46 protein-coding genes and 4 tRNA genes are annotated in these 48,368 nt (G+C 41.4%); 20 read left to right on the plus strand and 30 right to left on the minus strand.

The features are described 5' to 3' along the window. Positions 1–142: 142 nt before the first annotated feature. The 9 genes from BN35_RS11555 to rlmN form a co-directional block, all read right to left on the minus strand. A tRNA-His gene (locus BN35_RS11555) sits at positions 143–218 on the minus strand. Between the two features lie 88 nt (positions 219–306). After that, on the minus strand, positions 307–720 hold the full coding sequence (secG, locus tag BN35_RS11560) for a preprotein translocase subunit SecG (protein WP_234396822.1): 414 nt from the start codon (positions 718–720) through the stop codon (positions 307–309). A gap of 7 nt (positions 721–727) precedes the next feature. Continuing rightward, positions 728–1,477: a hypothetical protein gene (locus BN35_RS11565; protein WP_025073248.1), complete on the minus strand. Its 750-nt coding sequence runs from the start codon at positions 1,475–1,477 to the stop codon at positions 728–730. A gap of 23 nt (positions 1,478–1,500) precedes the next feature. Continuing rightward, positions 1,501–2,055, minus strand: a complete 555-nt coding sequence (locus tag BN35_RS11570; protein WP_025073247.1) for an LptE family protein — start codon at positions 2,053–2,055, stop codon at positions 1,501–1,503. Then, on the minus strand, positions 2,036–3,301 hold the full coding sequence (locus BN35_RS11575; RefSeq protein WP_025073246.1) for a sigma-54 interaction domain-containing protein: 1,266 nt from the start codon (positions 3,299–3,301) through the stop codon (positions 2,036–2,038). The genes BN35_RS11570 and BN35_RS11575 overlap by 20 nt, the downstream gene beginning before the upstream one ends. A 256-nt stretch (positions 3,302–3,557) precedes the next feature. Then, positions 3,558–4,601 (minus strand): lysylphosphatidylglycerol synthase transmembrane domain-containing protein, encoded by a 1,044-nt coding sequence (locus tag BN35_RS11580; RefSeq protein ID WP_025072297.1) that lies wholly within the window; start codon positions 4,599–4,601, stop codon positions 3,558–3,560. 3 nt (positions 4,602–4,604) lie between these two features. Further along, on the minus strand, positions 4,605–5,717 hold the full coding sequence (locus BN35_RS11585; RefSeq protein ID WP_025072296.1) for a PdxA family dehydrogenase: 1,113 nt from the start codon (positions 5,715–5,717) through the stop codon (positions 4,605–4,607). 93 nt (positions 5,718–5,810) lie between these two features. Further along, entirely contained in the window at positions 5,811–6,788 is a 978-nt protein-coding gene (locus BN35_RS11590; RefSeq protein ID WP_025072295.1) for a DUF4837 family protein, read from the minus strand. Beyond that, positions 6,781–7,833 (minus strand): 23S rRNA (adenine(2503)-C(2))-methyltransferase RlmN, encoded by a 1,053-nt coding sequence (gene rlmN / locus BN35_RS11595; protein WP_028901085.1) that lies wholly within the window; start codon positions 7,831–7,833, stop codon positions 6,781–6,783. The genes BN35_RS11590 and rlmN overlap by 8 nt, the downstream gene beginning before the upstream one ends. Before the next feature lie 999 nt (positions 7,834–8,832). Here rlmN and BN35_RS13315 point away from each other — a divergent pair. Continuing rightward, positions 8,833–11,220: a DUF4922 domain-containing protein gene (locus BN35_RS13315; RefSeq protein WP_081411449.1), complete on the plus strand. Its 2,388-nt coding sequence runs from the start codon at positions 8,833–8,835 to the stop codon at positions 11,218–11,220. 102 nt (positions 11,221–11,322) lie between these two features. Continuing rightward, positions 11,323–12,621: an MFS transporter gene (locus tag BN35_RS11605; protein WP_248616671.1), complete on the plus strand. Its 1,299-nt coding sequence runs from the start codon at positions 11,323–11,325 to the stop codon at positions 12,619–12,621. Positions 12,622–12,780: 159 nt separating this feature from the next. Here the strand turns inward: BN35_RS11605 and BN35_RS11610 are convergent, their stop codons facing one another. From BN35_RS11610 to BN35_RS11675, 14 genes are all read right to left on the minus strand, one after another. Then, a complete protein-coding gene (locus BN35_RS11610; protein WP_025072293.1) occupies positions 12,781–13,680 on the minus strand; it encodes a FimB/Mfa2 family fimbrial subunit in 900 nt (299 codons plus the stop codon). 242 nt (positions 13,681–13,922) lie between these two features. Beyond that, entirely contained in the window at positions 13,923–14,426 is a 504-nt protein-coding gene (locus BN35_RS11615; protein ID WP_025072292.1) for an Lrp/AsnC family transcriptional regulator, read from the minus strand. A gap of 352 nt (positions 14,427–14,778) precedes the next feature. After that, positions 14,779–15,246 (minus strand): ExbD/TolR family protein, encoded by a 468-nt coding sequence (locus BN35_RS11620; protein WP_025072291.1) that lies wholly within the window; start codon positions 15,244–15,246, stop codon positions 14,779–14,781. Next, a complete protein-coding gene (locus BN35_RS11625; RefSeq protein WP_025072290.1) occupies positions 15,243–15,773 on the minus strand; it encodes an ExbD/TolR family protein in 531 nt (176 codons plus the stop codon). Before BN35_RS11625 ends, BN35_RS11620 begins: the two co-directional genes overlap by 4 nt. Next, on the minus strand, positions 15,760–16,284 hold the full coding sequence (locus BN35_RS11630; protein ID WP_025072289.1) for a hypothetical protein: 525 nt from the start codon (positions 16,282–16,284) through the stop codon (positions 15,760–15,762). The genes BN35_RS11625 and BN35_RS11630 overlap by 14 nt, the downstream gene beginning before the upstream one ends. Position 16,285: 1 nt before the next feature. Then, complete coding sequence (locus BN35_RS11635) at positions 16,286–17,041, minus strand: MotA/TolQ/ExbB proton channel family protein (protein WP_374188034.1); 756 nt, start codon at positions 17,039–17,041, stop codon at positions 16,286–16,288. A gap of 296 nt (positions 17,042–17,337) precedes the next feature. Further along, positions 17,338–17,937 (minus strand): 7-carboxy-7-deazaguanine synthase QueE, encoded by a 600-nt coding sequence (locus tag BN35_RS11640; RefSeq protein ID WP_025072287.1) that lies wholly within the window; start codon positions 17,935–17,937, stop codon positions 17,338–17,340. Positions 17,938–17,949: 12 nt separating this feature from the next. Then, positions 17,950–18,318 (minus strand): 6-pyruvoyl trahydropterin synthase family protein, encoded by a 369-nt coding sequence (locus tag BN35_RS11645; RefSeq protein WP_025072286.1) that lies wholly within the window; start codon positions 18,316–18,318, stop codon positions 17,950–17,952. A gap of 89 nt (positions 18,319–18,407) precedes the next feature. Further along, complete coding sequence (gene queC, locus BN35_RS11650; protein WP_028901088.1) at positions 18,408–19,064, minus strand: 7-cyano-7-deazaguanine synthase QueC; 657 nt, start codon at positions 19,062–19,064, stop codon at positions 18,408–18,410. A gap of 405 nt (positions 19,065–19,469) precedes the next feature. Continuing rightward, positions 19,470–19,557 (minus strand) — tRNA-Ser (locus tag BN35_RS11655). Between the two features lie 107 nt (positions 19,558–19,664). Then, positions 19,665–20,912, minus strand: coding sequence for an acyloxyacyl hydrolase (locus BN35_RS11660; protein ID WP_025072285.1), 1,248 nt, complete (start codon positions 20,910–20,912; stop codon positions 19,665–19,667). A 4-nt stretch (positions 20,913–20,916) separates the two neighbouring features. Beyond that, positions 20,917–21,750, minus strand: coding sequence for a TatD family hydrolase (locus BN35_RS11665; RefSeq protein WP_028901090.1), 834 nt, complete (start codon positions 21,748–21,750; stop codon positions 20,917–20,919). Positions 21,751–21,872: 122 nt separating this feature from the next. Next, positions 21,873–22,847, minus strand: a complete 975-nt coding sequence (locus BN35_RS11670; RefSeq protein WP_025072283.1) for a polyprenyl synthetase family protein — start codon at positions 22,845–22,847, stop codon at positions 21,873–21,875. Between the two features lie 25 nt (positions 22,848–22,872). Then, positions 22,873–23,625, minus strand: a complete 753-nt coding sequence (locus BN35_RS11675; protein WP_025072282.1) for an energy transducer TonB — start codon at positions 23,623–23,625, stop codon at positions 22,873–22,875. 107 nt (positions 23,626–23,732) lie between these two features. On the opposite strand from BN35_RS11675, the gene porQ reads away from it, so the two are divergent. The 5 genes from porQ (at position 23,733) to BN35_RS11700 (ending at position 31,839) form a co-directional block, all read left to right on the plus strand. Continuing rightward, positions 23,733–24,677, plus strand: coding sequence for a type IX secretion system protein PorQ (gene porQ, locus BN35_RS11680; protein ID WP_025072281.1), 945 nt, complete (start codon positions 23,733–23,735; stop codon positions 24,675–24,677). Positions 24,678–25,787: 1,110 nt separating this feature from the next. Continuing rightward, positions 25,788–26,297: an RNA polymerase sigma factor gene (locus BN35_RS11685; RefSeq protein ID WP_025072280.1), complete on the plus strand. Its 510-nt coding sequence runs from the start codon at positions 25,788–25,790 to the stop codon at positions 26,295–26,297. Next, on the plus strand, positions 26,284–26,946 hold the full coding sequence (locus BN35_RS12870) for a DUF4974 domain-containing protein (RefSeq protein ID WP_051275188.1): 663 nt from the start codon (positions 26,284–26,286) through the stop codon (positions 26,944–26,946). The genes BN35_RS11685 and BN35_RS12870 overlap by 14 nt, the downstream gene beginning before the upstream one ends. After that, positions 26,943–29,549: an outer membrane beta-barrel family protein gene (locus BN35_RS11695; protein ID WP_025072279.1), complete on the plus strand. Its 2,607-nt coding sequence runs from the start codon at positions 26,943–26,945 to the stop codon at positions 29,547–29,549. Before BN35_RS12870 ends, BN35_RS11695 begins: the two co-directional genes overlap by 4 nt. 304 nt (positions 29,550–29,853) lie before the next feature. Further along, positions 29,854–31,839, plus strand: coding sequence for a family 20 glycosylhydrolase (locus tag BN35_RS11700; RefSeq protein ID WP_036893448.1), 1,986 nt, complete (start codon positions 29,854–29,856; stop codon positions 31,837–31,839). A gap of 123 nt (positions 31,840–31,962) precedes the next feature. Here the strand turns inward: BN35_RS11700 and BN35_RS11705 are convergent, their stop codons facing one another. From BN35_RS11705 to BN35_RS11725, 5 genes are all read right to left on the minus strand, one after another. Continuing rightward, positions 31,963–32,604, minus strand: a complete 642-nt coding sequence (locus BN35_RS11705) for a DKNYY domain-containing protein (protein WP_025072278.1) — start codon at positions 32,602–32,604, stop codon at positions 31,963–31,965. A 73-nt stretch (positions 32,605–32,677) separates the two neighbouring features. After that, complete coding sequence (gene cmk, locus BN35_RS11710) at positions 32,678–33,385, minus strand: (d)CMP kinase (protein ID WP_025072277.1); 708 nt, start codon at positions 33,383–33,385, stop codon at positions 32,678–32,680. Between the two features lie 10 nt (positions 33,386–33,395). Next, positions 33,396–34,076, minus strand: a complete 681-nt coding sequence (locus tag BN35_RS11715; protein WP_025072276.1) for an RluA family pseudouridine synthase — start codon at positions 34,074–34,076, stop codon at positions 33,396–33,398. Positions 34,077–34,315: 239 nt separating this feature from the next. Beyond that, on the minus strand, positions 34,316–35,068 hold the full coding sequence (fabG, locus tag BN35_RS11720) for a 3-oxoacyl-[acyl-carrier-protein] reductase (RefSeq protein WP_025072275.1): 753 nt from the start codon (positions 35,066–35,068) through the stop codon (positions 34,316–34,318). 58 nt (positions 35,069–35,126) lie between these two features. Then, positions 35,127–35,720 (minus strand): TetR/AcrR family transcriptional regulator, encoded by a 594-nt coding sequence (locus BN35_RS11725; RefSeq protein WP_025072274.1) that lies wholly within the window; start codon positions 35,718–35,720, stop codon positions 35,127–35,129. Between the two features lie 273 nt (positions 35,721–35,993). Here BN35_RS11725 and BN35_RS11730 point away from each other — a divergent pair. Continuing rightward, positions 35,994–36,066: transfer RNA gene (locus tag BN35_RS11730), tRNA-Met, on the plus strand. Between the two features lie 140 nt (positions 36,067–36,206). Here the strand turns inward: BN35_RS11730 and BN35_RS14220 are convergent. Beyond that, entirely contained in the window at positions 36,207–36,341 is a 135-nt protein-coding gene (locus BN35_RS14220) for a hypothetical protein (protein WP_257009525.1), read from the minus strand. 54 nt (positions 36,342–36,395) lie between these two features. Here BN35_RS14220 and BN35_RS11735 point away from each other — a divergent pair, with 54 nt between their 5' ends. From BN35_RS11735 to BN35_RS11790, 12 genes are all read left to right on the plus strand, one after another. Beyond that, the gene (locus BN35_RS11735; RefSeq protein ID WP_025072273.1) at positions 36,396–37,880 is read left to right on the plus strand and encodes an oligosaccharide flippase family protein; all 1,485 of its coding nucleotides are present in this window, start codon (positions 36,396–36,398) and stop codon (positions 37,878–37,880) included. Further along, positions 37,868–38,884: a glycosyltransferase family A protein gene (locus tag BN35_RS11740; protein ID WP_036893450.1), complete on the plus strand. Its 1,017-nt coding sequence runs from the start codon at positions 37,868–37,870 to the stop codon at positions 38,882–38,884. Before BN35_RS11735 ends, BN35_RS11740 begins: the two co-directional genes overlap by 13 nt. A gap of 192 nt (positions 38,885–39,076) precedes the next feature. Further along, positions 39,077–40,054, plus strand: a complete 978-nt coding sequence (pfkA, locus tag BN35_RS11745) for a 6-phosphofructokinase (protein ID WP_025072271.1) — start codon at positions 39,077–39,079, stop codon at positions 40,052–40,054. A 160-nt stretch (positions 40,055–40,214) separates the two neighbouring features. Further along, on the plus strand, positions 40,215–41,744 hold the full coding sequence (atpD, locus tag BN35_RS11750) for a F0F1 ATP synthase subunit beta (RefSeq protein WP_025072270.1): 1,530 nt from the start codon (positions 40,215–40,217) through the stop codon (positions 41,742–41,744). A gap of 31 nt (positions 41,745–41,775) precedes the next feature. Beyond that, the gene (atpC, locus tag BN35_RS11755) at positions 41,776–42,018 is read left to right on the plus strand and encodes an ATP synthase F1 subunit epsilon (RefSeq protein WP_025072269.1); all 243 of its coding nucleotides are present in this window, start codon (positions 41,776–41,778) and stop codon (positions 42,016–42,018) included. Positions 42,019–42,027: 9 nt separating this feature from the next. After that, positions 42,028–42,438: a hypothetical protein gene (locus tag BN35_RS11760; RefSeq protein WP_025072268.1), complete on the plus strand. Its 411-nt coding sequence runs from the start codon at positions 42,028–42,030 to the stop codon at positions 42,436–42,438. A 21-nt stretch (positions 42,439–42,459) separates the two neighbouring features. Then, on the plus strand, positions 42,460–43,506 hold the full coding sequence (atpB, locus tag BN35_RS11765; RefSeq protein ID WP_025072267.1) for a F0F1 ATP synthase subunit A: 1,047 nt from the start codon (positions 42,460–42,462) through the stop codon (positions 43,504–43,506). A gap of 49 nt (positions 43,507–43,555) precedes the next feature. Continuing rightward, complete coding sequence (locus BN35_RS11770) at positions 43,556–43,798, plus strand: ATP synthase F0 subunit C (RefSeq protein WP_025072266.1); 243 nt, start codon at positions 43,556–43,558, stop codon at positions 43,796–43,798. A 14-nt stretch (positions 43,799–43,812) separates the two neighbouring features. Beyond that, positions 43,813–44,331 carry a F0F1 ATP synthase subunit B gene (gene atpF, locus BN35_RS11775; RefSeq protein WP_025072265.1) on the plus strand — a complete coding sequence of 173 codons (519 nt, stop codon included), beginning with the start codon at positions 43,813–43,815 and terminating at the stop codon, positions 44,329–44,331. Between the two features lie 8 nt (positions 44,332–44,339). Then, positions 44,340–44,876, plus strand: coding sequence for a F0F1 ATP synthase subunit delta (locus BN35_RS11780; RefSeq protein WP_025072264.1), 537 nt, complete (start codon positions 44,340–44,342; stop codon positions 44,874–44,876). A gap of 17 nt (positions 44,877–44,893) precedes the next feature. Next, positions 44,894–46,483 carry a F0F1 ATP synthase subunit alpha gene (gene atpA / locus BN35_RS11785; protein ID WP_025072263.1) on the plus strand — a complete coding sequence of 530 codons (1,590 nt, stop codon included), beginning with the start codon at positions 44,894–44,896 and terminating at the stop codon, positions 46,481–46,483. Between the two features lie 2 nt (positions 46,484–46,485). Beyond that, the gene (locus tag BN35_RS11790; RefSeq protein ID WP_025072262.1) at positions 46,486–47,457 is read left to right on the plus strand and encodes a F0F1 ATP synthase subunit gamma; all 972 of its coding nucleotides are present in this window, start codon (positions 46,486–46,488) and stop codon (positions 47,455–47,457) included. 312 nt (positions 47,458–47,769) lie between these two features. Here BN35_RS11790 and BN35_RS11795 read toward each other — a convergent pair. Then, positions 47,770–47,857 (minus strand) — tRNA-Ser (locus BN35_RS11795). Between the last annotated feature and the right edge of the window lie 511 nt (positions 47,858–48,368).

Genomic DNA, 48,368 nt, shown 5'->3' on the forward strand with positions numbered 1-48,368 from the left:
CTGAGCCAGTGTCTGGAGAATAGGCTTATTTTTAAGATTGACGTCTACTTTCCATTTTTGAAAGTTACTTTTGAAGCTGTTGGTCATAAAAGCAACAAGCGGAAAGCCTTAACTTATCGGGCTTTCCGCTTGTTTGTGTGGTGGGTGGCAGGTGGGACTCGAACCCACGACATTCAGAACCACAATCTGACGCTCTAACCAACTGAACTACGGCCACCATTTATAAAACTCTTCTTATTCAGAAGCGAGTGCAAAGGTAAAGGATTTATTCTAATTATGCAAATAAATCCCTTACTTTTTAATTTTTTATTTAGCAGGAGCTACTGGTGCTTTAGGTGTTGCAGGTGCTTGCTGAGTTCCTTGGTTAGCAGGAGTTGCATTTTGAGAACCTGCTGCAGGTGCTTGCTGCTCACTTGCGCCAAAACCAGGAGTTGTATTCGGATTAGTTGTCTGTGTTTCAGTAGCTGTCTTCTCTAAAACGCTTTGTTCTGAAGATGCTCTTGGTACAACGTATGCACAAGCAACGCTCAACACAACCATAAAGATAGCCAATCCCCATGTCGTTTTCTCAATCACATCTGTTGTCTTTCGGACTCCCATAATGGCGTTTGACGATGAAAAATTAGAAGCTAATCCTCCACCTTTTGATTCTTGGATTACAACAATTACTACCATCAAAACCGAGGCAAGAACTATAAGTCCCACAAATAATGTGTACATCATTTTTTTACTTATTTATTTTATTATTTAATATTAGTTTCTCTAAAAAACGTATTTGGTCTGCAAAGTAACTATTTTTTTTTGGAAAATTCAAATTTAATCGCTGAATAATTTCAAGAGCCTGTTCGTATCTTCCTTGTTTGATATATATTTTTGCCAAAGTTTCTGTAAAATAACCTTCTTCAGAGGGCGTTTCTTTATCTTCATCTATTTCTGGTAGATACTCTGGGGTGTCGTTTAACTGTATTCTTCCATCTCCATTTTTCTGTATAAAGCTATCTATCAAGTCTTGACCTTTTAAGTGTGGAGAGGCTGCATTAGCCATATGCTCTTCTTCACTCTCCACCTCAAGAAGATAAGAAACATAATCTATTGCCGCATCAGCTGGAGTTGGTTTTCTTTTTTGAGGTGTCTCTTCCTCTTCTACGGGTACTGTTTCCAGAAAATTATCAATAAGCGAGATGGTTCTGCTGTCACCAATTTCCTCAACTGCGGGTTGTTTTTCTCCTGCAGAAGGTTTATTGAATCGGTAATGTGCTGCTTCTATGAGATTGAAAAGAACTTTCCGATCGGTTATATACACAGCTGCTCGTCTCAATTCATCATCGAAAGTAGCATCATGGAGCAAATATAAATTTTTCAACATCAGTAACCTTACAGTTTGGTAATACGGATGAAGGGCAAGCAAACTCCTTAAGTCATAAAGCGTCTCCTTGTCCATCAATTCGGGATGTTGTATCAATCTGCTTAGTTCCATACTTGATTTATCATAGCTGTCAACTACCAGTTGGCGACGGTAGCATTGAAGATTTGGTCGGCTAAGTCTTTCACCATTTGTGAAACTAACTCTTCTTGCACAGAATTAAGATTCTTTGTCGTTTCGTAACTTTTAGCCGATGAGAACTGTCGTTCAAAATCTTCGGTGTGATTCTTGTTATTGGTAAACCTCACATTAACGGTTATCGTCAATTCCGTTTGTGCAGAATGACCTTCACTGGAAACCGATTTATTGCGCTGAGTGTAGGAAACAATCTCGCCTTCAATCTTCAAATCTCCATTTCGCCTTACCTGACTGAGCTTGGTATGATTGGCAAACATATCTTTTAGTTCATTATTGAACATAGGTGCCATGGGTCCCCAAACATAGGCACTGCGAATAGGGAAATCGGATATCTGAATCGTTTTGGTCTTCGTATAGTCAATACTGGCACCGTTGAATTTATAACTAACAGCGCACCCAACCAACAAGCAGCTTAATAACAGACAAGAGAAAACAACACAATATAGGTGCTGAATTTCGCAAAGCTGCACAATCTTATTTTTTCTCAAGTCCATATTGTTTTATTCTTCTATAGAGGGTACGATCGGAAATGCCAAGTTCTTTTGACGCTTTCTTACGATTACCACCATTTCGTTCCAATGCCTTTTCTACCATTTGTCTACCTATGTCGTTAAGGTTTAGACTTTCAGGTTCTTTCACTTCTTCAACAATGGCATCTTCAGAATCTACTGCTCGAGATATAACTGTTGAATTCGAAGGCATATTCTGTTGGTGTGATAAGTCAGTAAGACTTGTCACACTTCCTTCAAGTGCGTGAACCTGATTAGGGTAGGTTAAGCCAGAATGAACGTTATTCGCATCGTCCAATTGTTTTCTAAGACTGGTTAAATCGCGACGAAGATCACTCACGTTACCTCGAAGTTCGTACAATATTTTATACAATATCTCACGTTCATTCTCATACGAGTGACTTCCATGTGTGTTAATGGTCGCTAACTGTGTACTCTCACGATCTTGAGGAATAAAGTTACTCAACAGCTTAGCATCTATCTCTCTGTCTTGTACCAGCACCGACATCTGTTCTGTGATATTCTTGAGCTGACGAACATTGCCAGGCCATTTATACTTTAGCATCAATTGTTTGGCATCCTCTGTCAAGGTAATCTTTGGCAAACGATACTTTTCTGCCATTTGCATGGAGAATAGTCGAAAGAGTAAAATAATATCTTCACCCCGATTTCGCAATGGGGGAATTTGGATTGGAATCGTATTTAATCGATAATACAAGTCCTCACGAAAGCGACCTTCGCTAATAGCTTTAGGCATATTTACGTTTGTTGCAGCTACAATGCGTACATCGGTCTTACGAACTTCCTGTCCACCTACACGAATATACTCGCCTGTCTCTAATACACGAAGCAACCTTGCCTGTGTTGCAAGCGGCAACTCACCTACTTCATCCAAGAAGATAGTACCTTTGTTAGCTATTCCGAAATAGCCTTCCCGTTCTCCGATAGCTCCAGTAAACGAACCTTTTTCATGTCCAAAGAGTTCGCTGTCAATCGTTCCTTCGGGTATAGAACCACAGTTTACCGCAAAATAGCGTTCACGCTTCCGAGGAGAATGGTCGTGAATCACTCGAGGAAAGATTTCTTTTCCCACACCGCTCTCTCCTATAATCAAGACGGAAAGGTCGGTAGGTGCTACCTGTAAGGCTACATCCAAGGCATGATTCAGTCCATCGCTATTCCCAACGATGCTGTAACGCTGTTTTATTTTTTGCAATTCTGAGGTGTTCATTGGATGACAAAATTACATAATTTATTCGACATAGCTGCAAATATGGCAGTAAATTTATATTAGGCTGGTTCTATAAATTACCACCGCATATAGTCATTAAATTTTTATGAAATACGTTTTGTTATCTTTTGGCTTCTTTTTGGTTCAAAATGTAAGTTCGTTCAGTCGTGTAGCTCGCTACACTCCTTCACTCTCTTGCATTTTGATCTCAAAAATAAGCTCAAAATCTAACAAAGCTAATTTATAGAACCAGCCATTAGTCTTTCTGTTTTTTGTCAAACTTAATGAGCAACAGTCCGATGCCCGTCCAAATCAATTCACGCAGTCTCACTAACAAAGCCACAAAGATACCAGCACTGGCAGTCATGCCCAACTTAGATACCGACATCAGGAAACCACCCTCACGTCCTCCCAACTGTAAGGGCATAAAGAAAAGAAGATTGGCAAACAGCGTTGTAAATGCAATCACTAATACGCAATTGAGATAACTCACCGAAGGAGTAAGTACCATCAGAATGAACATCACCTCTAAGGCAGAACAGAATCTGCAGGCGATTTCAAGTCCAACGGCAGCCACGAATGTCTTTGGATTTTGTTTATGTAATGCGGCTATTTGGCAATCTATCGTATCTAACTGATTACGATGTTTGTCTACAAAGGGTATCGCCCATTTCTTTACAAATGGGATGTGGCGCAGAAATTTCATCATTCTTACGGCTAATCCTTTTTGATATCCAACCATAAAGAACCACAGTCCCAACCCACAGAACACACCTGCACTTGCCAACAACACCCCCATTCCAAGTGAAAGAGGCTGGGTAAAAAGATACAGGAAGATGCAGATGACCCAAAAACAGAAATGACTAAAGATATGAGTCATCACGTAGAGTATCACCGATGACGAGGCGGCTTCCGTTCCAATCTTTGGAGACAACTCCATGATACGGTAAGGCTCGCCCCCCATTAGTCCACCCGGTGTGGCGTAATTGAGTGCAAAACCAGATACGGTTATCTTATACAACCACCAGAAACCTACATTCTTATTGTTGTTCGCATTGCTCGCTGCAAGCTCTTTTTCATCATCTTGAAATGATTTTTCGGACATACAACTTTTGATAATCAAATACCAAGCACCAGTATTAAAGAGGTATAAGAATAGCCATAGCACCAAGATGGCAAAAAACCAATAGCCAGCATGGCGCACACCTTCCCATACTTCACCGAAGTTGAGCTGCGTTATCATGAAGAGCAAAACGCACAAACCGAATATAAAGAATGCGTTCTGATATTTCTTTTTCATCGATTATTCTGCTTCTTGCAGTTTTTTGTTGTCCTTGTCATTGCGTTTCGCCCCATTCAACCGTCCACGGTCTCTGTTTTCCCTACGTTCATGGTAGAGTTTAGGAAGTGGATTTTTCAGAGGCTCCTCAAAGCTCATGCGATTTCGCCAAGCATCTATTGCCAAATAAACGGCTTGTCTCATTGGCTGCTCATCCATGACACCTGCTCCTGCTTTTGCAAACTCAGGACTATCATTCGTTGTTGTACACACCAATGGCAGGTTAGTAATCAGGCACACACCTTCATCAATTGTCAGTGTCTTAAAAGGTAAAATGGCTTGCTCATAATGCATGGAGAGAATGGCATCAAATGCCTCATACTGGTTACTTCCAAAGAATTCCTCTGCTGGATAGGGACCATAGGCGTACACGCCAGCCTCTGTCAGTTTTGTTATCGCTGGGGCAATCACCTCCTTTTCTTCTACACCATCTGCTGTGGGGTTCAATGCCAAGATTGCAATTCGTGGACTTGAGACACGCATGTCTCTACGCATTGTTTCGCATAAGACAGTAGCTCGATTGATGAGGTTTTGCTCTTTGATGTCCTCCATGGCATCTTTCATCAATAATTGATTGGAAACTAATGCCACTCTTAAAAAGTCGTTCATGAACACTGGCATAGCCTCATGTCCCTCTCCCAAACAAGTTTGCAGGTAATGGGCAAGATTCTTAAACTCCAGTCCTCCGACTTTTAAGTTATTAGTACCAATAGGCGCACACACCAAAACATCATACACCCCTTCTCTATAATCGGTCATTGCCCGATCCAAAGCACGGATTGCCGCACGTCCTGATTCTTCCGTGGGCGTTCCAAGCTCCACTTTCACTTCGTCTTCGAAGCAAGTCAGAAGGTTTAAGCGTCCGTCCTTGATTTCGTCCGTATTGTTGACAATACTAAAGTTTGCCTGAATGCCGAGCGCTTTTCTATGATAAGCTGCAACCATGGGCGACCCATAAATGATAGGCGTACAAAGCTCCAGCATCTCGGGTGACGAGAAAGTCTTAAAAATTAGTTCATATCCGATACCATTTGTATCACCATGTGTGATTGCCACACGAATTTTTCTGTTGTTCATAAGTATATTATTTTTTTATCGTAGTTCAAGGAACGACAAGCCAGTTCGTCAAACATTTGAATCCTACCCATTGGGCGCATCTCCAGTCTTTCGTCACTGTTGTTCCTCTTTTCTATTTTTGTTTGTCTTCTGAATGGTCAACAACGCAGCTTCCAAGGCTCGCACCCGATTGCGTTTTTTACCTTCTGGGGCATATACAAAAGCGTCAAAGACGACGGCTTGTCTTGCAGTGCTGTCTATGGCCACCTTTCTCACCAAAGGTCCACCCATCATATCGCCGCACATCTCCCATTGTCCACGTTGCCAATTTTGTCTCTTTTGGTGAAAGAAGAAAGTCTCGTCTTGCATTGATGTCCTCACGGTCTGCATAAAAACCTCATCTGTTTCACCTTTTATATTCGCTTGCAGAACACTATCGGTTTGCTGTAAGGTGGGCTGTTTCAGTCCTTGAATGGCATAAACGCAGATGTTTTGCAGTCCTTGCACCGCATTGTTAGAGAGCCAAAGAAAGTTCTTACCAACCTTATACGACTGCATGTCCGCAGGCAACATCAGCCGATAGCCGAACATCCGTTGTACCTTTTGTGCGGTTTTTACCTCATGATTCTGTCGAAGATGCAAGATGTTTTGCTCATATTCATGTGCAATAAACACTTGCCGAATTTCTTTCCCCATGTTCTCACAGATGCGTTGCAGCTCTTTCTTCGAGCTTACGTCAATGTACATCACCAATTGTGGTTGCGCATAACGATTGCGTTCATGGGAAATAGTAGATTTGTTCCCTTCTCCTTGGTGCTGTCTCACAACAATGATTTGGCGCATCAGTCGCTGTTGCGCATCAAAATCTCCAGTCTTCACGCATGTTACGTCAAATGTGGGTTCCACCTGTGGCAAGCCAACCATTGGCACTGATAAGCAATGATATAGCAAGCTGTCAATATCGCCCACCACCAATATTTCATACGGCTGTTGCGTACTCGCTGGCAAAACCGTCTTTTGCTGTCGGCAAGCTGTCACTCCTCCTACGACAAGGCATAAGAGGGAAAAATGCCATATCCACTCCTTACGCATGTGTTGTCTTTTTCTTGGCAGTACTCAGCAAGCCACAAGCGGCAAAAATGTCTTGTCCACGGCTCGCTCGAATCGTTGTAAAGATGCCATGCGATGTAAGATAATCCCTAAACCGTTCCATCGTAGCGGTGTCTGTTCCACGCAACGAAACGTTGGGTATCTGATGAAAACGGATAAGATTTACACGACAATCCAATCCACGAAGCAATTCTACCACTTTTTGTGCATGCCGAATAGAATCGTTCTCGCCGTCAAAAACAATGTACTCAAACGACAGTCGCCGTTGGTGTGCAAAGTCATACTCCCGTAACAGTTCTACAATATCTTGAATAGGCATTGCCTTTTCTGCTGGCATTAGTTCTCTCCGCTGTTCTGGGATAGCTGAATGTAAGCTAATAGCCACATGGCAATCGCTTTCATCCAAGAAGCGTTTTAATTTTCCTTTCACCCCAACACTGCTCACCGTAATACGCTTTGGACTCCACGCATAACCGTATGGGGCTGTCAATATCTGTGTTGCACGCAGCACATTGTCGATATTGTCCATCGGTTCTCCTTGCCCCATGAACACGATGTTTGTGAGCTTTTCGCGCTCGGGCAAGGAATATATTTGATTCAAGATGTCCGTATAGGTCAGATTTCCTTCAAATCCCTGTTTGCCTGTTTGGCAAAAAAGACAGTTCATCTTGCATCCCACCTGACTGGATACACAGAGTGTGGCTCTATCTTGGTCGGGGATGTACACCGTCTCTACCAAATTTCCCGATGCTGTGGGGAAGAGATATTTTATGGTTCCGTCTTTAGAATATTGCGCATCCAGTGGTTTCATGCACCCTATTTCAAATGACTCTTGAAGAATCTGGCGGTTGTTTTTCGAGAGATTAGTCATCTCGTCAATATTCGTTACCTGCTGCAGATAGAGCCATTTGGCTATCTGTCCTGCAGTAAATGTCGGCATATTCAAGTGGTGTACCACTTCCTGAAGTTCAGAAAGGGTCATTCCCATTAACTTCTTTTTTACTATATTTGCTTGATTCATCGTCATTCCTTATAAAAATTAAGGCAAGCTGATAACCAATTCACCAACCTTATTCGCTAAAATATTATCTATCCTATTTGCAGAGATAGTGCAAGCCGAAGACAAAGAAAGTTTACTTACTTTGTTGAGGCGAAGCCTATCTTTTGCAAAGATACGCAAAAAGACTGGATATTTTTTAACTTGTTGCTAAAAAAGGACAGATGAAGGCTTGTCTCCGTTTGTTAAATCACTGCATGAATGTATCACCGATGTGCCGATTGCAGTCATCAACAGAAACTAATAATACTGTGAATTTTCTTTACAACACCCCTCTCATAATTCGCGTATTTACAACCAACTGCAAAACGGGTCGCAAATATGCTAAAAATGAGCAAGGTTCATAATCCATTATTATTGAACACGTTACACCTAAAGAGCTTCTTTTCCTTCCTATTTTTACCATTTTTTGGCAGCTAAAGCATTAAGATAAGCCTGCTATTTGTATGCTTTAATGCTGTTGAAACATGTGAATAGCACTGCTACTGTATGTTTCCAAGGCTGTTAAGTCAATGCTCCAGCTTGAAAAGACGTATTTTTTGTTCAAATCAGCATAATTTTGTATATCGTTTGCCTATTGATTTTTTCTATTTTGCAATTTTTGGATAGCCGATTTATTGTCATTTTATTGGACAAAATGTACTATTTCTAATTGGTTAAGAAATACTCGTTTGACAGTTTCAATCTGTCGTTAGGAAATTCCTATTTCATGCGGTCTACCTTGTTTCTCTGTCTACAGTGTGGACTTATAAGACTTTTCCACGCAAGATAATAATGAGTGGCTTCAACCGAAGAGTGCATACCGAAGTTAGCAGTATTGTTCTGTCTGTCAGAGTAGTCATTGTAGCTACTGTTCCTCGTGCATCGTGCTTTGACTCATTCTCCTTAAAAACACAACAATTCTTTCTGCATTATCTTTAATTTTAAGTATCTTTGCACAACAACTAATATGACTTAAATGGTGAGGCTATGAATGAAAAAACCAACCAATCCTCAATATCTGATTTGAATAAGGAGAAGCATTCAACTTCAGGCACTGCTATCTTAAAAGCGAATGACCTATCGCTCGAAGTCTTTGTGGAAGAACAACTGAAACAATGGAACGATGCACAGCAACGGTTCAATGAGCTTCAGCAGGTGGAGACAAAAGACGTAGAGGTGGGCTCGCTACACATGAAAGTGCAATACAACCCTGCTCGAATGGTGTCTACGGGGGCAAAGATAGATAAAAAGGCGTTAGCTGCCAGACCGTGTTTCTTATGCGAAAAGAATCGACCAGCGGTGCAGATGAAGCAGGTGATAGATGACAAGTTTGAACTCTTAATCAATCCCTTTCCCATTCTTCCTCAACATTTTACGATTCCGTTGCGTCAACATCAACCACAGCAAATACGCAAGAATTATACGGAACTGCATCGGTTATTAAGCATCTTCCCCGACTTGATGTTTTTTTATAACGGTCCGAAATGTGGTGCATCAGCACCCGACCACATGCATTTTCAAGGGGGGAGTGCCCATGTCTTGCCTTTAATGCTCGACTGGGAAGTGTTAGCGCAATCGTTGAAACCACTGACAGCGCTAAACGCAGAGGAATCCCTGTCGCTCATTAGTGGCTATCCATGTCCAGCGTTCGTGATACAAAGCCGGTCGGAAGCAGCCGATGAAAAGCTATTCCAACAACTCTATAATGCCCTTCCACTTCATGATGACGACACCGAACCGATGTTGAACATTGTTAGTTGGCGTAGAGAAGATAATTTTATCAGTGTTATTTTTCCACGCAAGAAACATCGACCCGCTTGTTATTTCGCACAGGGAGACCAGCAAATGCTCATTAGTCCGGGTGCATTAGATATGTCAGGATTGTTGATAACACCACGTTTGCAGGACTTTGAAAAGATTTCAGGACAGCAGATTGAGGAAATTTTAAGGGAGATGACATTGTCGCAGGACGAGATAAAGCAAGTCATTGCGAAACTTATATCCACGACCGACTCCAAAAACTCAACCCTAAAATGTATTGTCAATCAGCGAGAACCGAAGGTGTCAGTAGGAATAGTGGGTGCCGAGACAATCCTGTTTTCTTTGAACCAAAACTTTTTGGCAAAAGGAGAGGTGGTTAATGGAGAGCAAGAGGTACAATTGGTGGATGGTGCTATTAAGTGGAAAGATAATTACTATAGAGAGCTCACCTTTGTACCACAATCCCAAGAGGGAACATTCTCCCTCAACGATGTGACTATTGGTGTGAATTTTCACTGGGAACGCAAAGAGACTCAAACTTTTTATGGCACCCTCAGACTTGTTGTGGAGGGAGGAAAAATTTTTGCTATCAATGACATTTCCGTAGAGCGTTATTTGGAAAGTGTTATTTCCAGTGAGATGAAAGCCACTTCTTCTTTGGAATTGTTGAAGGCGCATGCGGTCATTTCCCGTAGTTGGCTCTTGGCACAAATAGAAAAGCGTCAACATCTCGAAGAGGCAACCACAGGATTTTTCTCTTTCATCAAAAAGGAAGATGAACTCATCAGATGGTATGATCGTGAAGACCACACACTCTTTGACGTGTGTGCCGATGACCATTGCCAGCGCTATCAAGGCATCACCACCGTGCCCAACCAATATGTTTCGGAAGCTATCAAGCAAACCAAGGGGCAAGTGTTGATGTACGAAAATGAAATTTGCGATGCACGGTTTAGCAAATGCTGTGGAGGCATTAGCGAAGAATATTCGTATTGCTGGGAAAATATCTCTAAACCCTATCTTCGGGCAGTGCGCGATATGCCAGATAAAGCACAGGCACAGCTCGATATCTTACCAGACTTGACCATTGAAGAGAATGCGGAAAAATGGATAAGGACAACCCCAGAAGCTTTCTGTCATACGTCTGATCAGAAAGTGTTGGCGCAAGTATTGAACGATTATGACCAAGAAACCACAGACTTCTATCGCTGGAAGGTGACCTACTCACAAGAGAAGCTTAGATCGTTGATAGAAGAAAAAACCAAGAAGACGTTTGGAGATATTTTAGACTTAATTGCCCTTGAGCGAGGAAAGAGCGGTAGGATATCAAGACTGAAGATAGTAGGAAGTCTCTTGACATTTACTATTGGCAAGGAATTAGAAATTCGTAGAACCCTTTCTGACTCACATCTTTATAGTTCGGCTTTTGTGGTTGATAAAAAAGAAGTAATCAATGGCATTCCGCAGCAGTTCGTTTTGACTGGAGCAGGGTGGGGGCATGGAGTTGGACTGTGTCAGATTGGTGCTGCCGTCATGGGAGAAGAGGGATATACATACGATGAAATCTTGGCACATTATTACCGAGACGCAATGTTGCAAAAATTATATGAATAACCTCCTCCAGTACACTCGTTTTGCAAAATTAGGATAGCTATAGGCTACACTACAGACAGTATTTGCATTGACAACAAAGCTTTACGGAAAAGAATGAAAGAGATGAGCCGAATGATATTCAATTCTCCGCTTGAACAGGGGACTATTGACAGGCTGCCATGGAAGTGGATGCCTACGCTGTACCTGTTCAAAGGACTGTCGTATGCGGTGCTTCTCCTCACCTCGTTGGTGATGCTGAAACGCTTGGGATATCAAAATAGTGAAATCACTTTCTACATAGGTTGTACCATGTTGCCTTGGATGTTCCGCCCAGTATTATCAATTTTTGTACACAAAGGCTATTTCAACAAGCTTTGGATATTGGCGACAGAAATGATAAATGTGATTTGTATTGCAGCCATTGGATACACTATCACACAGCAATCGTGGACAAATTACACAGTACTGCTTTATGTGATATTGATGAGTAGCAACGTGTTTCATGACATAGCAAGCGACAAATATACACTCACTTCTATCCGGTGCCAGCAAGTATCATTGCTACGAATCTTCAAACGCTTAGTGTATCGGCTGGCATTACTCATCGCTGTGGGCATTGTCTGCATGGTTGCTGGTAATTTGGAAGTTGTAACTCGTTTGATAAGGGCTTCGTGGAGTACCGCCTACTATTTGCTAAGTGCTTTCTTGTTCATCTTGTCAATATGGCATGTCTGCCTATTGCCCCGCTTTACACGAAGTTACCGCGAGCGAGATATATTGTTATCCGATATGTTTTATGCGTGCCTCAATACCAGTGCCGACCTTATTCGCACGCCAAGTTCGTGGCCAGGAGTCCTTTTCTTGGTTTGCTATCTTTTACCAACAAATCTGCTTTTACCCGTATCCATGTTGTTTCAATTAGACTTAGGGAGTAGTGGCGGTTTAGGCTTATCACCACAAGAGTTTGGATATGCGTACGGAACAGTAGGAGTATTTGGATTGTTGACAGGAGACATTTTAGGCATTTGGCTGGTTCATCGCTATGGACTGAAAAAACTGTTGCTACTCATGGCACTCGCTATTTTGGTGCCTTCGCTTGTGTTCATACACTTGAGTTTTGCGCTACCTAATAACTTCACATGGATTTGTTGGTGTAGTTTTATTCAACAGTTGTGCTATGGATTTGGTAGTTATGCGTATCTACACTTCCTTGTGTATTACAGTGAGGTGAAACGTTTTTCTACTTTTATACTTTGTGTTGCTTTAGCTGCTGTTGCCATGGCTATTCCTTTCATTCTCTCGGGGACTTTACAAATGGCATTGGGCTATCGACGTTTCTTCATGCTCACAGCCCTTTGCGGCGTCGCTACCTTAACCGCTACGCTCTTAGTGATGAGTGTTTACCGAAAAGAAACTTTCTGACGAATAGCCCCATATCCAGCTTTATATAATAAGGTGGACAATCCAAGTGTACTTTACAGTTACCAAATCCCTCTCTGTCTCAATATTATCCTATTCGTTTTGATGAGGATAAAGCCACGATGCTCGTGCTATGATCGGCTTCGCATTCCTCAATAGGCTTTAATACGGGTATTCCAGTTTCGTCCATTGCTCGTTGACAAAAAAAGTGAAATGATTTGCTTCCATTGATGAAGTATTTTGGAAAAAAGCACCTTTGTACTGTGTAATTTGATTAGGTTTCACAGGAACCTCCAAAAACTCATGTTTTGTAATGATATCTCCAGTAGCATTTAAGGCAGAAACTGTCATTTTCAACACATTTGCTTTTTCATGTGGGAAGGTGAAAACATCAAATGTGCCCTGACCATTTCGTTGTTCTTTAGCAATGCTTCGCTCCTCTGTCTGACGTGAATTCTTGCAACCATAACCTGTGACAGCATTGAAAGTAGAGCTGCCTCCCGTGTAATAGAACTTTATTTTTTGTACGGCATCAGGCATTTTATCTGTGGTTATCAATCTAAACATGGCTACAGCTCGCTTCATTTCCAAATCGTAAGTCTTGTTCTCTCCAACCATTATATTTTGAAAGTAATAGAACGTATCCGTTAATTTGTTCTTAGGAAAGGAGATAGCTTCGGGAGATGTAATGGTGGCTGAGCCGTCTCCGCTGTGTGCAATAGCCACAATTTGATAAGAACCAACAGGCAAATTTGCTTCTATCACTCCAAAATTGGTATCTTTCTGACTCTGATGAATTGCCTTTACCTTAGTGCCTTCCTTAAAAATTGCCAAATCGATGCGTGTACACATCTTGGTAATATTGGTGGAGCGTGAGAGCTTCAGCCCTTCTTCAAAAGGAATCTGTTCATAATGACTCATGCGAAAAGTGAGATGATATAAGTCTTCTGAAGTTGGATTCTCTTGCGAAGAATCATCGTTCAACACTGGTTTTTCACAGGCAACGAGGCACAAGGCAAAAAGTGCAACAATGAGTTTTGTACAATTTAAGTTTTTCATCATAGTACAATACATGGTTGAAAGATTAACAATAAACTTTTATATCGCAATATTACAACAATTCAAATTTTTATCAAAACTTTTTTAGAAAATTCTTCATCCTTTTAACTTTTTGTTTTTTCTTATCTAATTGCTTCGGTTGCAATAGTGAACAAATAAAAAAGGTGTATCACCTAAGCAATACACCTCATCAAATAAATTGAAGTTATATCATCCTGATAAACAAGCTTGTTAAATCAGTGTTGTTAATCCTCTTCCTCAAGATCACTGTTTTTGGTCTCTATCTGGATTTGAGAAACAGGCAGTTGCCTATCGATAACTGTTCTAAATGAAATCATGGTTTCACTGCCTGAAAGTCCTAAGGGCTGCAATTTGTCATGTATAATACTCATCAGATGATGATTGTTCATTACATACAGTTTAACAAACAAGTCAAAATCGCCTGTTGTACAATGACATTCCACGATTTCAGGAATCTTTTGAAGCTCTTCGGCAACACGGTCGAAATCATTTGGATCTTTCAAATGCAGTCCGATATAGGCACAAGTTTCATAACCAATCTTTTCTGGATCGAAAATAAACTGTGAGCCTTTGATAACTCCTAAGTTGATAAGTTTTTGAACACGTTGATGAATAGCTGCTCCACTGACATTACATGCACGGGCAACTTCTAAGAATGGAGTACGAGCATCCTCTGCTATCATAGTGAGGATCTTCTTATCCAATGCGTCTAAATTATGATGTCCCATAGTTAAGTTTATCGACTTCACAAGTGATTGCCATACAGTAAGATTCCTGACAAACAATTCTACCTAAAAAGGCGTGTGTCTCCAGACATATTTGCCTTCTCTTCTTTTACCTTTAGTTAGCTTTATTCGTTGAATCCTGACTTAAAGATACCTCATGGAAAACCTGTGAAGATTTTTATTCTTTTTATTCCTTTGCAAATATACAATAAAGTGTTGAGTTTCACAACGATTTAAGATTTTTTTGTGATAGATTATTACTTCAAAAAGAAAATAATAAAAAAAGATAAAAACATGCGTAACTATAAAGGGGTAAACAACCACTTTTGTTTGGACTGTAAAAACGTTCTTGTTGCTATTTTTGCTTCACATCTTCGGCTGAATAGCTAATTTTCAAAGCTTTAGCATTACGCAACTCTTGCTTCACTTGATTGATAGTTGCCATGGATGTATGTTTGTCAGCCCTTATGGAAATAATCATTTGCTGCTGATCTTCGGGTGACATTCTATCTCTTTCTGCACTGACATAGTCAGCAATTTCATCAATTCGTACTAATCGGTCGTTTAATTGCACCTGCATAGGTTGCCCTGTCGCTTTGCCAAAACTTGTGATGGGCATTCCTATATACAGATATACAACAGCTGACTTCATGGTAAGTCGTGTTAATTCTGTGCCTTGTGGAACTCGATACTTTACTTTCAAGGTTACCTCGCGCATGTGCGTTACTATCATAAAAAAGAACAAAACGGTGAAAATCAAATCAGGTAACGATGCCGTGTTTAGTTCTGGCACATCTCGAAGCCTACGTCTAAACTGTATCATCGGCTCATTCCTCCTCCCGTGTCTTGATAGGTTTCGGCGATACGTTGCGGACAATGCTCAATGACAGTTTGTCGTTCTCTATCAGAACAATCGTCAAATGAATGTCCGAAATGTTGTTGAGCCCATTTTGTTCGCACCTCTTTGTAAGCTGCCATCAAACAATGTTGTAATTGGAAATAGGTATCGTATGTTGATTCTGGTGCAGTCTTAATCGTAATTAAATGTTCTTTACCAAGTCGCATTATAAAGTCTTCCACTTTTACCTGCAAATCCTGTATCCTAATTTTGTGTCCATTCTGCATCACGATATTGTCTGCTGTAATGCTAAGTTCCAGTAGTTTGTCTTTATCTACAATACTTTCTTGCTGTGTAGTCTTTGGCTGTGCAGGCGGTAATTGTCGACGTAACCCCTTATCCACATCCATAGACGTGGTAACCAGGAAGAATATCAAAAGCATGAAAGAAATGTCTGCCGTAGAAGTTGTATTCAGTCCTGGAATCTGATGTTTTCGTTTACGAATGAACATGTTGCGAGTTATGTTTTCTTCGATATCTTGTGATGCCATATCCTACAGCACCAACAGCTACGATGAGTAAGATAGAGGAGGTATAAATCAACTGGTCAGCAATACGCAAGAGCAAGCTGTTCGTAAAGTTTTTGCCATTACTCACCACTGGATTGGTGGAGGCGAAAGCAAATGTAATTAACAAAAGAAGGCAAGTCCCACCAGCTACGCATCTTCTAATGAGTTGGACAGGGATACCAAGAACAAGTCTTGACTGATTTCTTCCACAGCGAATTTCCTTCCGTACAGCCCACATGGTTACACATAAAGCGATAAGAATGAATCCATACATGGCGAAAATGAGCAAATTAGTCAGCAATGGTTCATTGAAGTCTGGGTTATCAAGATAAGGTTGCTGGTAACCCAAAAGATAAAAAAGCGCAAACACCACAAACGTAATGCCTATCAAAAAATAAAAAATAAGCTGCGAAATCCGTTCCGTAGAGCGATGATGCAAATCTATATGTTTCATCTTAAGACTGTTTATGCTTCATGAGCGTATCTAATAACGTGATGGCCGACTCCTCCATTTGGGCTGTGATGTGGTCGATTTTTGACAGGATATAGTTATAAAATACCTGTAATACTAGTGCCACAATAATTCCAAAGATGGTGGTAATCAGTGCCACTTTCATACCAGCAGCAACAATTGTTGGACTAATATCGCCAGCCATTTGAATCTGGTCGAACGTCATAATCATACCAATAACAGTTCCTAAGAAGCCTAAGGAAGGAGCCATTGCGATAAAGAGTGTAATCCATGAACATCCTTTCTCTAAGTTAGTTGCCTGAACCGAGCCGTAGGCTGCGACAGACCGCTCTATATTTTCAATACTATCGTCAATTCTATCCAATCCTTGATAACAAAGTGACGCTACAGGTCCACGTGTCTGCAAACACTGTTGCTTTGCACCTTCAATATCACTCGCATAGATTTTCTTTTCCAAGTCTTTCATAAATTGTTTGGCATTGATTTCAGAAAGACTCAAATAGATGATTCTTTCGATGCAAAATGCTAATCCCAATACTAACACCAAAGCAACCAAAGACATGAACCCTGCATTTCCTTCTATGAATTTTGTCTTCAAGAACTGGTGTAAGCCTCCTGTTTGAGGCTCGGCAATAGTGGTGTCAGCTACGTCAGCTAACGCAGCATTCAGCTCGGAATGTGCGACACTATCGCTTTCTTGCACGCTGACAGAGTCTTGATTTACCGCATTTTGAGCCATACAACAAAAACTTCCTCCAAAAAGAAAAAGCAAACATAGTATTTGTTTAATAATGAATCTTGTCATTTTGTATTTCTGCCAATAAAGTTTTATGATTAAATAGCACTCCTTTTTTAGAATTTTCAAAGGTACATATTTTGAAGAAGAAAACCAAACAAGCCTGTTATAATAAGTGTAAAATTAGTTACTTTTATGCAAAGGTCATGATAAAAATAGTTCTCCTCCTCTGACTTTTATTCCTTAGATTTATATCAAGTCAGTTCATTGTAAATCAAAGTCAAATAAAAATTCATATATCACTGAATTCCTATGAGTTTATGTAATTGCAAAGAAAGTTTCCATTGAGGGTGCGTTTTCACAAACTGAATCGCTTTCTGCAGAATTTCTTTATTCCTTAATTCATCACCTACGTCACAAGGCTGCACATATCGTTCCTCCGCCTCAATGCCAAATGTGCTTATAGGGTGTATGCCGTCATACACCACCTTTATCTCGTTGGCTTGCTTAATATGCACGTCTCCAGCCTCTATAAATGCTTTCTTTGGTGAACAGGTTACCCAATCAACACCTTTAGGAATGGGATGAGTGCCATTTGTTTCCATCGAAACATAATAACCATGTACATGAAAAAGCTGCAACAGTTCTGGCGTTACTTGCAAAGTAGGCTCTCCTCCAGTGATAACAACAAAGTTACAGGGCGCATATTGTTGCACATTTTCTATGATTTGTTGTGCAGACATTTCTGTATACTCATCAAAATTCGTATCGCAAAACGAACAGTGTAGATTACATTTAGCAAACCTAACAAACACGGCTGCCCTGCCTGCATGATGTCCTTCGCCCTGTAATGAATAAAAGATTTCGTTTACTTTGTAGGTACGTACATCGTGATTCATTTCCTGCTATATTTACATGACAAGGTTTTCTATACCAACTATCTTTGTTTCGTCTATCGCCTGAGCCACGTTTCCTTCGCTTTCTTGCACCTCTGCCTTATAACATTCCTCGAATTGATTAACGACCCATCGCGCAATATTCTCCGCAGTAGGATTATAGGGAATGACGTCGTTGATGTAAGCATGGTCTAATTGATCGTGAATAGCCTTTTTGATGTGCGTAAAATCGAACACCATCCCATCGGCGTTCAATTTGTCTTTCTTAAAAAGATACACGGTAATTATCCAGTTGTGCCCATGCAAACATTGGCACTTGCTTTCGTAAGAGAGCGAAAGCCGGTGGGCGGCACTAATTTCCATACGTTTGGATACGCAATAAATCATATTTCTTTATTTTACAAGTTGGTGTTGAAAGAACGGTATTGGTTCTTTCCTTGCCTCTTTTGATTTCTATTTGTTTTCAAAGTCTTTTAGTCTTCGTATGGCGTGTCGTCCTTAATACCTGCAAATGCCAATGCTTCTTTGCGTTCAACGCATGTCCCACATTTGCCACACTGCTTATCTCCTCCCTTATAACACGACCAAGTTTCGGCATAATTGATACCCAGTTTTTTACCTCGTAAGGCTATCTCACCTTTGCTAATCCGTGTATAAGGCGCCAAGATGGTGATACCTTCAAAGGTGCCAGCAGTCATGGCTTGCGAAAAACTATCAATAAACGCAGGTCGACAATCGGGATATATGGTATGATCACCGCCATGATTCGCAATCATCACATATTTCAAATGGTTGCTTACAGCTAATCCGCAACCCACTGCCAACATGATTCCATTGCGAAAAGGGACCACTGTCGATTTCATGTTCTCTTCTTCATAATGCCCTTCGGGAATGGCGTCGTCACCTTCCAACAGACTACTTTTGAAATAATCGTGAATAAATGACAGGGGGATAACAATGTGTCGTATGCCTAATCGTTCGCAATGCATCTTTGCTAAGGGTATTTCTTTTTGATTATGATTGCTGCCATAATCAAATGAAACGCCTATAGCGATACGCTGTTGATACTCGTAAAGCATGGTAATGGAATCCATGCCCCCACTCACAATAATCAAACTGTCTTTTTCCATTTTATTCCTTTCCGTTCTTGTTATCCGCACTATGTACTTCTGCCTACGGAGACAGCTTAGGTACTCAGTTATTCACCAAGGAATAGTGCAAAACTAATACATTCGTTTTTTCTTTATACAAAAGTACTACAATAGTTTTATCCCTACAAAATTTATAGCACATCCTTCGAAAAAAATAAATTATCACTTACCAAATTCATCCCATCAGAGGGTCGATAGCAAGAGTTTGTGTTTTACAAGTCAATAAAAAGCAGTAAATTTTCCTATGGATCAAGTTTCTTGGAAGGAAGCAATCGTCATTTTTATATGTTGCTTTATTTGTAGAAGAAGGTCTCTTAAAAATGCTCAGTTTAGTGGAAATGGCAATTTTTCATAAAATTGCAAGCTGCATAAAAACATGCTTTGCGGAAAGAGGGGGATTCGAACCCCCGAACCGCTTTAGACGGTTACACGCTTTCCAGGCGTGCCTCTTCAGCCACTCGAGCATCTTTCCTTTTGCATTTTGCTGGTGCAAAAGTAATATATTTATCTTTAATTCGGACGAAAAAACGATAAAACTTTACGGTTATTCTGAAGAAATGCGCAAAAAGATGCACATTATCACAACCGGAACGGATAGGCTATAACAAGTTCTGTAAGGTCTGCTTTCGTTTCATGCGCCTTGATATTAACCCCCAGTTTCAGTCCGCCAGCCGAAGAAAATGTATAATGCAATCCGATTCGCTCATAGAATCGTGACTCGTTGAACAGGGCATTATAGCCCATCTGACGATGCAAATACCAACCAAAGGACATTCCCAAAGACAATTGATGATAAAAAACTTCGTGCTTGGCAGCAATTCCTAACGACCATGGGCTGTGCTTTGCGACATTTCCTTGCTGCGCATCTAAGTCGGCAATGTGCGAGGCATAGGTGCCATAAAACCAATCTATGCCGATTCCTGATGCCCAACGACGGGCATATCGATACATCACATCTGCCTGCACCGAATAGGCTGCGTAAACCTTGAAGTGTTCCGTACGATAATCGGGATGAGAAGAGGGGGTTCGAAATTGTGTTGTGAGCCAATCTTCCAACATCGTTTTAGCTCCCATTCCTGCGGATAAATTCAGATACCAATATCGCTCAAAGGGCTGTGGCGAGTAGGCTTTTGCTCGATGTACCAACAAGTTGTAATAAGGCTCATATACCACACCGATTGATGTTCCAAAAGAGTTGGAACCTTTGTTGGGGCGATAAAGCGCACCATTACTATGATGAACAAACTCCAATCCGCCTCTAATGCCCCATTGTTCGTTGAGATGATAGGTTGCATGTATGCCAGCTCCAAAATAAATCAGTGCGTTTGTTCCTATCAACTCATTGTCGATGTTGTTTTGCTTGTTGTACTTTGTATGGCTATAACCAATGCCAAAACTCAACGAATAGGCTGTTTCCCAATGTTGATGGCGAGCAAATGGGCGATAGAATTTGCCGTATAGGGAGAGTGTATTTCCCAAGTGTGAGTCGTAGTCCACCATTTCTGCCATTCCCCATGCCGTATCTGGGCTGCGTCGTAAGCGCACCTGATGATTAAGCATGTATCTCACCCCAAAAGTAAGTGATGGATATCCAAAGTCTGCCGCATAGGCATCGCTGTCTGTTGGTAATGCCACTCGTCCTATTTCCGCTGCTATCGATAGGTTGTTTGTCTCTCTAATCCACTTCGCTGCGTACTTGTCCAAAGCGAGAATCTTACCCGGCATGATGTGGAGGGAATAGTTATAATGGTGTAATGAATCAGTCTCACCAGCCTGAACAGTAGTAGAAAGAATCAACAATGCGAAGATGGCGTTCAATAATCTCATGCTCCTACAACATTTCATCCATCTGTATTCCAAAAATGCGTTGAACATTTGCATTTGTTTGTCGTACAACTTCTTCTTCTGGTATTTTGTAACTCTCTGCTAATTGTTTCATTACATAAGCAACAAATGCACTCTCGTTCCGTTTTCCACGCATAGGAACAGGCGCCATATATGGACTGTCCGTCTCCAAAACAATACGATTCAGGGGTACGTTGACAGGTAACATTTCACGAAGATGACTACTCTTAAAGGTCAGCACGCCCCCAATTCCCAAAGCAAATCGTTCAAAGGTTAACAGTTCTGCCGCCTCTTTGTCGTTTCCTGTAAAGCAATGAAAAACGCCACCAGGCAAGTCTTTTTCGTATTTTCGTAACAATTTCACCATCTCATTTTGAGCCTTTCGACAGTGAATCATCAGGGGTAGTCCAAATGTAATCGACCACTTTACCTGTTCTTCAAAAGCTTTCAGTTGTTCACCTTCATATTCTCTGCTCCAATAGTAGTCAAGACCTACCTCTCCCACAGCGATGACACGAGGATTGTCATTCGGTGCTTGTAAATTTTGTTGTAACAGACATTTCATTTCTTCCAACACCTTCTCCCAATCTTCTCTCACTTCTTCGGGGTGTAGTCCTATCATCGGGTACACCATATCAGGATAGCTACGGCTCACACGCATTACATCTGGGAAGTGCGCCAAATCAATGGCAGGGACAAATATCTTACCTATGCCTGCCGTTTGCGCACGTGCTATCACTTCAGACAAATCGTCCTTAAACTCTTCTCCATCCAAATGAGCATGAGTATCAACAAACTTCAAACTTTGAGCGTTGGACATCTAACGAGACTTTCTAATTCTTCGAGGTTTCTACTTTGAACTTGGCAATGAGGTTCATTCATGTTAAAAAACAGCTACTCAACTCTTCTTTTTAAGGTCGAACGATCGGATTTCGCATCCTTTCATTTCACCCTATTCATGAGTTGGTTGGCATACGATAGCAGTTCTTGCTTTCGCGCGGCAGGCAACTTCACTGCTTCTAAATATTTTTTGCTTTCTTCAAAATAATAAGCAATCTTATCTTTTGCCAACTGTTCAATTCCCATGGCATTATAAAGAGCTGTCACAGCCTCAATCTTTTCTTGCTTATCGAATTGCTCTCTTTGTATCCATTCGGTGAGTTCGGCACGTTGTTTGGGGGTTGCTAAATTAAATGCGTTAATCAGCATGTAAGTCTTCTTATTGCTGATGATGTCTCCGCCTATGGCTTTCCCAAACACCTTGGTATCTCCGTAAACATCAAGATAATCGTCTTGTAATTGAAATGCCAAACCAATCTTTTCTCCAAATCGATACAAATTCTCTGCATCTTCTTGACTGGCACCTCCCAAAATGGCACCAATTTTTAGAGCGCAAGCCAAAAGTACACTTGTTTTAAGCCGAATCATTTCAATATATTCGTCCTCTGTCACATCATCCCGTTTCTCAAAGTCCATATCATATTGCTGTCCTTCTCCAATCTCTAAAGCCGTTTGGGTAAACAGGTCAATCACCTCTTTTAAGTGATCAGCTCGACAAGTAGCCATGCGTTGATAAGCCAATACCAACATTGAGTCGCCACTAAGTATGGCAGTGTTTGCATCCCAACGCTTATGCACTGTTGCACAACCGCGCCTTAGGTCTGCACAATCCATCAAGTCGTCATGCAATAAAGTATAATTATGGTATGTCTCTATGGCACAGGCGGGCATTAGGATTTCTTCTGGATGCTCCTGATACAGATTGTAAGCTAACATCATTAAGATAGGACGAATGCGCTTTCCACCCAACGACAACACATATTCTATCGGTTCGTAAAGATGACGTGGCTCTCGATTGTCAGACAAACGCTCGAGTTGCTCATTGATTAATTTCAGCATTTCATTAGATGTCATCATAGCAATGTATATATTTAATTGATTTTTATAACTTAAAGACCACAGGCACTGCCACCATTGTGCGACAGGGACGATTGTTTTGTACACCGGGTGTCCAATTGGGCATCATGCGTATCACACGTAAGGCTTCTCTATCCAAATACGGATCGACCGACTTTTCGAGTTTGATGTCGGCAATACTTCCGTCTTTATTGACAATGAATGAGACAACAACCTTTCCTTGTACCTTCTTGCTTTGTGCAATTGGCGGGTAGCGCAACTGACTGGTCAGCCATCGTACGAAAGCAGACCCACCCCCGGGAAACTCTGGCATCTGCTCTACTATTCGGATATTCTGAGTCTGGTTATTCACCAAAGGGATAGGAGGCAAGGCTTCTGATATCTTCGCATTTAATGCCTCTGCACTTCCATCACCAATAAGTAGCGGACTGGCTGTGTTGGGTAGCAATCTATCTATTTGTTGTTTCAAGGGAGCATCTACCGCTTTGATACGGTCAGTAACCACTTTTGTGGTGGGGTGAGAAGCTGTACTCACCATTTCTTTTTCGTCTATGGCTGGATGTAACTCAATGTCTTGCGCCAATTCGTCCAACATATCCTCCGACGATGTGTCCTCTTGTGGTTGGCTGTTATATTCGAACCCAACAAACAAGAGCGACAAAACGAGAATGAGACCTAACAAAAAACCTGTTGTCTTACTCTCTTCAAGAGAGGGTTTATCCGATTTCTGATGCACTACCATGATTACTTTTTCCTCATCCGCATCCTCTTGAACCACTGCAATAAACTGCTGTTTCTTCCGTTATTCAGTATACGAATTAGTACACAAAGATAATAAGTTATTTGAAAATAGTTGTAACTTTGCACATAAATTAGGAAAATTAAATGAAAAAAGCCGCATTTGTCCTCTTCTCTTTATTTCTTGTGAACACCGCCTATGCACAAGAAAGCCAGACAACATACAACTTTCTTCGTGTACCCATGAGTGCGCATGCGGCAGCCTTGGGTGGAGACAACGTTTCAGTGATTGAAGATGACGAAGCCCTTGTTTTCCATAATCCCGCATTGCTCACTTCGGTGAGTGACAAAACACTCAACCTGAACTACCTCAACTACATGTCTGGCGTTAATATGCTGAGTGTGGCTTTTAACAAACTCATCAAAGAAAGGGCATCTGTAGCACTTGCTGCCCAATATGTTGACTATGGAAAGATGAAGCAAACCACAGCTGAAAATGTCCAAATAGGAGAATTTTCAGCCAAAGATATTGTGCTGTCTGGCTATTTCTCTTATATGTTGTCCGACTTATGGTCGGGAGGTATTGCGGCTAAGTTGCTCACATCTTATATTGGTGGCTACAACTCATTGGCAATGGGGATTGATGTTGGGATTAATTATTACAACCCTGACAAAGGCTGGTCAGCATCCTTGGTTGCCAAAAACATGGGAGGACAGTTGAAAGCCTACGATGATAATTATGAGAGCATGCCTCTGGATGTGCAATTAGGTGTAAGCAAACGGCTGATACACACTCCTTTAAGGTTTCATGCCACTTTGGTGGATCTCAATCACCTCAATTACAAACTGATACATCATTTGGTTGCTGGAATAGACATCTTATTCTCCGATCAAGTATGGGTGGGCGCTGGTTACAACTTTAGGCGTGCCAACGAAATGAGCATTACCAGCATTGACGAGGAGAGCAATCATGGGGCAGGCTTCTCGTGTGGGGCAGGCATCAACCTTCATCGCTTCAAAATCAATCTTGCTTACGGCAAATATCATGTTTCCAGTAGCTCGGTTGTCATCAACGCTGCGTACCAACTGTGATACTGTAAAACAATAGATGGCATCGTGGAGGCTGTAGAGAACCATGCAACTTATTCTTATTCATCGGTTACTTTCCGCTGAAGCAGCACATTATTCAAGTGGTTCTACATCGTTCCCACGCCTCGTGCATCCCTTCTATCTATGGCTACGATTCCCTAACTTAATATTTGGATGATGTTAAATTTGGACCAACAAAAGCACTCTCAAAATAACAATTTTGTCCTGTTATTTTACCAAAAAACCGCCATCTAAAATCTTCAAAATAGAAAATTTCAATAGGCAAACGATATACAAAAATGGGCTGATTTTCGCAAAATAAACGTCTCTTGAGTCTAAAACATTGACTTTTTGGGCTTAGAAACATACATTAGCGGTGTTATTCACATGTTTCAACAGCATTAAAGCATGCAAATAGCAGGCTTATCTTAATGCTTTAACTGCCAAAAAATGGTAAAAATAGGAAAGAAAAGAAGCTCTTTAGGTGTAACATGTTCAATAACAATGGATTACAAAAGCCTCTCAAAATTCGCGTATTTTCGACCAACTTTACCGTTGGTTGTCTACACGCGAGTTATGAGAGGCACTTTGTAAAGAAAATTCAGCATTTATTTTTAATCCATAGAGCGTATCACCCATTTTATAAAAGCTGTTTTGATACCGTTTTTTTTTGTTGTAAAAATATCGTCCTTAAATGAAAGAGCCGTGCATAGTCCCCATAAAGTATTTTTGGCATTAGGCTTCATTTAGAGAGAAAAGACGTAATTTTGCTTTGTTATGAAACAATAGTTCGTTAAATTTTGAGATAATGGCTATGCAGCTTTCCGAATATTGGTAGAGTGGTTCTGACGTCATTTACTTGATGTTTAATCTAACATAAAGTGGCTGATTTCAGCCATTTTATCAAATTTTATTAGTTATATTAAGTTGGTGAACTCTCTCATTTTCAAATGATTATATGAGAAGTGACATAGGATTGGTACAAGAGAAAAGAGGTTAAAAATCGTCTTTTTGATTGGAAAACCGCCACGAATAAGACGATTTTTTTATACTTTCGTAAAAAAGTTTCCATTTATGGTTCAGTAAATCCACTTTCATGTGTAATATAGATGTATGACGGACAGAAAACAACTTGCATCGCTCTTCAAGCAACACTACCGTGAAATGTACCGCTTGGCAAGCATCATGCTCCATGATGATGCCGAGAGCAAGGATATTGTGCACGACGTCTTTGCCTACATTCTTGAGAGTGGAAAGGACTTGAAGGCGGATACGGCAGTTGCGTATTTGATGACAAGCGTGCGAAATAGATGCTTGAACCGCATCAGGAACATGGAAATTCAGGAGCGGGTGGAAAGACTTTATCTTCTTGACCAAGAACTGGAGCAATGCCAAGAGCCGAGAAAGTTGGAGGAGGAGATAAAGGCATTGGAAAAAGAATTGGAAAGGATTCAGCCGCCCAGATGTCGGGAAATCCTGTTGATGCACTACCATGCCAAGCGCACTTTCAAAGAGATTGCCCAAATGATGGGCATAAGCGAGACTGCCGTCTATAAACATTTGCGTCATGCAATGAAACAGTTACGTGAACAACTAAAAAAAGGTAGAAATGGAAAAGACTGAACTTCTGCTTCAAATGATGGAACACCCCCATGAATATACTCATGAGCAATGGGAGGAGCTGTTGGAAGACGAGGAATGTAGGCAATTGTATTCCTTGCTCTCCAAGACGAAAAGTGCCGCCAGTGCCAGCGAGAACGATTCCCAACTGACGGAAGAATACGTGGACAAAGAGTGGAAACGATTGGCTCACGAATATCCTGCAAAGGCACAAGTTGTTATGCTTTGGCGAAATGTGGCAGCCGTATTTATTGGCGTGTTGCTGGTTTCGGGCATTGCCATTGCCACCATCAGTACGGGCTTTTTCGGTTTCCGTTCCACAAACGGACATTCCGCTGCGGTGAACAATGCGAAAGAGTCAAGAACGGTTGTCGCTGCCGATACTGTCCGAAAGGACACGATAGCCGTACCCGCTGTAAAACTTTTCGACAATGTGCCTTTGGAAAAAATTCTTGCAGAACTATCCAACCACTATCACATCAATGTAGTTTACCGCAACGAGGAAGTAAAACAACTGCGCCTGTTCTTCGAATGGAATCCCTCGTACCCCATAGGAAAGGTGGTGGAAATGCTCAACCACTTCAAAACCCTGCAATTCCAATTGGAAGAGAACCAACTGATTGTTGAACCACAAAGCACGACCGAACCATGAAAAAAGTCTTGTTTCTTATTCTCATGTGTGCTCTCGTCTTCAATGTCAGTGCACAGCGTATCACGCACGAGTTCCGCAACGTCTCCATGTCGGATGCTCTCAAATTTATCCAAGCACAAAACACACATTATAAAATCGTGTTCATTTACAATGAACTGGAAGATTTTAAGGTGACGGCATCCGTCCAAAACAAGCGTGTGGGTGATGCCATTCAGCAATTGATTGGCTTCTATCCCATTCTAATGACCATTGGAGAAAGCAACGACATCTATGTGGAGTGTGTACAGAAGGCGGAACGGAAATACATTGGTCATTTGGTGAACCGCAACAATCGTCCCATAGAGTTTGCCAACGTGGCATTGCTCAATCCCAAAGACAGTTCTTTCATCACGGGTGGCGTGACTAATAGCGACGGATTGTTCGTCATTCCATGCGACGTTCATCCCGTATTGGCGCGACTATCTTTCGTGGGCTACCGCACAGCTTATGTGCGTTTTTCACAAAACAGGGTGGGAACACTCCGCCTGTATGAAGACACGAAAACGCTAAAAGAAGTAAAGGTGACCACCCTTCGCCCCACGGTCACTTATAAAGGCGACCGTTATTCGGTCAATATCGGCAACACCATTCTTGGGGTTGGCAACACGGCGGAATCGCTCTTGACGCAACTTCCCGGCGTGTGGCTCAACGGAAACGACATTTCCATCAATGGCATTTCTGGTGCACAGGTCATGGTAGACGATCGCAGCATCCACCTTTCGGGCAGCGAACTCGTGGCTTATTTAAAAGGCATCCGTTCGGAAACCATCGACAAGATTGAGATTATCCCCAATCCTTCTGCCGAATTTGCGGCACAGGGCATGGGAGGTGTCTTGAGGATTCTCACCAAAGAACGGCAAAGCGGCTCGCAACTGGTTGTCGGCGGCTCTGTAGATTTCATCAATTACAAAGCCGTCAGACCATACGTCTCCTATGGCTACGGAAAAGGAAAGTTCGGGTTTGATATCTCTACCAACGGCACTTTCGGCAAAGGTTATTTGTGTGCGGATGAATTGACCAAGAACTGTGAAAAGTTAGTCAACTACCAAAACAATATAGTTGATAGAATGGACGACGTGATAGGAACTATCAATTCGAACATCTACTACGATTTCAATGCGAGAAACAAATTCGCCTTGAACCTCAACTATTCACACTGGTACAAAGATGAGCATGTGAACGGCTATACCTTGGTGGATGGGGCGAACGCTCCTAAAACGGTGTGCACCGACACCAAGCATGAAACCATCCAAAACCAGAACATGCTGAGCGCATCGATGAACTTTACACACAAGTTTGGACAGGACGACCGCAACAAACTGCTGGTGCTGGCAGATGTGGCAAAGAGTTTTTATCCCAACGACGATGAGTTTGAGTACAAAAATTACGACCGCAACGGCAATCTTCTTTCCACCGAGAACCTGCGCCATCATCAATCCGCTCCTTTTTTCATTCTTTCGGGCGAAACAAGGGTGGAATGGGACTTCCTGAAGCATGGCAGTCTGATGGCTGGTATCAAATGCAGCCATTCCTTAAAAGACAACGAGTTCGAGGAGCAAACACTCACAAACGGCAGTTGGAGCAGCAGTGCCGGCAAGGGTTACTCGTTTAAATATGCGGAAGACCTGCAAGCGGCATATCTGAAATACGACCTTTCGGGCAAGAAATGGAACCTGACGGCTGGGCTTCGGGGTGAGTACAACTACGCCAAAGCTGATGGCTACGACTTCTCCTACCGCCATTTCGACCTGTTCCCCAGCCTGTACTATACCTACCGCTTGAGCAAATGGCACACTATGATATTTTCCGCATCCCGAAGAACGCAGAGGGTGGGCTTCACACGACTGATGCCATATCGGTATTATTACTCTCGTTATACGCTCAAGATGGGAAATCCCGACTTGCGCCCTAATTACACCAACCACATCAGCGTTACTTACCAGTTGGCGCAGAAATACAACCTTACCCTCACGCACGTGTGGAGCAACAACGGTCTTGACAACTACAACAGGACAGAAACCGTGGACGGACAGGCAATGACCGTGGCAAGTTATGTGGATGGGGTGAAGAACCGGCTGACCAATCTCAACCTCTATGTCCCCATCAACGTAGCATCGTGGTGGTCGATTGTGAACCAAGCGAGGGTGAGTTTTGATAAGTATATCACTTCCGAGACTTCCGTCAATAATTTCGACTGGAAAATCTACACGCAACACACCTTCGTCCTTCCGTTGGACATCCGCATGCAGTTGCTCTACCGCTATATCTCCGAATCCAAGTCGGCATACGGCAGGAGCAGGGATTACCACCAGTTGGACTTCTCGTGCATGAAGACATTTTTCAATGACAAACTCACCTGCAAATTGTCGGTCAATGACCTGATTTGCGAGCAGAAGAACTGGAGTTATACCCTAACCAATAAGATTTATAGGAAAACCTATATGTATGGCAGATTCATTCCCTTTTTCTCCTTCTCCATCTATTATACCTTTACAAAGGGAAAACGGAAACAACACGATTCCATAGAGCGGAGCAACAACGATGAGAAGATGCGTGCGATGTGACAAAAACACCCACATCTTAATGTCAAGAGAACAAACTAACTTTTGATGAGTAGCTGACCAATTTAATATTCAAGTAATCAAGAGTAGATTCTCGAAAGTTTTGCCTAATTTTGCAGATGAGGTTTTGATAGCAACTCTGCAGATTTCCGTATATTGGTTGAGTAGTTCTGCTGTCATTTACTTGATGTTTAATCTGCCATTAAGTTGCTGACAGTCAAATGTTTAATCAAATTTTATTGGTTATATTAAGTCGATTAGCTCTCTCATTTTCAAGTGATTACATTAGAATTAAAGAAAGGTACTGATGAAACGTTTTATTCTATTATTGCTTACATTCGTCATTGCATCCAATACAATGGATGCCAAGTTCATAGACCTTTTGCCTCGTGCCAAGTTTGCGACAAAACTCGATGCCAAAGGGTTCAGGCTATCACGTGCCATACAGATAGCCGACGGTTCAAATACTCTCATCCTAAAAGATTTCTTCACTGAACATGGATGCACCATCAAGCCAAACGCCCGCGCGAAAGTGGTGGTGAACCTGACAGACCGCATAGAAGACACCGAAGACTACTATCTTGCAGGATATGAAAACGAGGCATACAGGCTGACCATTCACCCCAACACCATAGAAATAAAGGCGGTGTCGCCTGTCGGTGTCATCCGTGCGACGCAAACTCTCGAGATGCTGGCAGAGGGCTATGGCTCCACGCCATGCCTCGAAGCGGTTGACATTATCGACTATCCTGCTTTCAAACTACGAGGATTCATGCACGATGTGGGGAGGTCGTTCATCTCTATCGATGAGCTGAAGAAACAAATAAGGCTGCTCGCCCATTTCAAGGTGAATACTTTCCATTGGCATCTCACGGAGAACCAAGCTTGGAGATTTGAGGTAAAGGCTTTTCCACAACTCACTACCAGTAGTGTTATGCCCCGTTTTCCTGGACAATATTACACGCAACAGCAATGTCGCAACTTAGAAGGTTATGCGTTGCGTTACGGTGTGAAAGTCATTCCAGAGGTTGATATGCCTGGACACAGTGACGCCTTTGTACGAGCCATGGGACACAGTATGCAAACCGACCAAGGGGTGGCTGAACTGAAAGTCATCTTGAAAGAACTCGTAGAGTGCTTCCCACATACTCCATATATTCATATAGGTGGCGATGAGCAAACTATAACCTACCCAGACTTTTTGCAGACGATGACCAACTGGGTGAGGAAGCTTGGTAAGAAAGCCGTGGTATGGATACCCAATCAAGCAGGATTTGCACAAGTCGACATGGTTCAACTATGGAGTACCGCAGGAAGGTTAGTTGCGAACATCCCGAATATTGACTGTCGGTACAACTACATCAACCACTTCGATGTATTTGCTGACATCGTTGGTATTTACAAAAGTAATATTTACTACCAGCAAAAAGGGTCGCCAGAAGTGGCTGGCGAGATTTGTGCCACATGGAATGACCACAAGATAGAAGGCGAGCGCAATATCTTGAAGTATAACAATTTCTACGCCAGTGTCATCGCATCGGCATCAAGAGCATGGCAGGGCGGAGGCAAGCAATACATAGAACAAGGCGGAACAATGCTGCCCAATACTGGAGATGAGCTGGAAGACTTTAGCGATTGGGAGACACGGTTTCTCTTTCATAAGCACCATTGTCTGAGGAACGAGCCCATTCCCTATGTGCGGCAAACCAATGTGCGCTGGGCAATAGCAAGCTCGTTGTCGGACAACCAACCCATTGATGAGCAGGTGGTAACAGGGGCAGGTATCTATCTGAACCACACTTGGCAAAAAACGGTACCAGCCATATACGACGATAAAAACTCCAACGACACAGCCTATGTATGGACGTATGTGTACTCGCCAAAAAGACAAACAGCAGGAGCTTTGGTAGAGTTGCAAAACTACAGCAGATCAGAACAAGACGTAGCACCCGAAGATGGCAAGTGGGACAGAAGGGGGTCGGTGATATACTGGAACGACAAAGAATTACAACCACCACTTTGGACACATGCAGGGAAACGTATAGCTAACGAAACACCCATGGGCAACGAAAACCTAACTGCCAGACCACCGCTTATTTTGCAACTGCACAAGGGATGGAATAAGGTGGTGATGGTGTTGCCCAACACCGATGCAGACGGCATTAGACTTGATAAGTGGATGTTTACGTTTGTCATTACCAACAAGCAAGGCACTAAAGCTCTTCCTGGAATCAAATACGATCCTCACAAGGGTGGAAACACGGACAATCACTTGCTGCCTATACGCCACTGAGAGGATGTTAAGATGAAGTGTAGGAAATTTGTTCGATAGCCTTATACTTGAGGATTTTTCTTTGTTCTTTCGTATGTAATCCTTGCTCAATGGACTGCCGAGAAAAGAAGACTGCTTGTCTTCTCAATTGATTTTCTGCCCTTGATAGAACGTGTTAAAGGTGTCTTCGGCATAACCCTCACCTACGATTCTAAAGGAATTGGCACTGGCATCATTCACCTTACGGCCTAAGAAATAAACATCAAAAGAATCTTTGGCATAGCCATCTCCCAAATACTGAAAAGAATGGGTACTGCCTCCAGACATCTTCTCACCCATAAAATATACGTTGAAAGCGTCTTTGGCATAACCGCCACCCAAATCACGGAAACTATTTACAGAGGCGTCATATACTTTATGACCATTGAATAGTACTACATTTGACATAATTTTATATCCCCGTGAGAGGTAAAATGGCGAATCATAAGGACGGTAACCGTCATGAGGAGATATTCGTTTCAACCTAAACGAATAAGGGTCAACATATTTCAACACCTCGCCAAGATAATAAACATGGTTAGCATCCTTGGCATAGCCGTAGCCTAAGTCTACAAACGAGTAGGGGTCAGCGGTCAGCAAAGGAGTGCCACGGTAAAGTACAACATTTTCTACCACTTGATAATCGGTGTGTCGACGTTGCGAACTTACTTGAAGAGCAACCATGAGACATACCCCTGCAAGCAAAAACCGAAAAGAGGAATTAGAAGAGAAAATTTTGTTTGTCATAGGTTGTTTGAAATAAAATTTTAGAAAGAATGCCAATCAATAATGCTTGTTTTTGGAAAAACTGTTAAAACTGTTATCCCATTTTAGAAGACTGTTGGAGCACTTCATTCACTTTTTGAACGAGCCACTGTTGTTGTTCGGGGATCGTGAGATGACTGTTATCTAACTCTATTGCATCTTCTGCCTTACAAAGAGGGGACACTTGGCGATGCGAGTCGATATAATCACGTTCTTGCACATTCTTCAAAATGTCATCGTATTGAGCTGGCATTCCTTTTTGTTGCAACTCGTCAAATCGGCGTTGGGCACGAACTTCGGCAGAAGCTGTGACAAATATCTTCAGTTCGGCATCGGGAAAGACAACGGTTCCTATGTCGCGACCATCCATGACAATACCTTTATCTTTCCCCATTTGTTGCTGTTGTGCGACCAAGGCCGTTCGGACAAATGGGATAGCAGCAATCTTACTGACGTGTTCGCTCACACGCATAGAACGTATTTCTTGCTCTACACTTTCGTCGTTAAGGTAAGTATCGGGCTTTGAAGTCGCAGGATTCAACTTGAATGAGATGTGAATATTAGGCATGTGCTGTTGTAGCTCAGGCTCATTCACGGTACCATTGTCTAAAAACAAATGATGGCGCAGGGCGTAGAGAGTTACGGCACGATACATTGCACCAGTGTCTACGTAAATATAACCTAACTGGCGAGCCAAATCTTTCGCCATCGTACTTTTGCCACACGATGAGAAACCATCGATAGCTATCACAATTTTTTTCATATATAATTCATCAAATAACGGCTGATGCCAATGCCTCCCATAGACGATCTTGGGGTGGGAAAGGCGCTTCAACCACAATATTCTCTTTTGAAACGGGGTGCACAAAGGCAACACTACGAGCCAGCAAGCTAATGCTTCCATCGGGATTGCTCCGTTTGGCACCATATTTAAGGTCGCCTTTGATAGGACATCCCATATTTGCCAACTGGCATCTTATTTGGTGATGCCGCCCCGTCATCAATTGAACTTCTAACAAATGATAATGGTCTGAATGAGCAATCACTTTGTATTTCAATACTGCCTTTTTAGCATTTGGTGTCTCTTGCGAATGCGCATAGCTCTTGTTCTGTCGCTCGTTGCGCACCAGCCAATCGGTTAGCACACCTTCTTCCGCTGGTGGTGCCTCTTTGGTAATCGCCCAATAGGTTTTATGCACTTCACCATCTCTAAACATTTTATTCAGTCGCGTGAGTGCTTTAGAGGTTTTGGCAAAGACAACAAGCCCCCAAACAGGACGGTCCAAGCGATGTACCACTCCCAGAAAAACATTTCCTGGCTTTTGGTATTTCTCTTTGATGTACTGTTTTACGGTCTCTGATAACGGCAGGTCGCCCGTTTTGTCACCTTGGACGATTTCGCCACTACGTTTAGAGACAATAATGATGTGATTGTCTTCGTAAAGAGGGAGCATGGATTTTAAGTTTATGAGTTTCTGAGTTTTTAAGTTTTTAAGTTTATCAATTAGCTTTCATTTTGACAAGCTGTTTGAGGTATATCTAACGTCTTTAAGTTTTAAAGTTTATCAATTAGCTTTCATTTTGACAAGCTGTTTGAGGCATATCTTAGGTTTTCAATAAGCTTATCACCCTATTCAAAAAGCTAATCATTTAACTCAAGAACTTAAAAACTCAAAAACTCAAAAACTAACTGTTACATATTCATCCCCCCGTCAACCTGAATAACCTGGCCACTGATGTAGCTTGAAAGGTCGGAGGCTAAGAACAAGGCGCAACTGGCAATGTCTTCAACCGTTCCACCACGACGTAATGGAATCTTTGAAATCCACTCTTTGCGAATATTCTCAGGCAATGCCTGGGTCATCGCTGTATCGATAAAGCCCGGCGCAATGGCATTTGCACGTATTCCCTTGGGTCCCATTTCCTGTCCTACCGATTTAGCCAAAGCTATCATCCCAGCTTTAGAGGCAGCATAGTTAGCTTGTCCAGCGTTACCATGTACGCCCACTACCGATGCCATATTGATGATAGACCCTTGACGTTGACGCATCATAATAGGTACACATGCGTGTATAAAGTTGAACGCACTCTTTAGATTGACGTTGATAACAGCATCCCATTGTGCTTCGGTCATGCGCAACATCAGACCATCTTTGGTGATGCCAGCATTGTTCACCAATATATCAACAGAGCCAAAATCCTCTTTTATTTGCGCTACCAATTCAGCTGTATTGTTAAAATCTGCAGCATTGCCAGCATAGCCCTTTGCTTTGACACCCAAAGTAGATAATTCACGTTCTGTTTCCTTACCTCCACGTTCGTCATCAATAACTAAATCGGTAAAGGCGATATTCGCACCTTCTTGTGCAAAACGCATAGCAATGGCTTTTCCTATGCCACGTGCAGCCCCTGTAACGATGGCTGTCTTTCCTGTTAAAAGTCCCATATTTTTTAAGTGTATAATTAAAATTAATAGAATGATATCAAAAAAATATTGATGTTGTTTATTTAGAATTGTTCTTTCCCAAAGCTCCATAAACCATCTTCGCAACCAAAGGTTTGCTACTCTCTTCGGTAAGACCATGCCCCAGACGTCCATAAATGAAAGGAACTTCAAGTCCTTTTATACAATAATGTGTGATTTCAGCAATCAAATTCACATTATCAATATCGAAATCGCCATCTGATCTTCCCTGCGAGTACACTCTACGAAATAAGTCTATTTCGTCAGCGTCAAACTTCTTTCTTACCTTTTCTACCATCCAAATGTTACGAAAGAACTCGGCTCGCAAGTTACCATTCCGCACCACTGTCTCGCGGATCATGCTAAGATGCGTATAAATCAGTTCGATAATTTTGTCTTGCGGTGCAATCTTCTTAGTAGCAACCTCATCTAACTTGTCGCTCAACCGTTCAAGTTCCGACTCGATGACCGCATAGAATACTTCTTCTTTACTACTAAAATAGGTATAGAGCGTACGTCTTCCTTTTCCAGAGGTCATCGCAATGTCGTTCATCGTTGTATTGGCTACACCATTTTTAGCAAATAATTTGCGTGCTACATCTACCAATATTTGTCGCGTTTTTGAAATAGACATTCGTATTTCCTCCTTATTTTTATCGTTGCACATCAGTCGTACCATGTGCAAATGTATATTTTTTATTTGACCGATGCAAGCATATTTATCAAAAAAAAACGAGCACACTAAATATTTTATGGAAGATTTGAATTGATGAATAATTGCTTATTACAGATAGGAATTGCCAACTGTTATTGTCTTTTTGAGCATGTATTTTCAAATTAAGTATAAAAATATTTTGGTTTTAAAGAAAAAAGTCTTACCTTTGCAACCGCAAATGAGAAATAACATCGCGGAGTGGAGCAGTTGGTAGCTCGCCAGGCTCATAACCTGGAGGTCACATGTTCGAGTCATGTCTCCGCAACTTTTACGCTCGGAAGTCCTTTGTACAGGGGATTTCCGAGCGTTTGCAATAAAAAGGTCGGACGAATTTCGGACGATGTTTCGGGTCACATTGGTTGCGTGAGGCAAACTATGTAAAAGCATGTCTACTTTAGAAAATCTCTAACTCACCAGCAGGAAACAATAAGTGTTATACGAATAGGATGCTGCCAGCGTTCGCTGATAGTTGCTTCCACCTATCGGTTCGTTCTCATTGTCATCTCGTAGGTAAGAAGCACCACGGGAGTTGAGGCGCATAAGGTTTTTAAGGGAAAGACGTAATAAAATTTACTTTTATTCGTTCATTCAAAGATGACAAACGAGAATCGCAACAAAACCTATACCCATATCTTAAAATACACTGGTCTGTTTGGTGGTGTACAAGGTCTTGGCATCTTGGTAGGCATTGTTCGCAATAAGTTGGTGGCTCTTCTTCTCGGTGCCGAGGGTATGGGACTGATGTCGCTTTTCAATTCCACAACCAAACTGATTAGCGACTCCACTAATTTTGGATTAAGCATGAGTGCCGTTAGGGAACTGTCTGCAGCTTTCGAACAGCACGATGAGACCAACATGAGACGTTGTATTGACAGTGTGCGACTATGGAGCATGTTGACGGCTCTGTTGGGTATGGCGGTGTGCATGATGATAAGTCCTATACTCAGTCGGTGGGTCTTTGGCTGGGGCGACCACTCTTTGCATTTTGTTTTGTTGTCGATAGTGGTATTCCTAATGGCAGTGACGGGGGTAGAGTTAGCCATTTTGAAAGCCTTACGACAACTCAAGTCGTTGGCGAAAATCTCTTTTCTCAACATCGTAGGCGCATTGATTACCTCTATTCCATTGTTTTACTTCTGGCGTCAGGCAGCTATTGTTCCTTCACTCATCATTGTCGCTTTGACACAAATGCTGCTCACTATTTATTACTCTCATAAACAATACGCTATACATTTTAACTGGAGCAAAACTTTGTTGTTGCAGGGAAGTCCTATGCTCAAGATTGGAGTGGCTTTTGTGCTGGCAGGTATTTTGGGAAGCGGTGCCGATTTTCTGATACGTCGCTACCTTAATGTACTGGGGTCGGTAGAGACCGTTGGGCTGTTTAATGCAGCTTATATGATGACAATGACGTATGCGGGTTTGGTGTTTTCTGCCATGGAAACCGATTTCTTCCCACGCTTGTCGTCTATCAAGCACACAGGTGCGCTGTTGAACGAAACGGTCAACAGTCAGATAGAAGTGTCATTGTTGCTCATTTCGCCTATGTTGGTGGTGTTCATGGTAGGTGTACCAGTGTTGCTGCCGCTACTGTATAGTCGAGAGTTTGTGTCGCTTCAAGTCATGGTGCAGACCTTGGTGCTGGCGATGTATTGGCGAGCTGTCAAACTACCTATTGCTTACATTCCTTTGGCAAAAGGTAATTCAAGGCTGTACCTCCTCGTAGAGGCTATCTACGATGTTGTCCTGGTGCTGGCTGTCATTGCAGGATTCCACTATTATGAGTTATTAGGCGCTGGAATCGCTATCACCTTGGTATCAGCATTGGATTTTTTAATGCTATTTTATTTTATGCACACCACCTATCAATATAATATATCCACTTCGGTGTGGCAATATTTAGGCATCCAACTTATGTTTGGCTTGGTGGCTTACGGCTTGGTGTTGTCAACCCATGGCTTGGTGTATTGGGGTGGAGGCACTGTGCTTGTTCTGTTGAGTCTGTGGGTGTCATTACGCATATTGAGAAAAAAAACCGATTTATGGACACATCTAAAATTACGAGTATGGAAAAAATAGCATCATTTGCCATATTGGTGGCGGTTTATAATGGTAGCGAGTATCTGAAAAGATGCTTAGATTCGTTGCTGCAACAAACCCTCAAAGACATTCAAGTGATTTGTATAGACGACGGTTCTACGGACAATTCTTGGGAAATATTACAGTCGTATGCAGCTATAGACCAGCGAATTGAGATACTTCATCTAAGTCAAAACTATGGAATAGCACATGCACGCAATGAAGGAATTAAACATATCAACGCTCGTTACTCCACGATTTTAGATTGCGATGATACTTTTGCGCCCGATGCCTTAGAACAGGCTTTACACGTTTTTGAAAAGCATCCACAAGTAGACTGTGTGCTTTTCAAGCTCCTCACCCTTGGAGAAGACAATTCAACGGCGCAGGAATATGACATGGATTTTTTTGAAGAAAGGTCTGGATACGAGGCTTTCAAAGACAGCTTGACGTGGAAAATTCATGGCGTTTATGCTGCCAAAACTTCCCTTTTCAAACAATTCCCGTACGATGACACGTGTAAGACCTACAGTGATGACAACAGTACACGACTGCATTATTTGTTTTCTAAGCAAGTGAGTTGTTGTCGTGGAGAGAACTACTACCACTACAATCCCCACTCGGTAACACGTGCGATTAGTGGGAGCAGGTTTGATTATCTTCGTGCCAACGAAAGTATGAAGAAGCAGTTGATACAACTTAACGTAAGCGATGATGTTTTAACGATTTATGAAAATGTGCGCTGGCTGGTATTGATAGATTTATATTATTTTCATTATTCCTACAGAAAACAGCTTTCTGCCGAGGATTCTGCGATGGGCATGCGTGAACTTCATCGTATATGGAGTGGTATCGAGGTACACAGGTTATATAAAAGGTTAAAATATAAATTCGGGTATATGCCGCTACGCTTTTCATGGAGGATGTTCAGAATACAAGAAGAACTCTATTTTACCCTCAGGTCTATTTTTCGAAAAGGCATCCAGCAGACTAAGAATCAGTGAAATATCCCAAGCACTGGCATCAAAAGAGCTACCAAATAAGGTCTTCAAAGAATTTTCATATAAATGTTTTGCCCAATTCACATTATATTTATTACCTTTGTGAAGTTTTTAGAGCGCACTATAGTTATATAGATGTTAAGAACTATTCTATAGATTTCCCCTCATTGGGATTTGACAAAGAAAATCGAATATATGAAGCAGATTACAACAATTGGTATTTTAACTTCTGGTGGAGATGCTCCGGGTATGAATGCAGCCATACGTGCGGTAACGCGTGCTGGTATCTGTAATGGTTTTAAGATAAAAGGTATCTATAAAGGTTATGATGGATTGATAAACGATGAAATCAAAGATTTCACGACCGAAAATGTGAGCGGCATCATCATGTCTGGAGGTACTATCTTAAAAACAGCTCGTTCTTTGGAATTTTTAACACCCGAAGGAAGAAAGAAGGCTTATGAGAATATTCAGAAACATTCTATCGGTGCTTTGGTAGTAATAGGTGGTAATGGATCGTTGCGTGGTGCAATTGAATTTGCAAGAGAATATGACGTCCGTTGTATTGGGCTTCCTGGTACTATTGATAATGACCTCTATGGAACCGATTCTACCATCGGTTACGATACTACGTTGAATACCATTGTAGAGTGTGTAGACCGAATTCGGGACACAGCGCAGAGTCATGAGCGCATTTTCTTTGTTGAAGTAATTGGGCGCGATGCAGGATTTTTAGCTCAAAATAGTGCCATTGCTTCAGGTGCTGAAGCAGCTATTATTCCTGAAGACAGCACTGATGTAGACCAGCTGGGGCATTTCATGGAACGAGGTATTCGTAAATCTAAGCGTTCTTGCATTGTCATTGTCAGTGAGAGTCCAAAGTGTGGTGCATTGTATTATGCCGATCGTGTGAAAAAAGAGTTCCCTGGTTACGATGTACGTGTATCTATCTTAGGACATCTGCAGCGTGGAGGAAGACCATCGGCACATGATAGAATCTTAGCCAGCAGAACAGGCGTTGGCGCAGTAGAAGCCATTATGCAGGGACAGCGCAACATTATGATTGGTATTAAGAACAACGAAATAGATTATATACCATTGACCGAGGCTATTCGGAGCGATAAGCCCTTTGATAAAAAGCTCATCAAAGTACTCGACGAATTGAGTATCTAAAAAGGTAACCTAAGGTATGAGGTCTAAAATATGTTAATATAACAAACAGTTCTGTTAATATAATAATTGTACAAGTAAGCAATCAAAGTATTTTTGTATATTTGCACAGCTAAAGTTTTTTAATTTTTAGAAAATAGTTTCATATAAATATAAAAAAGTTATGTCACAAGTGAATGGACATATTTCCCAGATTATTGGACCTGTTATTGATGTTTATTTTGATACGAAAGGTCAAGATCCAGAGTCTGTCTTACCCAAAATATACGATGCGCTGATCGTAAAACGTGAAGATGGTAGCGATTTGGTGATTGAAACACAACAGCACATCGGCGAGGACACGGTTCGCTGTGTAGCCATGGATAACACAGACGGCTTGAGACGTGGCTTGGAAGTGATTGCAACAGGTAGTCCGATAACCATGCCATCAGGAGATCAAATTAAAGGCAGAATGATGAATGTGATAGGGGAAGCTATTGACGGAATGGAACAACTGTCGAAGGAGAATCCTTATCCAATTCATAGGCAACCACCTGTTTTTGAAGATTTATCCACGCATAAGGAAATGTTAGCCACTGGTATCAAAGTGATTGACTTGTTAGAGCCTTATATGAAAGGTGGAAAAATCGGTTTGTTCGGTGGTGCTGGTGTAGGAAAGACCGTCCTCATTATGGAGTTGATTAACAATATTGCGAAAGGACATAATGGCTATTCTGTGTTTGCAGGCGTTGGTGAACGAACCCGTGAAGGTAACGACTTGATTCGAGATATGATTGATTCAGGCGTTATTCGCTATGGCGAAAAATTTAAGAAAGCAATGGAAGAGGGCAAGTGGGATTTGTCTTTAGTTGACCCAGAAGAACTACAGAAGTCGCAAGCCACCTTGGTATATGGTCAAATGAACGAACCACCAGGTGCTCGTGCTTCGGTAGCCTTATCAGGTCTGACCGTTGCAGAAGAGTTTCGTGATAGAGGAGTTAATGGAGATGGACAAGGGGGAGATATCATGTTCTTTATTGATAATATCTTCCGTTTTACTCAAGCAGGTTCAGAAGTTTCTGCCTTATTAGGGCGTATGCCTTCTGCTGTAGGATACCAACCTACTTTAGCATCTGAAATGGGAACGATGCAAGAACGTATTACTTCTACTAAAAATGGGTCTATTACGTCTGTGCAAGCGGTATATGTTCCTGCGGATGACTTGACAGACCCTGCTCCTGCGACCACTTTTACACACTTGGATGCCACTACTGAACTCAGTAGAAAGATTACGGAGTTGGGTATTTATCCAGCTGTCGACCCATTAGGTTCGACTTCTCGTATTTTGGATCCATTGATTGTGGGCAAGGAACACTATAATTGTGCACAAAGAGTAAAACAGATACTCCAGCACTACCAAGAGTTACAGGACATTATCGCTATTTTGGGTATGGACGAATTGTCCGATGAAGATAAACAGATTGTGAATCGTGCACGCCGTGTACAGCGTTTCCTCTCACAACCCTTTACTGTTGCAGAGCAGTTTACAGGCTTAAAGGGAGTAATGGTTCCGATAGAAGATACCATTAAAGGATTTAATATGATTCTTGATGGTGAAGTAGATGATCTTCCAGAGCAAGCATTCATGAATGTAGGAACAATAGAAGATGCTATTGAGAAAGGTAAGAAGCTGCTTGCTGCAGCCAAAAGCTAACATATAGAAACTATAAAAGCGACCAACAATAATGCTTCGACTAAAAATTATATCTCCAGAAAAAAGAATCTTTGACGGTGAAGTTAATCGTGTAACTGTGCCAGGAACTCTTGGAGAGTTTGAAATTTTAGTGAATCATGCGCCCATCATCTCTTCTCTCGAGTCTGGAACGGTGAGCTACGAAATAGCGTCGGGAGAGCTTAAGCAGTTAGAAATAGAGAGTGGATTTGTTGAGGTACAAAAGAATGTAATTAGTTTATGTGTTGAACTATAGCCACAGAGGATGAATGATATTAAGCAAATTAAGAAACGTTACATGACACAAAGCTTCTTGCTGTTAACAGCATTAACTTTGATTGGTGTCTTGATAATGAAAATAGGGAAAGTTGACCATATGGTTACACCACTCATTGTGGGGTTGACTTTTGCCTTGATAATTGAATTGGCTGATATCTTAGTGTGGAGTAGGATTGCTCAAAAACAGGCAGACTATCTTCCAACATTCTTCATGGCAGTATCAAGTGTTAGAACGCTTGCAGCAATCGGAGTGATGTTTGTTTTCTTCCTTGTGATGGAGAGAGCGACCATTTTGGTATCATGTCTGACTTTCATGAGTTATTATTTGACTATTTTGATACATCACTCATTGTTCTTCATTGCTAAAAATAAGGCGCAATCAAGTGAAACTAAATGACACGATAACGTTGAATAAAGGATGAAAAAAATAAGAACGATACTCTTTTGCTTATCTTTATTACTGGCACCTATTCAATTAATGGCCAGTAATTCAGAGGGGGAGGCTTTGAATATTCCAGAGATTGTGCTGGAACATTTGTCCGATTCTTATGAATGGCACATTGCTACTTTTAAGGGTAAACATCTCAGCTTACCATTGCCTATTATTGTGAGGAGTGAAACGACAGGTGAATGGTATGTGGGTACGGCAAAGAATTTACCAAAACAGTTCTTTTTCGATGAAGAACATCATGGAAAAATTTACGAACATGTAGGCAACGGTGAAACTGCTCGTCCTATTGATTTAAGTATTACAAAGGTTGTTGTACAAATTTGGATTGTTGTTGTTGTCTTGATTTTGGTATTTTTAAGTTGTGCCAAATGGTATAAGAATGCCGATGAAAAAACGGAAACACCTAAAGGCTTTGTTGGAGTCATGGAGATGTTTGTGATGACGATACATGACGACTTGATTCGTCCCTCTGTAGGAGAAAAGAATTATCAACGTTTTGCCCCCTATCTATTAACGGTATTCTTTTTTATTTTAACTTGTAACCTCATAGGCTTAATTCCTATATTCCCCGGTGGTACTAATATTACGGGAAATATTAACATTACCTTGTTCTTAGCTGTTTGTTCGATGATAGCCATCAATTGCTTTGGTTCCAAAGAATACTGGAAAGACATTTTTTGGCCTCATGTACCACTGTTTCTAAAGGTACCCGTACCACTGATGCCTGTCATCGAATTGTTTGGAGTATTCACGAAGCCCTTTGCACTGATGATTCGTCTCTTTGCCAATATGATGGCAGGTCATGCCGTGATTCTTAGTTTTACCTGTGTCATCTTCTTAGGTTGGAACATGGGTGTAGGATATGGCTTAGGGTTGAATCTCTTTAGTGCGGTGATGCTTCTTTTCATGAATCTGTTGGAGGTGTTAGTTGCCTTTATTCAGGCTTATGTCTTTACGATGCTTAGTGCGGTGTTTATTGGATTAGCACATCCAGAACCAGAAACAACCATATAAACTTTCAAAGAATAGATTTCTAAAATTAATAACAATAAATAAACGAATTATGATGATTTCAACATTATTAGCAGCAGAAGGATTAGCACAGCTTGGCTGTGGAATTGGTGCAGGTATTGCAACAGTCGGTGCAGGTATTGGTATTGGTAGAATTGGTGGTAATGCCATGGATGCCATTGCTCGTCAACCAGAAGCAACAGGTAAGATTACATCAAACATGATTTTAACATCTGCCTTCATTGAGGGATGTGCGCTCTTCGCAATTGCAGCTTGTGCTTTCCTTATTAAATAATAAACTATCATAGAATGGAGAATTTACCATCAATATTAACTCCTGATCTTGGACTCCTCTTTTGGATGTTCTTGGCTTTTTTGGTGGTCTTTTTTGTACTTTCGAAATACGGTTTTCCTGTCATCATCAATATGGTGGAAAAACGTAAATCCTATATTGACGACAGTCTTCGTAAAGCACATGAGGCCTCTGAACGTTTAGCCAAAATTCAACAAGAAGGAGATGCAATTCTTCATGATGCTCGTGAAAAGCAAGCGGTTATGTTAAAAGAAGCTGCTGCTACTCGAGACTCTATTGTGGAGAAAGCACATGTGACGGCAAAGGATGAAAGTTCTCGTCTAATCAGTGAAGCACGAACAGAAATAGACATTGAGAAACAAAATGTCATTCGAGATATTCGTTCTCAGGTCGCTGAACTTTCTGTTCAAATAGCAGAAAAGGTTATTCGTGAAGAACTTGCTTCCAAAGATAGCCAGATGGAGTTGATTAACAAGTTACTGAATGATATATCGGTTGAAAAGAACCAAGCATAGAAGATAAGATGAACACAGGCGTAATATCTGTTAGATATGCTCGTGCATTGCTCAAATGTGCACTTGAAAAGCATGTAGAGGACAACGTATTTCAAGAGATGCTGGCACTCAGTCACAGCTATGCTCACATCTCTGATTTGAGGCAAACGATTGACAATCCCATGCTGCATCAAGATAAGAAGCAGGAACTGATTGAGTTGGCTTGTGGAACAAATCCCACACAGCTAACAAAAGATTTTATTCGCTTGGTGTTAAGTGCAGGACGAGAAAATATCTTGCAATACATTTTCACATCTTATATTACTTTGTATCGTCAACAGAAGCATATCATTAGCGGAAAATTGATTACTGCTACAGCTGTTACAGAAGATATCGAAAAGCGAATGGAAGCGGTGGTTCATAGCCAATCGAAAGGAACAATTAATTTCCAGTCAGAAGTAAATCCAGATATCATCGGTGGTTTCATCCTTGAATACGATTCGTATAGGATGGATGCCAGTGTACAAACAAAGCTTAACAAAATTCTGAAACAGCTAAAAAAATAATTTAAACAAAGCATAAAATGTCAGATAAAATAAAACCAAGTGAAGTATCAGAAGTACTACTTCAGCAGTTGAAATGCATTCAAACAGATTTGAAATTTGAAGAAGTAGGTACCGTTCTCAATGTGGGAGATGGTGTAGCCAGACTTTACGGATTGAGAAATGCTGAGGCCAATGAATTGTTGGAGTTTGAAAACGGTACGATGGCCATTGTGATGAACTTGGAGGAAGACAATGTAGGGTGCATCCTCTTAGGTCCTACATCCGGCATTAAGGAAGGTATGACAGCAAAACGCACCCACCGTATTGCCTCTATTCGTGTAAACGATTCTATGCTTGGACGCGTTATCAATCCACTGGGAGAGGCTATCGATGGGTTGGGAGAGCTTGATTTGACCGAAAGTTTCGAGATGCCTTTAGAGAGAAAGGCTCCTGGTGTTATTTATAGACAACCTGTAAAAGAACCACTTCAGACGGGTATCAAAGCCGTTGACTCGATGATTCCTATTGGACGTGGACAGAGAGAGCTGATTGTTGGTGACAGACAAACAGGAAAAACGGCTATTGCACTGGATACAATTATCAACCAAAAGAGTTTTTACGAGGAAGGAAAGCCCGTATATTGTGTCTACGTAGCGATAGGTCAAAAGGCATCCACTGTTGCCAATCTCGTTCAAATACTTAAAGAACACGGGGCTTTACCTTATACTATTGTAGTATCAGCTACAGCTGCTGACCCTGCAGCAATGCAATATTATGCGCCATTCGCAGGAGCTGCTATTGGTGAATACTTCCGCGATCGAGGCGAATCTGCATTGGTTGTTTATGATGACCTTTCTAAACAAGCCGTTGCCTACCGTGAAATCTCATTGATATTGCGTCGCCCTTCAGGGCGTGAAGCTTATCCAGGAGACGTGTTCTATCTTCACTCACGCTTATTGGAAAGAGCTGCTCGTATCAATGACCAGCAAGAAGTTGCTGAAATGATGAACGATTTGCCAGAATCTCTGAAAGGACATGTCAAAGGAGGAGGTTCGTTGACGGCACTGCCTATTATAGAAACACAGGCTGGTGACGTTTCTGCTTACATTCCAACCAACGTCATTTCGATTACCGACGGACAGATTTATTTGGAAAGTAACCTGTTTAACCAAGGATTCCGACCTGCTATTAATGTAGGAATTTCGGTTTCTCGTGTGGGTGGTAGTGCTCAAATCAAGAGTATGAAGAAAGTGGCAGGAACATTGAAGATTGACATGGCGCAATACAGAGAGTTAGAGGCTTTCTCTAAATTCTCGAGTGATATGGATTCTGTCACAGCAATGACATTGGATAGAGGTCGTAAAAACAACCAACTTTTGATACAGCCGCAGTATAGTCCCATGCCTATAGGCGAGCAAGTTGCCATTATGTACTGTGGTGTAAATGGCTTATTTGCTGACGTTCCAATTGATAGCGTTCGTGAATGTCAAGACACTTTCTTGGAAACAATGAGGACAAAATATGCCGATGTATTGAAAACTTTAGCCTCAGGTCAATTAACAGACGAAGCCATTGAAACGATAAAATCGACAATGGCTGATGTGACTGCACAGTATCAAGCTTCATAATTATGCCATCACTCAAAGAAATTAAAACCCGCATTGCCAGTGTAAAGAACACAAGGAAGATTACGAGTGCCATGAAAATGGTTTCGTCGAGTAAGCTTCATCATGCACAAATTCAAATAGAGAACATGCTTCCATACGAAAATATGTTGGAACATATTCTTAAATCATTCTTGGCTTCGACACCCGAAAATGATACCATTTTTGATAAAAAGCGTTCAGAAATTAAAAAAGTCGCTTTGGTTGTTTTTGCATCGAATAGCAGTTTGTGCGGTAGTTTTAATGGCAATGTTCTGAAACTCATGATGCAGGTTATCGAAGAGTATCGCCACTTGGGAAAAGATAATATTGTAATCTATCCCATTGGTAGGAAAGTTTTTGATAAAGTAAAGAAGTTAGGATTTACACCTGCAGGAAACTTTAATCATTTGGCGGACAAACCGAATGCCCACGAGTGTCAACAGGTAGCTCGTGAAATCACAAAGAAGTTTGCGCAAGGAGAGCTTGATCAAGTAGAGATTATTTATCATCACTTCAAGAGTGCAGGAACACAAATTCTAAAACGCAAGACATTCTTACCCATCGATTTAAGTACAGAAGTGGGTGTGGATAATGATCGTGACTTGTCTTCGGATCTTGCAACCGCTAAAGCGCAAGAATACTTGCGAAAGAATAAAAAGACTGTGAGCAAGAAGGCTGCAGAAGAAGCAAAGCCATTGAATGATAATTTTATTGTTGAGCCAGATATTAGAACTGTGTTAAGTTCATTAATTCCCAAGCAGTTGCATCTCATGTTTTATACCGCCTTGTTAGATAGTGTTGCCAGTGAACATGCAGCCCGAATGGTGGCAATGCAAACAGCAACAGACAACGCTGATGAGTTGCTAAGCTCCTTAAACTTACAGTTGAATAAGAGTAGACAGCAAGCGATTACCAATGAGTTGCTTGATATTGTTGGTGGCTCGATAAATAATTAGTTATCAATAGGAGAGAGGTAATGAGTGCGTGGGGAAAGCACCTACTCCTATTTTAGGTTTCCCATAAAGATCATATCAGACTGAATAACAAAGTAAGATATGGTCTTTTTTTTATGTCCTCCTTCGTGGCATAACCGAGATTGAAGACTTATGGTTGACGATATTGTGAGTTTTCAGCTGGTAATACATTAAGTAACAGCAAGCTGCAACCATGTACTTAAAAGCGAACAAAGAAGGCTTATCAATCTATTAGATTAGAATAGCAGAAGAACTCAAAAAGGGAAATCGTATCCTTTTACTATATCCAAGAAGCGGAAGATGAGGGATTCAAACCCCCGATACCCAAAAAGGGTATACCGGATTTCGAGTCCAGCGCATTCGGTCACTCTGCCAATCTTCCTAATTTGCCTTGCAAAAGTAAACATAATTCTGCAATCTCCAAAATTTTAGACCATTTAATTCTTTGGGAACAATTCAACGCCAATGCGCAGCTATGTTTGTATGGATAAGAATAAGCGTCCTCCAACATTACCTCAAAAACTTACTTTCTTTTTGTTCTTGTCTTTTTGCCACACGATAATAATAAGTTTTTTTTGTTAGTTAGAATCTTTGGTTATTTTCAGAAAATATTTTACAACACCCCTTGCATAGCTGCGATATTTTCAACGACCTTCCTCCTTCGTTCAAAATATTGAAATTATGAGCACTTTTCATAAAGTGTTGTATTTCAATATGATATTTAAGTTTGGGAGAAATTTGGCTCCTCAAATAGTCTTTTTTTTCTTGAAATGCATCACTTCAATGCGACTATTAACATGCTTCAAGCACCTTAAGTCGTGTTAATAGTGCCCTTATAACATGCTTTCAATCGCCTTAACTCAGTGCTATAGGACAGAAAATAAGTTTTCTTT

Origin of the sequence: Hoylesella timonensis 4401737 = DSM 22865 = JCM 15640 (assembly GCF_000455445.1) — a bacterium.
GTDB classification, from domain to species: Bacteria; Bacteroidota; Bacteroidia; order Bacteroidales; family Bacteroidaceae; genus Prevotella; species Prevotella timonensis.

Coding starts and splice junctions, on each gene's coding strand:
- secG (WP_234396822.1), bottom strand. CDS start 720: ATGTACACATTATTTGTGGGACTTATAGTTCTTGCCTCGGTTTTGATG.
- BN35_RS11565 (WP_025073248.1), bottom strand. CDS start 1,477: ATGGAACTAAGCAGATTGATACAACATCCCGAATTGATGGACAAGGAG.
- BN35_RS11570 (WP_025073247.1), bottom strand. CDS start 2,055: ATGGACTTGAGAAAAAATAAGATTGTGCAGCTTTGCGAAATTCAGCAC.
- BN35_RS11575 (WP_025073246.1), bottom strand. CDS start 3,301: ATGAACACCTCAGAATTGCAAAAAATAAAACAGCGTTACAGCATCGTT.
- BN35_RS11580 (WP_025072297.1), bottom strand. CDS start 4,601: ATGAAAAAGAAATATCAGAACGCATTCTTTATATTCGGTTTGTGCGTT.
- BN35_RS11585 (WP_025072296.1), bottom strand. CDS start 5,717: ATGAACAACAGAAAAATTCGTGTGGCAATCACACATGGTGATACAAAT.
- BN35_RS11590 (WP_025072295.1), bottom strand. CDS start 6,788: ATGCGTAAGGAGTGGATATGGCATTTTTCCCTCTTATGCCTTGTCGTA.
- rlmN (WP_028901085.1), bottom strand. CDS start 7,833: ATGACGATGAATCAAGCAAATATAGTAAAAAAGAAGTTAATGGGAATG.
- BN35_RS13315 (WP_081411449.1), top strand. CDS start 8,833: ATGAATGAAAAAACCAACCAATCCTCAATATCTGATTTGAATAAGGAG.
- BN35_RS11605 (WP_248616671.1), top strand. CDS start 11,323: ATGAGCCGAATGATATTCAATTCTCCGCTTGAACAGGGGACTATTGAC.
- BN35_RS11610 (WP_025072293.1), bottom strand. CDS start 13,680: ATGATGAAAAACTTAAATTGTACAAAACTCATTGTTGCACTTTTTGCC.
- BN35_RS11615 (WP_025072292.1), bottom strand. CDS start 14,426: ATGGGACATCATAATTTAGACGCATTGGATAAGAAGATCCTCACTATG.
- BN35_RS11620 (WP_025072291.1), bottom strand. CDS start 15,246: ATGATACAGTTTAGACGTAGGCTTCGAGATGTGCCAGAACTAAACACG.
- BN35_RS11625 (WP_025072290.1), bottom strand. CDS start 15,773: ATGTTCATTCGTAAACGAAAACATCAGATTCCAGGACTGAATACAACT.
- BN35_RS11630 (WP_025072289.1), bottom strand. CDS start 16,284: ATGAAACATATAGATTTGCATCATCGCTCTACGGAACGGATTTCGCAG.
- BN35_RS11635 (WP_374188034.1), bottom strand. CDS start 17,041: ATGGCTCAAAATGCGGTAAATCAAGACTCTGTCAGCGTGCAAGAAAGC.
- BN35_RS11640 (WP_025072287.1), bottom strand. CDS start 17,937: ATGAATCACGATGTACGTACCTACAAAGTAAACGAAATCTTTTATTCA.
- queC (WP_028901088.1), bottom strand. CDS start 19,064: ATGGAAAAAGACAGTTTGATTATTGTGAGTGGGGGCATGGATTCCATT.
- BN35_RS11660 (WP_025072285.1), bottom strand. CDS start 20,912: ATGAGATTATTGAACGCCATCTTCGCATTGTTGATTCTTTCTACTACT.
- BN35_RS11665 (WP_028901090.1), bottom strand. CDS start 21,750: ATGTCCAACGCTCAAAGTTTGAAGTTTGTTGATACTCATGCTCATTTG.
- BN35_RS11670 (WP_025072283.1), bottom strand. CDS start 22,847: ATGATGACATCTAATGAAATGCTGAAATTAATCAATGAGCAACTCGAG.
- porQ (WP_025072281.1), top strand. CDS start 23,733: ATGAAAAAAGCCGCATTTGTCCTCTTCTCTTTATTTCTTGTGAACACC.
- BN35_RS11685 (WP_025072280.1), top strand. CDS start 25,788: ATGACGGACAGAAAACAACTTGCATCGCTCTTCAAGCAACACTACCGT.
- BN35_RS12870 (WP_051275188.1), top strand. CDS start 26,284: ATGGAAAAGACTGAACTTCTGCTTCAAATGATGGAACACCCCCATGAA.
- BN35_RS11695 (WP_025072279.1), top strand. CDS start 26,943: ATGAAAAAAGTCTTGTTTCTTATTCTCATGTGTGCTCTCGTCTTCAAT.
- BN35_RS11700 (WP_036893448.1), top strand. CDS start 29,854: ATGAAACGTTTTATTCTATTATTGCTTACATTCGTCATTGCATCCAAT.
- BN35_RS11705 (WP_025072278.1), bottom strand. CDS start 32,604: ATGACAAACAAAATTTTCTCTTCTAATTCCTCTTTTCGGTTTTTGCTT.
- cmk (WP_025072277.1), bottom strand. CDS start 33,385: ATGAAAAAAATTGTGATAGCTATCGATGGTTTCTCATCGTGTGGCAAA.
- BN35_RS11715 (WP_025072276.1), bottom strand. CDS start 34,076: ATGCTCCCTCTTTACGAAGACAATCACATCATTATTGTCTCTAAACGT.
- fabG (WP_025072275.1), bottom strand. CDS start 35,068: ATGGGACTTTTAACAGGAAAGACAGCCATCGTTACAGGGGCTGCACGT.
- BN35_RS11725 (WP_025072274.1), bottom strand. CDS start 35,720: ATGTCTATTTCAAAAACGCGACAAATATTGGTAGATGTAGCACGCAAA.
- BN35_RS14220 (WP_257009525.1), bottom strand. CDS start 36,341: ATGCGCCTCAACTCCCGTGGTGCTTCTTACCTACGAGATGACAATGAG.
- BN35_RS11735 (WP_025072273.1), top strand. CDS start 36,396: ATGACAAACGAGAATCGCAACAAAACCTATACCCATATCTTAAAATAC.
- BN35_RS11740 (WP_036893450.1), top strand. CDS start 37,868: ATGGAAAAAATAGCATCATTTGCCATATTGGTGGCGGTTTATAATGGT.
- pfkA (WP_025072271.1), top strand. CDS start 39,077: ATGAAGCAGATTACAACAATTGGTATTTTAACTTCTGGTGGAGATGCT.
- atpD (WP_025072270.1), top strand. CDS start 40,215: ATGTCACAAGTGAATGGACATATTTCCCAGATTATTGGACCTGTTATT.
- atpC (WP_025072269.1), top strand. CDS start 41,776: ATGCTTCGACTAAAAATTATATCTCCAGAAAAAAGAATCTTTGACGGT.
- BN35_RS11760 (WP_025072268.1), top strand. CDS start 42,028: ATGAATGATATTAAGCAAATTAAGAAACGTTACATGACACAAAGCTTC.
- atpB (WP_025072267.1), top strand. CDS start 42,460: ATGAAAAAAATAAGAACGATACTCTTTTGCTTATCTTTATTACTGGCA.
- BN35_RS11770 (WP_025072266.1), top strand. CDS start 43,556: ATGATGATTTCAACATTATTAGCAGCAGAAGGATTAGCACAGCTTGGC.
- atpF (WP_025072265.1), top strand. CDS start 43,813: ATGGAGAATTTACCATCAATATTAACTCCTGATCTTGGACTCCTCTTT.
- BN35_RS11780 (WP_025072264.1), top strand. CDS start 44,340: ATGAACACAGGCGTAATATCTGTTAGATATGCTCGTGCATTGCTCAAA.
- atpA (WP_025072263.1), top strand. CDS start 44,894: ATGTCAGATAAAATAAAACCAAGTGAAGTATCAGAAGTACTACTTCAG.
- BN35_RS11790 (WP_025072262.1), top strand. CDS start 46,486: ATGCCATCACTCAAAGAAATTAAAACCCGCATTGCCAGTGTAAAGAAC.